This window comes from Anaerotignum lactatifermentans (genome assembly GCF_014982935.1).
Classification (GTDB): Bacteria; Bacillota; Clostridia; order Lachnospirales; family Anaerotignaceae; genus Anaerotignum; species Anaerotignum lactatifermentans.
Map to the genome: position 1 here is coordinate 1 of NZ_JADCKK010000015.1, position 57,671 is coordinate 57,671.

The window sequence follows — 57,671 nt, forward strand, 5'->3', positions numbered from 1 at the left end:
TAAAAACCTCCTATGCTTTCTTGTGTCTTGGCGGACTCAAGATAATTATAGCATAGGAGGTTTTTGCTTGAAGCTGAAGCTCACTGATTCCCCCGGCATAGCCGGGGGTTTTTATTGGATTCACCAATAATAAAAAACCTCCTGTATACACAGGAGGTTTTTTTGATATCTTAGTATTCTTTTTCAGTTTCGTCTTTTTCCCCTTCTTCCAGACACACATTGGGTCTGTCAGGGAAAATGATCATACCAAAGCCATTGATGCCCACCATTTTCTGGAGCAGTGCTTCGCCGCCTTCCTGCTGTTTGAAGTCGATTTCTTCCTTATACAGTGGCAGCAGCGCATACAGATTGATGAGGGTGCCATCTTTCGCATGGAACATGCTGATAGCTTCGTTCAGCGCGGAAATCATAACACCGCACAGTTTTGTACTTGCTTCGTCATAAGATACATATTTGTCAGAGTTAGGTACCGTATGTCCCCAACCCAGCCAGCTTTTGTATTCATGGGGGAATCTTGCCAGATATTGCAGCAGGTCCACAGGCCACCAGAAGGTATTGTTATATGTTTCTCCTTCCGCAGGTTCAGGCAGCTGCCATTCCGCAGGCAGCAAGGCGATGAGTTCTGCCCTCTCCAGCATCTGATAATCGGGATAAAATTCATCAGGCAGCTGCATAGGCAATGCACTCATACCAACAGTATAAAGCACATGGAAGTCCTGTTTAGTAGGCGCTTCCAGAATATGAATATCTACCTGCAAATAATCATTCAGTTTATCAAAGAAAACCCGTTCTGTACGTCCGGGGAAGCATTTGTTCATATGCTTCTGGATTTCCTGACTATAAGGTGTGGTATGGACAGGACGCTGTTTTTCATTCTTTTTGGGTTCCTGATGGCGTACCACCGTTGTTTCTTCATTCTGTAATTTCTTTTCTTCCATTTTTCTGTCCTCTCTTATGCTTCTTCACCAAACAAAGCTTTGGCAAAATCTTCTGCGTGGAATTTCTGCAAATCTTCGATGCCTTCCCCAACGCCGATATAGCGTACAGGAATTTTCAGTTCACTCTTAATGGCAACAACAATACCACCCTTTGCGGTACCATCCAGTTTTGTCAGAATGATGCCTGTGATGTCTGCCACTTCCATAAATACTTTTGCCTGCTGCAAAGCATTCTGTCCGGTAGTAGCGTCCAGCACCAGATAAGTTTCTTTATGTGCCGCAGGATATTCCCGTTCAATGACACGGGAGATTTTCCGCAGTTCTTCCATGAGGTTCTTTTTGTTATGGAGACGTCCTGCTGTATCGCAGATGAGCAGGTCTGTCTTACGGTTTCTTGCCGCATGAACTGCATCAAACACAACAGCCGCAGGGTCTGCGTTTTCTTCGTGTTTGATGACTTCAATACCGGCACGCTGTCCCCAAACTTCCAGCTGGTCAATAGCTGCCGCACGGAATGTATCTGCTGCCGCCAGCAATACAGACTTACCTTCGTTTTTGAAGTTATGGGAAAGTTTACCGATGGTTGTGGTCTTACCAACACCATTGACACCGATGACCAGCATTACAGTAGGAGAAGGCAGATTTTCTTCTTCCTCTACCCCATCCTGCAAAATGGCAGTGATTTCATCAATGAGCATATCTTTGATGACCGCAGGGTCTGTAGCACGTTCTTTTTTCACGCGCTGACGCAGATTTTCTACGATATCCATAGTAGTCTGTACACCCATATCCGCCATAATGAGAGCTTCTTCCAGTTCTTCAAACAAATCCTCATCAATCTTTGTAAAGCTGCCCAAAACCGTATCTACGCCGCCCAGAATGTTCTTTCTGGTTTTATCCAGACCTTCTTTCAGACGGGCAAAAAAGCCTTTTTTCTCTTTCACGGGTTCCTGCGCAGGAATTTCTTCGGAAACAGGTTCTGTTTCCGCTTCTTCCGCTGTTTCTTCCTCAGCTTCTTCCGCTTCCTGCTCCGCTTCCAATTCTTCTGCCACAAAATCAGCCAGTTCTTCCACAAACTGCTGTCCTTCCGCGTCCGTTTCTTCCACGAATTTTTCTTCAGCAGTTTCCACCTGTAATTCTCTTTCGCTTTCCGCTGCCGCTTCCAGACCTTCTTCCACCAGCTCTGTCAGTTCTTCTGTAAAGGCTTCCGCATCTTCCGGCACAACGGTTTCTTCTGTAGTCAGTTCGATTTCCACTTCGGGTTCTTCTTCCGCTGCGGCAATATCATCATTTTCCTGATATAGTGTGCCGCCGGCTTTTTCGTGGAACTCAATTTCTTCCTCGTCCATGACTTCATGGACTGCCTGATTGATGGCGGTTGTAGTTCCCAGATTTTCATTGACATTCAGCACAATGTCTTCTTCTTTTTCCGGAGTGGTGTTCACCTCAATACCAGCAATCTCCACAACGTCTTTTTCTTCTGTCTGCTCCACCACAGGCTGTTCCTGCGGTTTCTTCTTCAAAAAATCAAAAAATCCCATATTTTCACCTCAAATTAAACTACATCTTCCTGTGCCTTAGAAAAGTCCACAGAAATCAATTTCGAAACACCTTTTTCCTGCATGGTGACACCGTACATGACATCGGCATATTCCATGGTACCCTTACGATGGGTAATGACAATGAACTGGGTTTCCTTGGAAAACCGTGTCAAATACTGGGCATAGCGTCTGACATTGGCATCATCCAGCGCCGCCTCGATTTCGTCCAGAATACAGAATGGTGACGGCTTCATTTTCAAAATGGAAAACAAAATGGCGATGGCTGTCAGCGCACGTTCCCCACCGGAAAGGAGCTGCATATTCTGCAAGCTTTTGCCGGGCGGCTGTGCCACAATATCAATGGATGATTCCAATGCGTTGGCATCATCCGAAAGTTTCAAATAGGCTTTCCCGCCGCCGAACATTTCCTGAAATACTTCGCTGAAATTCTTGGAAATCACGGCAAACTGTTCCCGGAACTGTTTTTCCATGAGCTCTGTCAGCTCGGCGATAATCTGACGCAGTTTTTCTTCCGCTTCCAGAATATCCGCTCTTTGATTTGTCAAAAAGTCAAAGCGCTCTTTCACTTCCCGATACTGGTCGATGGCGCCTACATTGACATTGCCAAGGGCACGCATATCATTTTTCCATTCTTTGGAAAGGCGTTTTAATTCCCCATAAGGGCGTTTTTCTTCTTTCGACGCTTCTTTTGCCGCACCAATGGTGATTTCATATTCTTCCCACATGCGGTCAAAGATACGCTGTTTTTCTTCATTAATCTTTTCCTGTTTCGTTTCGATACGGAACAGTTCGTTTTCCAACTTGGCGGCTGTATCAGCTGCTGTCTGCACAGCTTCTTCCAGTTCTGCCGTATCTGCTGTCAGGGAAGCAATGAGAGCATTGGTTTCCTCCAACTGCTGACGCAAGGTTTCTTCCTGCTGCTCCAGTTTTTCTCGTTCCGCGTGAAGGGCTTCCTGGGTTTCTCCCCGTTTGTCGCCACTTTCTCTCAAAAGCTCCATTTGCTGATGCAGCTGACGGGTTTCTTTTTGCAGTGTTTCCGCTTCCTGCTGCAAACGTAATACCGTTTCTTCTGCGGCATAAATCTGCTGTCCGCTATTGGAAATACGAATTTTCACCTGGGTGATTTCTTCCATCAGGTGATCTCGCTGTTCTTTTTCTTCTGCCAGATTTTCCTGGAAAGCGGACAAGGATTCATTTGCTTCTGCCATAGCTGCTTCGCTTTGCGCAAGGGTTTCTTTGCTCTTTGCGATATCCCCTTCTGCCCGTGACAATTGGTCTGCCAGCTGTTTTTCTTCCAGTTCCAGCAACTTCAAACGGGAATTGGTTTCGGCGATTTCGCTTTCCATTTTCGCCATTTCGCCCTTGCCTGTCTGGATGGTCACGGTCAATTTTTGCAGTTCCAATTTCTTTTCCATAATCTGCTCCGCGATTTCCTGCAAGTCTTCTTCCGCAAGCTGCAAAGCTTCTTCCAGAGATGCTGTCTGTTTTCCTGCATCTTCCAGCTCTTTCTGTAAGGTATGGATTTCTCTGGTTCTGCCAAAGATATTGGTTGTTTTCTTTGCCTGAGAACCACCAGTCATGGCACCGCCGGGATTCATAATATCCCCTTCCAGCGTTACCATCTTATACTGATGGCGATATTTCTTTGCCAGTCTGACTGCCTCATCCAGATTTTCCACAATGAGGATTCTTCCCAGCAGATACGTCATGATCCCACAGTATTCTTCCGCAAAGGTCACCAGCGTATCTGCTGTGCCAATGACGCCCCGTTCTTCCAAAATGGCAGGACGTCCTTCCAGTCCTCTGCCTTTCACCGCTGTGATAGGCAAGAAGGTAGCACGCCCCAAGCGCCGCTGTTTCAGATACTGGATAGCATTTTTCGCATCTTCTTCCGTTTTGGTGACAACATTCTGCATGGCACCGCCCAATGCCGCTTCAATGGCAGTTTCATAGGCTTCTTCCACCTGCAAAAGCTGCCCCACAGCACCGCAGATACCTCGCTCTTTCTGGTCAGGCAGATTCAAGAGGCTTTTGACGCTGTTGTAAAAGCCTTCATGCTCTCGCTCCAATTCAGACAGCAGTCGCAAACGGGATTTTTTCTCAGAAACCACTCTTTCCTGCTGCGCCAGCGCACGTTCTGCCTTGGCTTTGGTTTCTGACGCATGGCGGCTGTCCTGTTCCAGTGCATCCAGTTCCTGTTCCAGAAAATCTGCTGTTTCCTGCTGTTCCTGCGCTTTTTTCTCCAACACTTTCTGATGGACTTCCTGATGCTCCAAACGGCTCTGGGTATGGGCAATTTCTGTTTCCAGCTGTTCTTTTCTGCTGGAGAACTGCTCCATCATGGCTTCTCGCTTGGCAATTTCCCCTTTGGCTTCTGTCCCAATACGAATCTGCTCAAAGATTTCGTCCTTGAAGCTTTCCGCGCGGCTTTCATGCTGCTGCAAAGTGCTGCTCAAGCTTTCATAAGATGCTTCCAGGGTATCCAGCTGTTCCTGTTCCCGATCCATGGTCATTTTCAGGGCTATAATACGGCTGCGGCAAACTTCTGTTTCCTGCTGTTTTTCCGCCTGCTGTTTCTCTTTGGCAGCGACTTCTTTTTCCATACGGGTCAGGTTTGCCGCATCGTTCTGGCTCTGTTCTTCCGCCAGACGGATACGACCTTCTGTTTTTTCAATATCTGCCTTTACCTGAGCAATGGTATCGTTCAATGTCTGTAAAGCAGCATTTTTTTCTTCATTCTGTTGTTTCTTTTCGGCAATCTGCGCTTTCGCAGCATTGCCTTCTTCCTGTGCTGCTGCCTGCTGTTCCGCAGCCAACGCCATCTGTTCTGTCAGGCGGTCAAACTCCTGCTCCATCTGTTCCGCTTCTGTGCAGAACATGGCAATTTCCGCCTGTTTTAGCTGTTCTCGCAGAGAAAGGAACTGTCTTGCCGTTTCGCTCTGTTCTTCCAAAGGCGCAAGCTGTCCCTCCAGCTCCGAAATGATATCTTCCACACGGAGCAGGTTCTGCTGTTCTTTTTCCAGTTTATTTGTTGCTTCTATTTTACGGGTCTTATACTTGACAATCCCTGTGGCTTCCTCGAAAATCCGTCGGCGTTCTTCCCCTTTGGCATTAAGAATCTCATCAATTCTGCCCTGCCCAACGATGGAATAGCCTTCTCTGCCGACACCTGTATCCATAAACAATTCCTGAATGTCTTTCAGGCGGCAGGCAGCGCCGTTGATGCGGTATTCACTTTCACCAGAACGAAACACCCGACGAGTTACCTGCACTTCTGTAAACTCCACAGGCATACGCCCATCCTGATTGTCAATGACAATGGTCACTTCCGCAAACCCTTGGGGTTTTCGGCTTTCGGTACCGGCAAAAATAACATCCTCCATTTTATCCCCACGGAGGCTTTTTGCACGCTGTTCCCCAAGCACCCAACGAACAGCGTCAGAAACATTGCTCTTGCCGCTGCCGTTAGGGCCTACCACTGCCGTAATGCCCGGATTAAATTCCAGTTTGACTTTTTCAGGGAAAGATTTAAAACCCTGTAAATCCAATCTTTTTAAATACATGTTACACCTCGTTTTTGGCTTTCTTTCACAAAAGCCTTACGATACAATTTTTCCGCCAACGATGGTATAAATCACTTTACCTTTGACTTCCTGTCCGGCAAAAGGCGAAAATTTTGCTTTTGACGCAAAAAGTTCCGGCTCAATGATCTGGGTACCTTTTGTTTCAATAACAATCAAATCGGCATCTTTGCCAACGGCAATCTCGCCTTTCTGTTCCAGTTTCAAAATTTCTGCCGGTTTTTTGGACATCAATTCCACCAGACGTACCAGAGAAATGATGCCTGTTTCCACCAGTTTTGTAAAACTGATGGGAAAAGCTGTTTCCAGCGCAGAAATGCCGTATGCCGCATTGCCGAATTCTTTGTCTTTGTCTGTACGGCTTGTGGGACTGTGTCCAGAAGCAATGGCATCAATGGTGCCGTCAGCAATGCCTTCCAGAATAGCTTCCACATCCTCTTGTGTTCTCAAAGGCGGATTGACTTTCGCGAAAGTATTGTAATCTTCCACTGCCTCTTCTGTCAGCGCAAAATAATGAGGGCATGTTTCACAAGTCACCTGCAAGCCACGTTTTTTCGCGTCCCTAACCATGCGCACAGAACCGCCTGTGCTCACATGGGCAATATGCAATCTGGCACCAGTAATCTCTGCCAGTAAAATATTTCTTGCTACCTGAAGTTCTTCTGCTTCTCTTGGCATACCTGATAATCCCAGACAACTTGCTGTATAGCCTTCATTCATGACACCTTTGCCAGAAAGGCTCCGGTCTTCGCAATGGGTCATAATGGGCAGGTCAAACATGCGGCTGTAACGCATAACATTCCGCATCAGTGCCGCGCTGTCAATGAACTCGTCGCCATCAGAAATGGCAACCACACCAGCTTCGTACATTTCACCGATTTCCGCAATGGCTGTTCCTTCGCATCCCATGGACATACTGCCATAAGGATAAATATTCACAGATGCCTGTGCTTTGGATTTGGAAATGATATATTCCACAACGGTTTTATTATCAATCACTGGCTTTGTATTGGGTTCACAGGTGATGGATGTAAAGCCGCCTCTTGCCGCACTGCGGGAAACGGTGGAAATATCTTCGATATTTTCAAACCCGGGCTCACAGATATTACAATGCATATCAATAAAACCGGGCAATACCACATGACCGTCCAAATCCAATTCTCTTGCATCTTCTACATGAAGATTCTCGCCAATATCCGCAATGAGTCCGCCTTCGATGAAAATATCATACAGTTTTTCTTCGGAATAAGGCGGTGTAATGAGTTTACAGTTTTTCAGAATGGTTTTCATGCCAGAGCGCCTCCCATCTGTGACAGAATATAGAACATTGCCATACGCACCGCTACGCTGTTGGCAATCTGGTCATTGATGATGCACTGAGGGCTGTCGATGACACCGTCAGAAATCTCAATGCCACGCTGAATGGGACCGGGATGCATGACAATGGCATCTTCTTTGGCATAACGCAGCAAATTATGGTCAATACGGAAAAACCGCTTATATTCATCCAGAGAAGGCAGGAATGTTTTGTCCTGGGCTTCCATACGCATACGGGTTGTCAGGATAACATCTGCTTGGTTCACAGCTTCCCGCACATCATAATGCACCTGCACACCGAATTTTTCGATACCAGGCAAAAGAAGCGTCGGTGGACCGGATACACAGACTTCCGCACCAAGTTTCGTCAAACCCCAGATATTGCTTTTTGCCACACGACTATGGAGCAAATCCCCAATGATAGCAACTTTCAGACCTTCAAAACTGCCTTTGCGTTCTTTGATGGTCAGTAAATCCAGTAAAGACTGTCCGGGATTTTCGTTGTAACCATCCCCGGCATTGATAACAGATGCCTCAACGCACTCTGCCAGCAAGCGGGCTGCCCCTGCCATGGGATGACGCAGAATGATAAAGTCTGCACCCATCTGGTCTACCAGCTGACCCATATCCTGCAAACTTTCCCGTTCCATGGAATGGGCGGAATTGGTCATATCTACCACATTGGCGCTCAAATGCTGTGCTGCCAGTTCATAGGACAGCTTCGCACGGGCACTCTGTTCATAGAACAAAATGATGACAGACTTTCCCTGCAAATGGGGTACCTTCTTATTCTTCTGGTTCAAAATATATTTCATGGTTTCTGCTGTACTGAGGATATACCGGATATCATCTGCCGTTAAATCCCGCAGTCCGAAAAAGTCTTTCCGATGTAATGCCATTTGTTTCGCCTCCTGTCAGCCCTCCAAACGTTCCATCAATTTCTGAAAATATTCTGGAAGGGGCGCCTCAAATTCCATGTACTCTCCTGTTGTAGGATGCACAAATCCCAGCACCCTTGCATGCAGCACCTGTCCCTGCAAAGCAAAGGGCTGTTTCTTAGGTCCATAGACCAGATCCCCCAGCAAGGGATGTCCGATATATGTCATATGTACACGAATCTGATGGGTTCTGCCTGTTTCCAGCTGTGCTTCGATGAGGGTGAAATTTCCCATCCGCTGCAATACCCGATAATGGGTCACTGCATGGCGGCTATGTTTCTGAGTTACCGCCATCTTTTTGCGGTCCAAAGGATTTCTGCCAATGGGCTGGTCAACGGTGCCCTCATCTTCTTTAAAACCATTGAATACAATGGCGTTATATTTTCTTGTGATGCTGTGCTCTGCCAACTGTGCCGCCAAAGCCTGATGAGCAGCGTTGTTTTTTGCTACCATCAATACCCCGGAAGTATCTCTGTCGATGCGGTGCACAATGCCGGGGCGTTTTTCCCCATTAATGCCGGAAAGTTCGCTGCCGCAGTGATACATCAAAGCATTGACCAATGTGCCTGTATAATGCCCCGGTGCAGGATGAACAACCATCCCCTGAGGTTTATTGACCACAATCACGTCAGCATCTTCATAAAGAATATCCAGGGGAATATCCTCCGGCAATATTTCAATTTCCTTTGCTTCCGGCACTTCCACATCAATAACGTCTTTTTCACGCAATTTATAATTGGATTTCACGCTGCCGCCATTGAGCTGGATGTGTCCCCCTTCCACCAGTTTCTGTACAGCACTGCGGGAAAGGTCTTCCATATTTTCCGCCAAAAACACATCCAATCTGGTGCCAACGTCTTCTTTTTCTGCCGCAAATGTAAAATATTCCATCATTTCTCGTCCTTTTTCTTTTCTAACTTGGGTTCTTCTTTGATGACAAACAAAATGAGTGCTGCCAAAACAATGACACCCACCACAACATAAATATCAGCTACGTTAAATACGGGCCAGCTGAAGAATGTAAATTCAAAAAAGTCAACCACATATCCACGGAATACACGGTCAATCATATTGCCTACGGCACCAGCCAAAACCAGTACCATAGCACAGCGTACCCACTGATATTCTTTGGTACGGGGCATTTTCACAAAATAATAAACCAGAAAAGCCACAATACAAAGTGTCAGCAGCAGAATAAACCATTTCTTACCGGAAAACATACCAAAGGCTACCCCTCGGTTTTCCACAAAGGTCAGATCCAGAAATCCATCCACCACAGTGGTAGAGCCGATGGGCTTCAGGTTCACCAAAGCCAGATATTTCGTCAGCTGGTCGATCCCCACCAATACCGCCGCTGCAATGATAGCTATGATCCACATTTCAAATCTTCCTGCCTTTCCGGGAAAAATGTTCCCGTTTTTTTCATTTCTACATAACAAAAGCAGCCGCAGCAAGGCACCCGCATTGCAGGCACCTCGTTACAGCCGTTTTCATTCCATACTTATTTATGAGTTGCTTCTTTGTGTGCAGCTTCTTTATCAGCTGCTTTGGCAGCATCTTTTTCTGCCAGGATTTCGTTTTTGTCCAACAGTTCGATTTCTGCATACAGCAGCAGTTTCACGCGGGCACGCATGAGTTCATAACGATTCTGCAGAGCAGCAATCTCCTGTTCCAGTTCGTACACCTTTGTTCTTGCAGCAGAGAGGATTTCGTCACGTTCCAGCTTTGCTTTATCAATGATCTGTTCCGCTTCCGCCTTAGCAGCTTCTTTGGTTTCTTCCGCAGCAGCTTCTGCCAGGCTCAGTGTGCGTTCCAGTGTTTTTTCCAGATTGCGCAGGCGGTCTGTGTCTTCCTGAACCACTTCTGTTTTTGTTTTGGACTGCATGCTTTCGTTATACAGTTTTTCGTAATCTTCGTAAATATCGTCCAAAAAGGTATCTACTTCTTCGGGAGAATAGCCAACAGCTACTTTTTTGAAATCCTTTGTTGCAATATCGTTGGGTGTAACCACAAAAAAACCTCCTTAAATATATACGCCTACCTCTATGCCGGTTCTGTCCTTTTTGTTTTTTCCGCCGATGGAAAGCAGGCGGAACCGCCCAAATCCCCGAACAGAAACCATATCCCCTTCCTTTAACAAAAGAGAAGGATTTGTTGTCACATTCCAGTTCACATTGGCTTTTTCCCCAGCGATGAGTGCCTGCACCTTCCCCCTAGAAAGATGGAGCACACCTCCTGCCACGGCATCCAGCCGCACAGAAGCCACTGTCAGCCTGCGAACTTCAATTTCTTTTTTTGCCTCAATTTCCGACAAATCTGTTTTTTCCACCTGCACTGGGGTGCGGGATACCTTTTCCAGATTCACCAGAATATAATCGGCGATTTCCTCTGATACAAAGCAAAGGGTCTGTTCTTCGGACACAAGAATGTCCCCGACCTTTCCCCGGTCGATGCCAAGACCTAAAATAGAGCCCAGATAATCCCGATGGCTCAGGTCTGTCTGACCGAATTTTTTATGCTTTGTGATACGCAGGGCACAAATGGGAAAATCTTTTCCTTCCAACTCCATATAATCCGGTGCAAAACCCAGCATACGCCGCTCACAGTCTTCTGTGCCGCCAAAGGCAACCACATTCAAGTCTGAAAGAGAGCGGAGTTTTTCCAGAAACTTTCCACTTTTTGCCATATCCAGGAAATCCGTAAACGCCGGTGTATGGCGCTTATAACTGAAAGCAGCCTGATCCAGCACTTTCGCAAACAAAAGTCTTTCCTCAGGCTGTGTCATTCCTTGTAATAATGCTTGTTTATTCACATCCGTCACCTCGTCCCATCAGAACAGAAGCACCAGACCCATCAACAACTGTTTTACCAGCACCATCAGAATCAGTGCAATGATAGGAGAAAAGTCCAGCATCATGCCGCCGCCCAATGGAGATTTTTCCAACATACTGCGACAAGGTCCCAAAATGGGTTCTGTCAGATTGTAAATGAGGCGTCCCAAGGGATTGTTATATCCAAACATGGGAATCCAGGATAATAAAATCCGAATAAAAATCAGCCATTCAATGACATTGAAAAAAACATCAATGGCTTGTATAAACAATACTTGTAAACTCGTCAAATGATTCTTCCTTCCTTATCTGCCATTGCTCATCCAGGGAAGAATGACACCTTTTGTTTTCAGTTCTTCCTTGAAATCGCCGCTGATATCTACATTTTCAGGAGCAATGACAAAAATATTATTTGCTACACGCTGAATAGAACCTTCCAGAGAATAGCAGGTACCGCTCAAGAAGTCCATGATTCTTTGTGCAACAGGGTATTCTACTTTTTCCAGATTTACCACAACAGGTTTTTTGGTCTTAATCTGATCACAAATTTCCTGTGCATCCTCATAACATTCCGGTTTGATAATCACTACCTGCATCTGAACGTTTGTGTTGATGCTATAAACCTGCGGATTGTTTCTTGTTGTTTTGCGAGGCGCAGATGTGGTGCTGTAATCGGATTCGCGGCTGACGTCACGAAGACCATAGCTGCTGCTTACAGGAGCTGCCTCTCTGGCAGGAGCTTCATATTCATAATCATCTTCATAGTAATCTTCATCGTCTTCGTATTCACCAAACATCAAATCTTTCATTTTATTAATAAACTTTGCCACTTTCTTATCCTCCTAGATTTCTTTTCTTGCTTAAGCCTTATTGGGGTAGAATCTTTCGCCAAAAATACCGGTACCCACTCTGACAATGGTTGCGCCCTCTTCAATGGCTACTTCATAGTCACCTGTCATCCCCATGGAAAGCGTATCCATGTTTATATTATCAATTTTTTTGCCGTTCATGTCAACCAGTAATTCTCGCATTTTACGGAAATATACCCTATTTTCTTCAGGATTTTCTACAAAAGGCGCTACCGTCATTAACCCTCTGACACGAATGTTGGGAAGCTGTGACAGATCGTGCAAAAACGCCTCTACTTCTTCCGGTTTTACGCCAAATTTGCTTTCTTCATCAGCCATATTGACTTCCACCAGAACATCCATCACAAGATCTTTGGCTGCTGCACGCTTATTGATTTCTTCTGCCAGACGCAGACTTTCTACAGAATGAATCATGTCTACCTTGTCAATGATATATTTTACCTTATTTGTCTGCAAATGTCCAATTAAATGCCAATGAACATCTGGACCCATAGGTTCATATTTCTCCATGATCTCCTGTACTTTATTTTCGCCAAGAGAAGTCAATCCGCAGGCAACAGCTTCTTTGATAACTTCCACCGGCTTTGTCTTGCTGACAGCCAGCAGAAGAACATCTTCTGGTTTTCTGCCTGCACGGGCAGCAGCATCAGCCACCCGTTTTTCAACTTCTGCAATGTTTTGCTGTATGGTTCCCATTTTGTGCATCTCCTTTTTATCAATAAATGGATTGTCCTTCTGTAATATTTTTCGCATCAGATACGATGGTATCATATACTTGAAGACCATAACTGCTGTTGGATTTTACGATAGCATATTCCTGATTCTGTTCCAGAATGGTGATGGGCACAAATTTTGCCATGGAGCTGTTTGCCACATATACACCCGGCATGGTTTCCACCTCTGCCACAGTATATTGTCCAGCATTTTCTCCAGTTCCCTGCAAAATCACATCTCCCAGCTTCAGCGTCTGGTCAGACTGCGCCAGATATGCATAAGAATCATCACTGCTGATGATGGTCGTTGCAATAAACTTGGAATTATCTCCATTGACCAACAATACGCCCTGATTGCCTCCGCTTTCTGTCAGGCAATCCAACGGAATTTTCAGCAGAGATTTTTCAACGATAGCGTTATTGGGAATTTTCAGCCCTTCCACTGTTTCACTTTCCAAACTGAAAGAAATGGTACGGCTGTCCATAAATTCATCCATATATGTAAAGCAAGAGAATACAACCTTCGTTTCCGTTTCACCCGGTGTAATGGAACGAATGGTTGCAGATACTGCCGTTGTTGTATCCTCACCAATCAGATTCAGCTTTTTGGTACTGCCAACTTCCCAATCCAGCACTTCGTTAGCCGGGAAATTGGATACGATATACCACTGATTGCTTCTGACAATACGGAACAGCGGATCTCCCTCTTCTACGTTATTGACTTTGGAAATATAAGTCATTTTTTCACTGCCGCTGAGCTGACCAACGGTAATTTCATCCAAAGCATCCGGTGTCAGTGTTTCTTCCAGACCGTCATAGCTGAACGCCACAACGCCGCTTTCCGGTGCCGTTACAGAACTCATACTCTGAGAAAGCTGCTGTTCATAAGAACTGCGTTCTTCGCTGAGCTGAGAAAGACTTTCCACATCTTCTGACAGCCAGATTTCATTTCGCTGGAGCATATAGCTGTCAAGCTGTGTCCGCATAGAATATAAATAGGAAGCATCTGTTTTCATGGATCTGCTGCCAAACATTTCCACTGTATTTGCCATATTATTTTCTATGCGCGTAATATCCTCAGAAAAAGCTGACAAATCACTGCGGCTTTTCTGTGTTTCCAGAATATCTTTATCAATGGATTGGAGTTTTTCTTCCAGCACATCTGTAGACGCAGTGTCTTTTACCTGACATACCACAGCGGATTTGGAAACATAATCTCCTTCCGAATATTCATAAAATGGCGTTCCTGCACGGTCACTCTTGACCACGTATTCATCCCGCACAATGATGCCCTGTCTGCTCACCGGTGTGTCAATGGTGCCGTAAGTCACTGTTTCCACATTGGTTTCCGGCTTTTTGACTGCCATCATCATCAGCTGTGCCACTAAGTACAAAGAAATCACACCAAAGACAAACAGTGGCAAAATACGTCCCGCATAATTTCTGCGGCGCTTCACTGTTGCTTTAGATGGTTTTTTCGGCTGTGCGGTTCTATGCTGTGCCTTTTTGGGCTGCACAGGTCTTTGATGCACCCGCGGTACCGGCTGGGGCTGTGTTCGTCCATAATAACGATTTTCATTTTCCCGCTTTTGCCGGATGCGGTTTAACTCATATACATTATCCCTTTGGCTTCGTCCTTGCGGTGGTCCATTGGGACGCTTTTTCTTTTTTCTGGTTTTATTTCCCGAGGAGCCTTTTTGCATTGGTATCCTCCTTTTTTTGTTTTTTACTCTACTGCATCGTTTTATTATAATACATTTTGTCTCTCGGGTAAAGGGCAGTACCCATTTTCTGTCTTTTATTTTTATAAAAATTCCGCCGTTTTTCATAAAACCACAAAGGGCAGATGTTTTCTGCATCTGCCCTTTTATCTATATAAAAAGCTCCTGATAGCTTTATGCGTTTTTGTCTTGGATGGTCAGCTGTAAATCCATACCTTTTTCTCCGTTACGAATGATGTGAACGGAAACGGTCTGACCAATCTCTGTTTCTTTCACCAGTTCGGATAAAGAATCCATATCCATGACAGTTTTTCCGTTAAATTCTGTAATGATATCCCCTGCCTGGATACCAGCCTGTGCCGCAGGACCACCTTCTGTTACTTCTACAATCAGCGCACCTACAGGCAGTTTATACAAAGAAGCATTTTCAGAGGTAATGCTTGTGCCCATGATACCAATATAAGGTGTTGTTACGGTACCATCTTCCAGCAGATCCTGTGCGACAGAGATAACTTCATTGCTTGGAATTGCGTAGCCCATACCTTCTGCCATAGAGGAGTTGTATTTTGCTGTATTGATGCCGACTACTTCACCACGGCTGTTTACCAGAGCACCGCCACTGTTACCACTGTTGATAGCTGCACTTGTCTGAATTACATTCAATGTGTTGTTATCCACACTGATGGTCTGATTTTTCACACTGACAATACCATCTGTTGCAGAAAGTCCCAGACCCATTGCATTCCCAATGGCAATAACGCTTTCACCGACTTCCAATTTATCAGAATCGCCGAATGTTGCAACAGTTACTTCATCAATGCCAGCTGCTCTCAGATCATCCCAAGAGATCGTCAGTACAGCCAGGTCGGAATCGCTCTTTGTACCAACGACTTTTGCCTGTACACTAGTTGTGTCATTGATGGTAGCATATACTTCTGTAGCATCTTCAATAACGTGGTTATTTGTTACGATGGCAATTTTATCATCATCGGAATAGAAGATAACACCACTGCCGGCGCCTTCGCCTTCATAAGGCACACTGAAAGCACCATAATAAGACGTTACGCCTTCAATTTTTGTGGTGATACTTACAACGGAGGGTTTTACCGCACGTACCACATCAATGGTGGACATCCCTGTTCCTGTTGCTGTCTTTTCCACATTCATGGTGCCAGATGATGTTACTGTACTGCCGCCTGCATTTTGATAATGCTGTTCAACTACGCCATAACCTGCGCCAATACCGGTACCGCCTGCCAAACCAATAATCAGACAGCCCGCAATGAGTTTTGCCCAGCCGCTGTTTCTTTTCTTGCTATGTTTTTTCACATGTTCCGCATAGCAATTTTTATTTTTTTCCTGTTTTCTGCGTTCTTCTCTGGGACCAGCCGCATGTTCAGAATGTTCCGCTGTGTCTTCTTCTGTAAATTCCTGATGAACATGTTCTGTGTTTTCTGCTTTCTCTGCTTTTTCTGTTGTTTCAGATTCGAAACACATGGGCTGTGCATCCTCCGGTGTGTAGTCCCGCAATGTTTCACTGTGATATGTCTGCTGGGACTGTTCACTTTTTACTTCTTCTGCTTTTGCATCTTCTGCTGCATTCTGTTCCACATCTTTGGATTCATATGCATTGGATGTATTTTCGCTGTATTCATTTTCGTTGAGCACTATTTCTTCGTGTTCATTTTCTACGTGTCCATGGATTGGCTCCATGTTGTTTTCGTTTTCCCTTTTATCTTCATTTGGATTATACATATCTCATTCCTCCTGTTATATCTGAATTGCTTTTTGCTTTCTTTATTTTCTTTGTTGTAATTAGTATATTCTACTATTTTGAACAAAATATGAACATGACATAAACAAAGCTTAAACATTTTATGTTCTTTTTTAGCCGAAAAATTCCAAATACTTTCCTTTATAAAATAAGGTACCATAACAAACAATATAGAAAGAGGTGATATAAAATGACTAAAAAGAAATATCAACAACACAAAAAAACACCTAAAGACACCGTTTCCGGCAATGACTTATATCAAATCCGCCAAAATGCCCATTACAGCGACAGCGGCAAAGCAGAACCGGACAACAACATCTTTTGGGAAGAACGCAGCAATCCTTTGAGCAGCAAAGGCAATTAAAAGGATAAAACGAAAGCAATCTTTTCAAATCCTGATAAAAAATAAGATAGCCAGAACCCTTTACTTAAGGATTCTGGCTATCTTTATTCATATAAAACAATAATATACTGCTTTTTCTATACATCTATTAAGGCTGACAATTTTCGCAGGGACGGTACCCCTGAGAAATGGCTGCATCTCGGCTGTTCAAAGACACCTTATTACTGTCTTTCATTCGAGAAACAGAAGAGCATGAAGCACGATGGAATATTTTGGAATTTTTATTCCCAACATAAGTGACTGTTGTTTCTGCCATTGGCTTTGAGGGCTGTTCCGGTTGTGTAACCGGTTTCTGCACTGGAGTTGTTCCGTTAGATTTTGCACCCACATCAGAAAGTGTCAGTTTTTCCGTTGTATCGAAAGAAATCTGCTGTCCGTCTGTAGTCATGACAATATCACCTGAACGGAATGTTCCATAAACATCTGCGCCTGTATTCAGATAAGCAGACAGCGCTTCTTTATGAGGATGACCATAGGAATTATCAAGTCCTGCGGAAATGACTACATATTCCGGTTTTGTAGTCTGAAGGAACTGACTGCTGACAGAAGTTCTGGAACCATGATGCCCTGCTTTCAGCACATCCACATCAGAAAACAGACTGCTATTGGCATCTGCCACATCTGATGACAAATCTCCTGTAAATAATACTTCCACATCGCCATAGGTAAGCATGGTTACAACGCTGTTATCATTGGCGTTATCATAAACATCTGTAATGGGCAAAAATTCCAGTGTAGCCCCGCTGGGCAGTGTGATATTCTGTGCCGCTGTATCCGCAGCATAGTCTGCGCCTTCTGCCTGTACTTTATTATGGTAGGTTTGATATGTCTTTGTGCTGCTGGTTCTGCCGTTATCCACCACTTCTTCTATGGTGTACGCATCAAACACCGCAGGCAAACCGCCAATATGGTCAGCATCTTCATGACTGGCAACAACCACATCCAGATCGCCATCTACATAGTCTGAAAGATACTGCACAACCTTTGTCCCTTCTGCAGATACCCCTGCATCAATGAGGATTTCAAACTCGCCGTCGTTGATGAGTGCTGCGTCCCCCTGACCAACATCCAGAAAATGTACTTGAATGTCCCCATTTCCTGTTGTTTGTCCACCAGAAGTCACAACAACCGTATTGGTATCCCCATTCCACTGAACTTTGGCACCAAAACTTTCCAGCACCACACGAATGGGCAGATATGTTCTGCCATCCTGTATCAATGCAGCAGTATCATTTTCCACTTTCGTCCCATTGCGATAAATATAAGGCTGTCCAATGGGTACTTCCACCGTAATACCGTCTTTTTGGGCAATTGCCATCTGTTCGGTTCCATCCCAGGAAACTGTGCAACCATACGTTTCCATAGTTTGCCTAAAAGGAACTTTTGTTCTCCCAGCATCATCGACAAAAGGCGCGCCTGCTTCTTTTGTATATGCCACTTGTTTTCCATTGATTTCAACTTTCGTGGCTCCATCCGCATTGGTACAGTTTGGCACAGAAATCAACAAAGCCGCCACTAAAAGCAGTCCAATCTTCTTTTTCATCCTATCCCCTCCTTCGGTGCTTTGTCAGATTATATCACACTTTGCAATATGCTTCAATGTACTTTCAGGATTCTTTTCTTTTTTGTGCAAGTGCATTATAAAAACATATGTTCTTTTTGTTGACTTTGCATATAAGAACATATAGTCTGTTTTTTCCTGTAAAAAAAGCTGGAAATTTTCGATTGCTCAAAAATTTCCAGCTCATGATTTTCAGAAAATTATTCCTGTACCTGTTTTGCTACCTGAATCATGATGGCGCATTCCATACGTTTACGGAACAACTGACAGCCATATTCATATACGCCTGCAATATCCCCTGTTGCATGGTAAGCATTTGCAGCACAGCCACCGGAACAGTACAGTTTTGCCCAGCAGTCTTTACAGTCGGGACGTGCATAAGCATTGCATTTACGGAATTTATCCTGCACTTCTGGATGGGTAACGCCTTTCCAGATATCTCCCAGACTATAAGCAGGGTCACCTACGAACTGATGGCAAGGGAACAGTTCTCCCCAAGGAGTAACAGCCATGTATTCTGTACCACTGCCACAGCCGGTTACACGTTTATATACACAAGGACCGCCTGTCAGGTCGATCATGTAATGATAGAAAGTGATGGGCTTACCTTCTTTTTCTCTGCGGAGCATATCTTTTGCCAGAATTTCATACTGTTCAAAAAGTACAGGCAGATCTGCTTCTGTCAGTGCGTAAGGTTCCTTGGGATCACAAACAACGGGTTCCATGGACAGTTCTGTGAAGCCTAAGTCTGCCATATGGAAAATATCCTTTGTGAAATCAATGTTGTCATGTGTGTAAGTACCACGTACATAGTAGCCAGTGTTGTTTCTGCTCTGAACAAACTTCTGGAACTTAGGCACGATTACATCATAGCTGCCGTGACCGCCAACAGTGCGGCGCAGTCTATCATGAACTTCTTTTCTGCCGTCCAGACTCAGTACCACGTTATGCATTTCTTTGTTTGCAAATTCGATGACATCATCATCAACCAGCAGACCGTTGGTAGTCAGTGTGAAACGGAAGTTTTTGTTGTGTTCTTTTTCCACACTGCGGGCATAATTTACCAGCTGTTTCACCACATCCCAGTCCATGAGGGGTTCGCCGCCGAAAAAGTCCACTTCCAGATTTCTTCTGCTGCCAGAGTTGGCAATGAGGAAATCCAGAGCCTGTTTGCCCACTTCAAAACTCATGAGAGCACGTTCCCCCTGATATTTGCCCTGACTTGCAAAACAGTAATCACATGTCAGGTTGCAGGTGTGTGCTACATGAAGGCACAGTGCTTTAATGTCGTTGTTCTTCATTTTGAAATTTGCCGCAATGTCTGCGTACAGATCTTCTGTAAAGAGTTTGCCTGTTTTCTTCAGTTCTTCTACCCCTTCCAGAATATCCGCGATTTCTTCGGCTGTTACTTCTGGATTATCTGCGTATTTTTCCAGAATCTCCTTTGTGATTTCTTCTTTTGTATGTCCTTCATACATACCGATGATGTCGTATGCCACATCATCCACAACATGCACGGAGCCGCTGTAAACGTCCAGCACAATGTTGTAACCGTTTAACTTGTACTGATGAATCATAAAAATCCTCTTTCTATTTTATATACTATTTGATCCGAAGCCATCTTCGGGATTATGCGTAAAAAGTCGCCGCCCGAAACGGGCAGCGACTTATCCTGTCGCTTCTTATTTGTTTTCGCACTGCTGGTTTGCAACACCACAAGAAGTTTTGCAAGCAGACTGACAGGATGTCTGGCATTCGCCACAGCCGCCGTGTTTAACACTTGCAGCCAGATCACGGGTATTCAATGTCTGAATGTGTTTCATGTATATCACCCCTTTGCTTTTACGGACGTCTTTTCCTTTAAGACATACCTGTTCGTATTCTATCACAAAAAATGTCGTGTTTCAAGTTTGAACCAAAAAATGTCACATCATTCCTAAAAACGCACACGAATCCATCCATCTTTTGCAAAAGCGCACTGGACATTGACGCCGTTTTTCTGCATATAAAAAGCCTGTGCCAATACTTCTTCCGAAATCCGTTCCCCTGGTGCAACAAGAGGAATTCCAGGTGGATACGCCCAAAGAAAATCTGCCGCAATTTTTCCAAGACTGTCTTGTAGCATTACCTCTGTTGTTTCTCCCTGCAAAGCCTCTTCCATACCGCATACTATCTGCGGAAGCACCATCTGCCCTTTCGCCAATGGCTGTTTTACCGGCATTACTTCTTTGTCAATTTCCAGCATGGCTTTTGCCAGCCGTTCCATTCCTTCGTCTGTATCGAAAATGCTGGTCATTGCCAATGTATGCAGAGATAAAGACATTTCCATTTCCAACTCATATCTCTCCCGCAGGATGTCAGAAAGTTCCACCCCTGACAGATTGCAGTTTCCTGTAAAAAAGAGGAGTTTTCCCCTGTCATGACCAAACACAAAAGAAGAATTTTCCGGCTGATACAGCCTGATATGTTTCAGTTTCTCCATTTTTTCATAAAAAGATGCCAATCTTTTTTCATAAGCCGCAAAAAGACTTTCTCTCTCCCGTTCCAGTAAAGAAATGCATCCATCCATTTCCGCCATGAATACATAAGAAGGGCTACTGGTCTGGAATACAGAAAGTTGTCTGCCAACTTCTGTCGCATCCACCTGTTCTGTGCAGACATGCAAAATAGCTGTCTGGGTGGGACAAGGCAATGTTTTGTGCAGACTCTGCACCACCACATCAGCCCCCAAATGGACTGCCGTATCTGGAAATCCTTCACCAAAACCCAAATGAGCGCCATGGGCTTCATCCACCAGAAGGTATGCCCCATACCGATGGGCAATTTTCGCAATTTCCGCAATATCACTGACGACACCTTCATAGGTGGGACTTGTGAGAATCACAAGCTTGCAGTCAGGATGTTCCTGCAAGTGTTTCTCTACAGTTTCTGGCTGAATACTGCCGGAAATCTGCATTTCTTCCACCCATGCCGCCTGCATATATACGGGATGCAAACCACACAATTCCACAGCATGATATACTGCCCGATGGCACCCTCTTGCCATCAAAACTTTGTCACCGCGCTTTGTCAAAGCCCGAATGCCTGCCAAAAGTCCAGCACTGCTGCCATTTACCAGAAAAAAACTTTTTCTGCTGCCCCAAAGTTTTGCTGCCCGTTCCATGGCTTCCGCCAGAATGCCTTCCGCGTGGTGAAGATTATCAAAACCATCAATTTCCGTAATATCTAAATCATAAGGAAACAGGCTGCCCGGCTGTTTCTGCCGTTTATGTCCCGGCATATGAAAAGGGTACGCATTTCCTGCTCCGTATGTTTTCAGTCGTTCTCGTAAATCCATCTTGGTTCCTCCTGTTCTTCCTCCGATTATACCGTATCCGCTACAAACTGAAAAGCAAAACAAAAAGAACCGTCCAAATTTCCATAAAAAAATCTTTCTCCAAAAATATGAAGAAAGACTTTTTTCTTTAAGAGTACATTGCTTCTTTCGCGCGAATCAAAGCATATAAAGTTTCATTGACAGGTGTCGGCACACCATATTTTTTGCCAAGTTCCACAAGTTTCCCAGAGAAGGATGCCACTTCTGTCAATCGGTGGGCTTCCACATCCTGCAGCATAGAGCATTTTCCCGCAGGACTCCATTTATGCACACTTTCCCCAGCGGCAGTTACATCTGCCGGATGAAGGTCTACACCTGCCGCTTCTGCAACAGCAACCACTTCAGACATAGCAGACAGTGCCATTTGCATAACAGGTTCTTTCTGCTGAAAATCGCCGTAAGTGGCACCCAAAACAGCAGAAACCTGATTGGTACCCACATTGATCATCCATTTCCGCCACTGACGTCTGGTAATATCTGCACAAATCTGGCAGGAAATTCCCCAGGAAAGCAGGGCTTCTTTTATGGCTTCCAATACCGCTTCTTCTGCATCACCAATCTGAATAAGGAATGTTTCTCCGCAGAACAGTTCATTGCCAATTTTTCTGGCATCTACATAAACCACCGCAGTCAAAACTGTATTTTCCGGAAAAGCTTCCTGCAGTTCTTCTGAAGCAGAAATACCGTTCATCAAAGGCATCAGGATGGTATTGGGGCCAACATAATCCCTCAGTTCTGCAATGGCTGCTTTCAGCTGCGTATTTTTCAATCCTACCATGAGCAGATCAGGATAAGAACCTTTTTCCCAGATCTTCGGGAAGAATGTTTCCCCACGGGTAAGCAGTCCTTCTTTTTCCATACGTTCCCGTCTTGCACCATGGACAATGACTTTAATCTTATCCAGATTTTCTCTCTGTCTGCACAGCAGGCTGCCCCCAACGGAGCCTGCGCCAAATAAAGCAGCCTGTTCTATCTTCATGCATTTTCCTCCTCATTCACCGGAAATGTACTTACATTGACTTTTGTAAAATCGTCTGTCACTTTATCTGCCAGAGAAAGATCCTGTTTCCCACTGGTAGGGTTTTTATATGCCAGTACCCACATACCTGCGGCTTTTGCGGCACGGATACCATTGGTGGAATCTTCAATGACAAAGCAGTTTTCCGGTGCTGCCCCCAACTGTCTTGCAGCTTCCAGAAAAACATCCGGTTCCGGTTTGCTCTTAGGCACCTCTTCTCCGCTGACGATTTTGTCGAAATATGGCAGCAGCCCAATGGTTTCCAGTATCCAGCGAATTAGCCCCGGATCTGTGGAAGATGCCAGCGCAACAGGATAGCCTGCCGCGTGAATGTTTTCCAGCAGTTCTTTGGTGCCTTTAATGGCATGGGCATTGCTTTCCACAAACATCCTGCGCACAACACCTTCCCGGTATGCCATCATTTCTTCCGGTGTTGCCTGCACATGAAAAGCTTCCTGATACATAGGAAAACGCACAGGGTTTGTGGTTCCTGCAAAAGGTTCCACATCCGCTCTGGTCAGCTGCACACCAAAATGCGCCAGTGTTTCCAGATCAGCGTCATAATGGACAGGCTGGCTATCAATGAGCACACCGTCCATATCAAAAATAAAAGCATGTTTTTTCAAATGAAATCCCCCTCTCTTTGCAGTTCGATTATAACGAAAAAAATGGATTCTGAAAAGAATTTTTTTTGCAGAAAAAAACAGGGATGGATTTTTCCTGCAAAATCCTCCCTGTCTGTAAGTAAAATCAAATCTATGCTTCCGTTTCTTCCTCATCGCCCCGATAATAGGCTGCCGCGTCTTCCGGACGAACGGTATTGATAAAGCAATCTGTGGCGTTTTCAAATCCAGCAAATCCGCCAATACGAGGCAAAATCTGCAAATGCCAATGGAAATCTCCAAATTTCGGGCTATCCATCAAGCAGAGGTTATACCCCACATCCTGCCGCAGCTTCGCAACCTTCGGCAACAGAACATACAGCATTTCTGCCAGATCTGACATTTCTTCCGCTGTCAATTCTCCAAAAGCTTTGCGGTGCGCTTTGGGCATTACCCAAACTTCATAAGGATAACGGGATGCATAAGGCGTAATGGCAAGAAATGTTTTATTTTCATAAGCAATCCGTTTTTTCTGTTCCTGTTCATGAAGCAGCATTTCGCAGAAACGGCAGCTTTTTCCCATACCTAAATCCATCATTTTACGGATACGTTCCGGCACAATGGGAACCCCCACCAATTGCCAATGAGAATGCTGGATGCTCATACCGGCTTCCGCACCGCAGTTTTTGAATATCTGGACATACTCCGTATTTTCTTCTGCCCGAATGCTCACATAGCGCATGCGCAGAGCCATCAACACTTCCTGCATATGGTTGAGCGAAAATTCGTCGATGGTTTCTCCATGGGTTGGCGTATCTACCAACACTTCATGACGTCCTGTACCAACGGTCTGCTCATAAAATGATTCTCTTTCACTATAAAATCCACTGGCACTGACTGCCGGATACATATTGGGAAACACACGGATGCTCCAGACACCATCAGCACCATCCTGATAAACAGCAGGTGTTGTCCAGCTTTCATGTCCTCTGCAAAAAGGACATTTTTCCCCGGTTTTCCGCTCCGGCTTTGACCAAGTAAATTCATAAGGTCTGTTTTTTCTGTTTTCTGCGTATAGGGTCCATTCTCCCGTAAAAGGATTTCTTCGGAATTCTGACATATTCTCACACCCCTGTTATCATCCTTTTTGCTGTAATGTCCAATATTCGATACCATCAAACACGTTGATTCGTGTGGGATGGATTTCACCGCCTACATAAGAAGAAGTCAGCAAAACATCCTGTCTGTAAGCAATACTCACATAAGGCAGTTCTTCCGCCAGTTTCTTTTGCAGGTTACTGTATGCCAGCAGTGTCTGCCCTTCCCCGATGGCACTATTTGCTGTCTGCAGCAGCTGATCCACTTCTTCGTTAGAATAGCCGATATAGTTATAATCGCCATCAGTCACAAAGAATGGTGCCAGATTCAATACTTCTGACATTTTCCAGCCGCCTACCACCAGATCAAAGTCTCCTGATGCAAATTTTTCACTGTAAACATCATAGGGCTGGGCGTCAATGGTCACTTCAAACCCAATGGCTTCCAGTTCTTCTTCCATACGGCTTGCAATCTGATTGCGTGCTGTATTTTCTTTATTTACCAGCATGGTGATGCGCAATTCCTCTTTTGTGCCGTTTTCCTTTTCTTTCTCCAGCACACCATCATTGTTTGAGTCTGCCCAGCCTGCGTTTTTCAAAAGCGTAGACGCCATAGACGCATCGTAATTATAAGGCGCCACATTTTCCTCATACAACCAAGATGCCGGACTGACGGGTGTATTGCTCATTTCCGCATATTTCAGATACACGCTTTCATAGATATAATCCTTTGGCACCACATAGGCCACTGCCTGCCGCAGGTTTTTATCCTGAAACAGATCTCTGCCAAAATTGAAACCGATAAAGTCATAAACACCAGCATCAAAGGCAGTTCCTTTCATTTTATCATCGGCAGCCAGATATCTGCCGGCTGATGTAGAGTCTGTCACCATGGTATCCAAAATACCCTGACTAAAGGAATAATCATCTGTATCGGCACTGCCTGTGATTTTTACCGTAATTGTGGAAATATTCGGCACGGTACCGCTGTAGCTTTCATTGGGCACCAGAACCATGGAGGAAGCCATGGTATAGCTTTCCATGCGATAAGGACCATTCCCTACCGGATTCATATTGGCAGCGCTATCCATTTCTGTCTGCCCCTGATAATGGGCAGCTGGAATAATAGGGAAATACAATGCTGAAATGTTATTGCTGAATGCTTCCCTAAAGTTGACAGTTACACTGTAGGTACCTGTCTTGGTGCAGGAAGCTACATAATTGGTCACATTTTTATATACGGCATCCTCCTCTGACCCTACAATGGTATCATAAGAAAATACCACATCATCGGCAGTCAGGCTGGTACCGTCTGTCCATTTGATGTTTTGCTTCAGGTTTACTGCCAAGCTCATACCATCTGCGGAAAGCGTCCAGTTTTCTGCAACGCCGCCTTCCGGTTTTCCGTTTTCCCCCTGTCCAATAAAGGGCAGAAACATCAGTTTCAAAATACGGTCAACGGATTCATCCCGATTCCGCAGAGGATTCAATGTTTCCGGCACACGCATGGAAAGGGTCAGACCGCTCGCTGCCGCTGTCTGGGCATCTTCCCCGGCAGTGACTGAAAAATCTCCTGTTGTACTTTCACCGCCGCTGCAGGCTGTCAAAAGGAAAACAGCCGTCAATGCCAAAGCCCATATTCTCTTTTTCATGCCATTTTCCTCCTTACACACCATAACGCCACTGGTACACCTGCTGCATCAGGGTCACTTTCTTCACATACTGATCTGTTTCCGCATAGGGGATTTCCTCCAGCGTCAGACCATCTGCACTTTTTTCCTCATCTGCCAGCCACTGGGCAACTTTATTGTGTCCCGCATTATATGCCGCCAGACAAGTAGGGGTATTTCCATTGAATTTCTCATGGAGCCAATGCAGATACCAACAACCAATCTGGATATTTTCGTCCGGGTCCATCACATTCAGATTTTCCGCATCCATACCGTCAATCTGCTGGGCTGCCCATACCGCCGTATCATCGCTGATCTGCATAAGACCTTTACTGCCTGCGTGAGATACTGCCTGCGGGTCATATCCACTTTCACAGAAGATCACAGCATACACCAAAGAAGGCTCTACCTGATACTGTGATGCGTATTTGTCCACATATTCCTCGTATTCCAACGGCACGAACCGCGGAACCACCACAAAATATCCGATTGCTGCCACAACACAGAGAAAAAACACCAGTGACAGCAATTTTTTCAAAAATCGAATCATGTTTTCTTCACCTGTTTATTCTTGTAATGTTTTCCATGCCAGAGCAAGCTGCTCCTGCAAATGGGCAAGGTCGCCGCTGTTGTCCAAAACAACGTCGGACAATGCTTTATATTCTTCCCAAGATTTCTGGTTGGCAATGCGCGCCATAGCAAGTTCATGGCTGACACCATCTCGTTCCATAACTCTCTGGGCACGGACTTCCGCATCGGCGTAAACCACCCAAACGGCATCGCAGAATTTTTCCAGACCTACTTCAAAGAGCAGCGGTGCATCCAATACAATGCAGGAAGCAGTTCCTTCTGCCTTTGCCTGTTCAATCTGCGCTTTCATTTCTGCCACAATATATGTATGGGTGCAGCGGTTAAGAAACGCCAGTTTTTCTTCATCGTGAAAAACAATTTCTCCCAGCTTCTTGCGGAAAATGGTTCCATCTTCCTGCAAAATATCTTTGCCGAAATATGCCACAATTTCCTCATAGGCAGGTTTGCCTACCTCAACAATCTGGCGGCTCACTAAATCCGCGTCTACAATCACAGCACCCATTTCTTTCAAAAAGCGGCTGACAACGCTTTTGCCGCTGCCAGTACCGCCAGTCAATCCAATGACTTTCATGTTCTATCCCTCTTTTTTATTTGGCATCCAACCAGTTCTGTCCCTCATGGACATCCACGTCCAAAGGCACAGACAAAGCCACTGCCTGTTCCATATTTTCTTTCAGAATTTTTGCTACAGCTTCTTTTTCTTCCAAAGCTGTTTCGATGAGCAGTTCGTCGTGTACCTGCAAAATCAGGCGGGAACGGAATCCCCCTTCTTTCAGGGCACGATGGACTTTCACCATGGCAATTTTGATAATATCAGCGGCACTGCCCTGAATAGGCATATTCATTGCCACTCTTTCCCCAAAGGAACGCTGTACAAAATTGCCGCTCTGCAGTTCCGGCATGGCACGTCTGCGATGGAAAATAGTAGAAACATATCCCTGTTCTGTGGCTTCTTTGATCATCCGTTCCTGATATTCCTTGATTTTCGGATACTTGGTAAAGTATGCGGCAATATACTGTTCCGCTTCTTTTCTGGTGATACCCAGATCCTGACTCAGGCTGAAAGAGCCGATACCGTAAACAATACCGAAGTTTACTGCCTTTGCATTGCTTCTCTGGAGAGGTGTCACTTCGTCAAAAGGCACATGGAACACCTGAGAAGCTGTCAGGCGATGGATATCCTGCTGATGGCGGAAAGCATCAATGAGGGTTTCATCCCCTGCAATGTGCGCCAATACACGCAGTTCAATCTGAGAGTAGTCTGCATCCAGGAAGCAGAATTCATCAGAAGTGGGCACAAATACCCGACGCAGTTCCCGTCCCAATTCCAGACGCACAGGGATATTCTGCAGATTGGGTTCTGTGGAACTGATACGTCCTGTGGCTGTAATGGTCTGGTTAAAAGTAGAGTAAATCTTATCTGTCTTTTCATCCATCACTGCCAACAAGCCGTCAGCATAAGTGCTTTTCAGTTTTGCCAGCTGTCTGTAATAGAGAATTTTTTCTACGATAGGCGCATCATTTTTCAGTTTTTCCAGTACGTCGGCGGCGGTGGAATAACCGGTTTTGGTCTTTTTGCCGCCTTTCAGACCCATTTTTTCAAAAAGAATCACACCCAGCTGTTTGGGAGAATTCAAATTAAATTCTTCTCCGGAAAGTTCATAGATTTCCTTTGTGATGGTTTCAATGCTTTCGCCCAGCTGTTTCTGGTACGCCAAAAGTGCCTGTCGGTCTACCTTCATGCCCCAGCGTTCCATATCCGCCAATACATACAACAAGGGCATTTCTACTTCGTAAAACAGTTCTTCCTGTTCATTTTCCTTGATTTTTTCCGCCATGATCTGTTTGCTGCGGAAAGCAACTTCTGCCTGTCTAGCAGCAAAAGCAACACGTTCCCCTTCCGGCAGGCTTTCCAAAGGCTGTTTGCTTCTGCCTTTACCCAGCACTTCCTCCGCGGAAGGATAGACTTCCTCCAGAAAATCCCTTGCCAGATCGTCATATTCATAAGAATTGCCTGTAGGGTTCAGCAGATAAGCCGCCAAGGCTGTATCGAAAGAGGCATGGATTTCTTCCACACCAAAAGGAGCCACCGTATGGATATCCCGTTTTACGTCGTGACCGATTTTCACCATATCCTTTGTGGTAAAGAAATCTTTGGCGCAGTCTGCCAAAGTCTGGGGAGGCAATTCTTCTGTGATTTCCAGAAAAACACCTTCTCCTGCATTCTGGCAAACAGACATGCCTTTCCATGCACCATCGTCTACCAGCAGGATATAAGCTGTTTCTTTTTGTTCCAGATTATCAAAGAAGTTTTTCGCTTCCTCCGCTGTTGTGATGTGAGTGAAAGCTGTTTCCACTGTTTCTGTCTGGGTTGTTTTCTGTTCAAAACGGGAAAACATGCTTTTAAATTCCAGACGTTTAATCAGTTCATAAGCTTCCGGTGTGAAAATATCAGCTGTTGTCATTTTGGAAAGATCCAGTTCCAAAGGCATATCCCGAATGATAGTAGCCAAGTATTTGCTCAGTCTTGCCTGTTCCTGAAACTCTGTCAGATTTTCTGAAGCCTTTTTGGGCTTGATTTCTGCCGCGTGAGCAATGGCATTTTCGATGTCATGGTACTGCTGGATAATCTTCACAGCGGTTTTTTCACCAATGCTGGGCACACCGGGAATATTATCGGAAGCATCCCCCATAAGGGCTTTTACGTCGATAAATTCCAAAGGTGTCACGCCATATTTTTCCATAACGTCTTTTGCGTAGTAATCTTCAGTTTCTGTGCGTCCGCCTTTTGTTTTGGGAATCCGCACTTTCAGGGTTTCTCCGGCAATCTGCAACAAGTCCCTGTCACCGGAAACCACAACAGGAATCAGCCCTGCATCCTCTGCCTTTTTGGAAAGACTGCCCAGAATGTCATCGGCTTCATAGCCTTCCTGTTCGTAGATGGGAATATGCATAGCAGTAAGGACTTCCTTCAGCAAAGGCATCTGCTCCCGCAGTTCCTCGGGCATCCCCTTTCGGGTACCCTTATATCCATCAAAAGTCTTATGCCGGAATGTGGGCGCATGCATATCAAATGCCACTGCCAGATAATCCGGCTGGTCTTCATCTAACAATTTGAATAAAATATTGAAAAAACCATAGACCGCATTGGTGTAGCGTCCTTCTGCGTTTGTCAGCAGAGGAACCCCATAAAATGCACGGTTTATGATACTGTTGCCGTCAATGAGCATGATTTTTTCAGCCATATTGACCTCCTTATTTCTTCGGATTTCCGGAAAATGCCCAGAAACCTCCATAGTAAACTTTATTATACACCAAAAAGGAAAGAAAAGTATGACAAACTCCGAAAAAAATTTTTACAAAAAAAGAACGAAAGACAACTTACATTTTTCTCTCCATGGCATAAGCTATAAAAACAGAATGATTCAGGGGGAAAAACATGAAAAAACAAATGGCAATCCTAACAGCGGCTGTACTGACCATTGGCTGTGCCGCCGGATGCAGCCAGCAGGAAGCATCCGCAGACTTAACACCTGTTCGGCTCAATGAGGTGGTACATTCCGTATTTTACGCACCGCAATATGTGGCGCAGGAGCTTGGCTTTTTTGAAGAAGAAGGGCTGGATGTAACCGTTTCTGTTGGCAATGGCGCAGACAAATCCATGACTGCCCTCCTCTCCGATTCGGCAGACATTGCCCTTTTGGGTACGGAAGCTGGGCTGTATGTCTGCAACGAAGGCAAGGAAGCCTATCCCAAAGCCTTTGCACAGCTGACACAAAAAGCAGGGAATTTCCTGGTATCCCGAACACCTTCTCCTGACTTCCAGTGGACTGATCTGGAAGGAAGCGATGTCATCGGCGGCAGATTAGGCGGCATGCCGGAGTTGGTACTGGAATATGTACTGCGTCAGAACGACATGGAACCTTTCACCGATGTGGAAATTGTCAATAATATTGACTTCACTTCCACAGCCGGGGCATTTACCGGCGGTATTGGTGACTATACTGTAGAATTTGAACCTACTGCAACAGCCCTGCAAAACAGCGGCGCTGGGTATATCGTTGCTTCTCTTGGAGCTGCCTGCGGTGAAATCCCTTACACGGTTTACATGGCAAATGATGCCTATATGCAGGAAAATCCAGAAGTCATAGAAGCTTTCACCCGTGCCATCTACCGTGGACAGCAATGGGTAGATACCCACACAGCGGCAGAAATTGCGGAAGTCATCCTGCCTCAGTTCCCTGATTCTGATTTGGAAACACTCACATCCATTCTGGAACGGTATCAGGCACAGGATACATGGAAAACAGACCCCACTTTCTCCCAGGAAAGCTATGAACGCCTGCAAGATATCATGGAGCAGGGCGGCGAACTGGAAAGCAGAGTGCCTTTTGAAGATTTCGTAGACAATTCTTTTGTGGAAAAAGTCACAGCAGCTGATCTTTCCTAAGCAAGAATCCTTTATATGAAAAACAAAAAGCTGGAATCCTTACATTAGAAAAGATTCCAGCTTTCTTATGTTTCCATGATTTTACAGTTCCGGCACAAGCAAAACAATGTTTTCTAAATAAAAACCTGCTTTTAAATTAAATGCCGTTTTTATAAACTAAAGCCTTTCACCTGGGGGTTTTTCGATAACATTTCTGCCAGTTCTGCGCAATTCGCATCATTATCCCTGCTGACCTGAAGGGTTACCGTAACCGTTTGGTCTTCATGCTTCTCCATGCGGATATTATGAATCATGATTTTCCGAATGGCAAGTTCCCGTTTGACCAAATCCAAACCATCTGCCAGTTCCGCATGGAATGTCACAGAAATGGTTTCATAAACGGGACCATCCCACTTTTTCAGCACATTATGCATGATGACCTGAATAGCAAGAACCAGAATGGTTGTAGAAATCCCCACAACATACAGCCCACCGCCAATGGCAAGCCCTGCGCCGGCTGTGGTCCAGATGCCCGCGGCTGTGGTCAATCCGCGGATAGATACGCCACGCACAAAAATGACACCTGCGCCCAGGAACGAAATCCCCGTAATAACATTGGCAGCAATTCTGGATGCGTCTACAGTAATATCCCGATAAGCCAATACGTCAAAAAAGGCATATTTCGATACAATCATCATCATAGAAGCCCCTAAAGCCACCAGAATATGCGTCCGAATACCAGCTTCCTTTCTTCTTCGGCTGCGCTCAAAACCGATCACACCGCCACAGATACAGGAGATCACAAGCCGCAATACAAATTCCATTTCCCTTCCAATAGCAAAAGAAATATATTCCCAGAGCATATTCTCACCCCGTTTCAAAAGTCCTGCACTTTATTGTATTGATTATATCAGTTTTTCATGATAAAATCAAATTATATTCTTTTGTGATTATATAAAATTTTGTAATATTTTTTTTGAAGGCAGGTGAAATTTATGATCGACGCAAAATTAACCACATTACTGACACTCATCGAAGCCCAGAGCTATACAAAAGCAGCCCAGATGCTTTCTTTGACACAGCCGGCAGTAAGCCAGCATATTCGCGGATTGGAGCAGGAATACGGCATCAAAATCTTTTTGAAAGGCACCAAAGGAATGGTACTGACACCAGAGGGTAAGATTCTGGAAAAATATGCCCGTCGAGAAAAAGCCCTTTACTCCAATCTGCTCAATGATTTTGAAGCATACCGCAACGGTGTCAACCGTTTTGTCATTGGCATTACTCCTTCTGCGGAAGAAAATATCGTACCTCGTGTCATTGCCACATACTGCAACCAATATCCCGATACCAAAATCACCATACTGACAGATACCATTCGAAACATCACCAACAAATTAAAGGCTTATGAAGTAGATATTGCCATTGTAGAAGGTCATATTCCGGACAAAGGACTGACTTCTATATTATTGGATACCGATTATCTCTGTCTGATTGTATCGCCGGATCATCCCTTTGCAGACCGGAAAGATGTTTCTCTGGAAGAAGTCAAAAAAGAACGTCTTATTGTCCGCCCCAGAGGTGCCGGCACCCGTCATATGTTCGAAACCTATCTGGAAGGCTGTGGGGAAAGCCTGCAAAACTTCCATGTTATTTTGGAAATCGACAGCGTTTCTACTATTAAAGATTTGGTACAATCCAATCTGGGTGTATCTGTTATTGCCCACTCCACCTGTATTTCCGAAGAACGCAGCGGACGTCTGAAAGTCATTCCCATCGTCAATTTCCAGACATTCCGTGAAATCAATCTGGTATGCCGAGAGGATTTCAGCCAAAAACAGCTGTTGGATGAGCTTTGTAATATCTATCGTACCTGTATGTAAAAAACAAGTAAAATTACCGCCAAAAAAGACATTTTTTCAAATGTCTTTTTTGTTTTATTAATAATTTAATATTATTGTTAAATAATTATTAATAATTTTTCATTATTGTTATTTTATGTTATACTAAACACAACAAAAAGATTGGTTGAATTTTCCAGAATAAAAAGGAGTTGCGATTATGTTACAAGTAAAAGAAAAAATTCCCGGCGTACTGTTATGTTTTTTGCTTGCACTGCCATGCTGGTGGCTAGGGCATAAGCTTCCTGTGATTGGTGCTCCCGTTTTTGCCATCGTTCTTGGGATGATCCTCACACAGATTTTCCGTCAAAAAGGAATGTTCCAGAAAGGCATTCAATACACATCCAAAAAGATTCTGCAGTATGCAGTTATTCTGCTTGGTTTCGGGCTGAACCTGTCTGAGATTGCAATGGTTGGCGCAACTTCTTTGCCCATCATCGTTTCCACCATTGCTACATCCCTGATCGTATCTTATGTCCTGCATCGCTTGATGCATATGGATGAAAACAGCTCCATCCTCATCGGCGTTGGTTCCTCCATCTGCGGCGGTTCTGCCATTGCGGCAACAGCCCCTGTTATTGACGCCAACGACGAAGAAATCGCACAGGCAATTTCCGTTATCTTCCTGTTCAACGTACTGGCTGCCCTGATCTTCCCCTCTCTGGGCGGTGCACTGGGTCTGACAAACGAAGGCTTCGGTCTTTTCGCAGGGACTGCTGTCAACGATACCTCTTCCGTAACTGCAGCTGCTGCTGCATGGGATGGCATGCACCCCGGCGCAAACACATTGGAAATTGCAACCATTGTAAAACTGACTCGTACACTGGCAATCATTCCGATCACACTGTTCTTGGCATTTTACAAAGCAAGAAGCAAAAAAACAGAGGCTTATGGCGGTTCTTATGAATTGAAAAAGATCTTCCCCTTCTTCATTCTCTTCTTCGTCCTTGCCTCCATCATCACTACTCTGTGCACCATGGGCGGTGTAGACAGCAGCGTTTTCAATCCTTTGAAAACATTATCCAAATTCTTTATCGTCATGGCAATGATGGCTATCGGTTTCAACACCGATATCGTAAAGCTTGTAAAATCCGGCGGAAAACCTATCTTCATGGGTCTGTGCTGCTGGATCTGCATCTCCTTGGTAAGCTTGGGAATGCAGGTAGCTTTGGGCTTACACTAATCCCTCTTATTCTCCTATTAAAAAAAGAAAGATTCCGGCAAATTGTCGGAATCTTTCTTTTTTTATAAAATAATGCAGATCAGTCCGCCACTGCCTTCATTGACGATTTTTTGCAGGGTTTCCTGTAATTTCATCTGGGCATCTTCTGGCATACGATAGATTTTATTCTGCATGCCGTCGTTGACCATGGCACTTAACGTTCGTCCAAAGATATTCAAATCCCAGATTTTTTCCGGTTCTGATTCATAATCCGCAATGAGTTTATCAATAAATTCATGGGATTGTTCTTCATTGCCAATGATAGGAGAAACTTCTGTTTCCACATCGGCTTTAATCATATGGATAGATTCTCCTTTGGCACGAAGTTTGATGCCATAACGATTGCCCTGTTTGAATACTTCTGGTTTTTCCAGTGTGATTTCCTCAAATGCCGGTGTCACCACACCATAGCCTTTCCGCCGTACATCTCCCAATGCGCCGGAAATCTTATCATATTCTTTTTTCACCTGAGAAAGAAGTTTGATGGTTTCCACCAGTGAATAATCGTTTTCAATGGGCAAATCCACTGTTTCGCTAAGGATTTCATAAAACAATCCATCGCAGAAATTCAGCCCAATATCTGCCGCCCCTTCTCCCGGCAACATATGTTCCGTGTGGGCATTTTTCAAATGTTCCGCTTCAGACAGTCCTGATAATGCCGACTCCACATCCTCCAGCCGATCTGTCTGCGACATGAGTTTTTTCAGTGCTTCTATCATTTCCTGTTTCAGCCAATGGTCATCTTCCAGTGTTTCCACCCATCCGGGGCAATAAAAACGCAGTTCTTTCAAAGGGAAACGGTAGAGGATTTTTTCCAGAATATTGCGAATATCCTCCGCTTTCAGTTGGGCAACATTCACTGCTAATACTGGTACACCATACTGTTCTTCCATTTCTTCTCGCAGGCTGCGTGCCTCTTCCCCATAAGGCATGGCAGTATTCAGCAATACCACAAAGGGTTTCCCCATTGCCTGTAATTCTTTGATGACACGGGCTTCTGCTTCCAGATAATTTTCCCGATCCAATTCTGTCACACTGCCGTCTGTGGTCACCACTATGCCTACGGTAGAATGGTCCGTAATAACTTTTTTCGTTCCCGCTTCTGCCGCTTCCACAAAAGGCATAGGTTCTTCAGACCATGGGGTATGTACCATACGCGGCATTTCCCCATCCATATGCCCTTCCACTTCTGGCACCAGATAGCCAACACAGTCAATCATTCGCACCCGAAAATCTGTATTTTCTCCCAGAGAAATTTCCACAGCTTCATTGGGCACAAATTTGGGCTCTGTGGTCATAATGGTTCTGCCGGATGCAGACTGGGGCAATTCATCTTTTGCCCGTTCCCGAATATAATTGTTTTCAATATTCGGCAGCACCAGCAAATCCATAAACCGTTTGATGAATGTGGATTTCCCTGTCCGCACAGGTCCAACCACACCAATATAAATGTCACCATTTGTCCTTTCCGCAATGTCGCGGTAAATATCATAAGCTCCCATTGTCTTCCCTCCTGTAAAATCGTATCCATACAATACAATTTATGGAATGGAAATGGGGAATAGAACCAAAGGATTTATTTTTCTTTCGCTTTTTCCAGAACCATCGCCTTTGCAAACAGTTCCCCGGAAAACAGATTGCTCACCATTTTCACCATAGGCGTAGGGTCTTTTTCCATATCGCTCTTTGCCCAGTCCAAAACCCCGCCTGTCAGTCCATAGGCATAAAACCTTGAAATCCATTTTAATTCCTGTTGAGAAAATTTTCTGGATGGATTGGATTCCACAAGCATTTTCTTTGCTAGATTTTCGTAAAACTCCATCAAGCATTCTATGAAACTGTTCTGTCCATGGAAGCGCAGGATATTTACATAGAATTTTCGGTTCTCCTGCATATAATGACACAACGCCAGCAAACCTTCTTCCCAATGGTTTATAGAAAAAGATTCTTCTAAAATAGGTGTGATTTCCGTATAAAAAATCCAATGGATCACATCAAATTTATCTTTGAAATGATAATAAAAGGTATTTCTGCTGATTTGACACTGTTTACAGATTTTCCCCACAGATATCTCTCCAAAAGAAACGGTTTCCAGCAATTTCTTAACACCTTTTGCAATCATGCACTTTGTTCTTGTTGACTTTGGCATAGAACTCCCCCTTTCTTTTTTGATATTATTTTATCATTCTTATGTCCACTAATCAATGTAAAATGACCACATAACTTTATCTCTTTCACTTATCCTCTTTTTGAAAAAACACATAGAAACATGATGTACACAAAGACAACAAAACATTGTTTTTGTATAATTTTAGGACAAAAACCCAAAAGTGTCCAATGAAAATAAATTCCTATTTGATATACTGGTAAAAAAGATAGATAGAAAAATAACAAATGCAACCGCAAAAGAAAAGAGGTTATCCGTTATGCGTATTACAGAAAAAGCAAAAAATGCCGCTTTACAGGCTGCCATTGGACAGGGGCTGCATTATCTGGAAAAAGACCCTGAAACAAACATCCCTAAATTGATGCATTTGATTGATAAATTGACACCAGACGACTGGTACCGTGCACAGAGAAATGCTTTCCGCAATGTCATCGAATCCAAAAACCATTGGTATGACCTGATTTTGAAAGTATATGATCTGGATGCCGGCGTACGTCAGACATTTTTCCAGAACTTTATTATGAATGCCGCTCTGTTGGGCAGTGCAACACAGGAAGAAGTTTCCGAACGGGAAGACTGCAATGTGCCTTGGGCAATCCTGTTAGACCCTACATCTGCCTGCAACATGCACTGTATCGGATGCTGGGCTGCGGAATACGGCAACCGTCTGAATCTGACTTTTGACGAATTGGACAGCATTGTTACCCAGGGGAAAGCATTAGGTACCCATATGTACATCTTCACTGGCGGCGAACCTTTGGTACGTAAAAAAGACGTCATTGCCCTTTGTGAAAAACATTCCGACTGCGAATTCCTTTCTTTCACAAACGGCACCCTTATTGACGAAGCATTCTGTCAGGATATGCTGCGTGTGAAAAACTTTGTACCTGCCATCAGTCTGGAAGGCTTTGCCGAAGCCAACGACAGCCGCAGAGGCGAAGGTACTTTTGAGAAAGTCAAAGCTGCTATGGCTTTGCTGAAATCTCACAAACTGCCTTTTGGCATTTCCACTTGCTACACCAGCAAGAACTACAACGATATTTGCAGTGAAGAATTTTATGATATGATCATCGAAGCAGGTGCCCTTTTTGTATGGTTCTTCCATTACATGCCTGTAGGCAGCGGCGCTGTGCCTGAACTTCTGCCTACACCGGAACAGCGTGCAGAAGTTTACCATCGTATTCGGAATTTCCGTCAGAGCAAACCCATTTTTGCCATGGATTTCCAGAACGACGGTCAGTATGTAGGCGGCTGTATCGCCGGCGGACGTCGTTATATGCACATCAACGCCAGAGGCGATGTGGAACCTTGTGTATTCATTCACTATTCCAACTGCAACATCCGCAACTGCACATTGCTGGAAGCTCTGAAATCCCCTATTTTCATGGCTTACCACAGACAGCAGCCTTTCAATGAAAATATGCTTCAACCTTGTCCTATGCTGGAAAATCCTGAAAAACTCCGTGCCATTGTCAAAGAAACCGGCGCTGTATCCACTGACTATGAATCCCCCGAAGATGTGGATACTCTGTGTGACCGCACAACGCCTTACGCAAAGAACTGGCAGCCCACTGCCGATGCTTTGTGGAAAGCACAGTGTGAAACATGTGCCCATCACAATGATTGTCAATAACCCCTACTGGCTCTATTTTTGGTGCCATTTTACAAACAGCGAAGAATCAGCCATGATTTTTCGCTGTTTTCTTATATTTTAAAGGAAATGCAGACTTGTACTCTTTTTGACTTTCCTTTATAATGTAATGCGATATGAAAAGAAAGGAGTCCTGCCCTTTGCAGACAACAGCTTTGGAAGAAAAAATCAAACAACTTTCCGCAGATTATATTTATGAACAGGCAGTCGGCAGCCTGCTGCTGATGCTCATGAGCGCCATGGAAGATGTGGAAAAAGGCGATGCGCCTTTGCCTTACACCATACATGAAGATTTGCTGGCTATCAAAAAAGACATCCGTTCCTACCTCCTGTCTCTGGAAGACATTCTGGAAGGCGAACAGGAAGACCGTGCAGCTGCTCTGGAAGCCTGCATGGCAAAAAAAGAAGAACTGTTATCCATCTATGAAACCGTTTACAGCTACTTCTCCCAGTGGAATCTCTACTCCACATTGGTCAGCGATCAGGTTGCCCTGCGCAAATACAAAGAAGAAGGCATCGAAGTAGAAAAAATCGACTGGTCTTTGTTCTTTGCGGACTGCCACGCTTTCATGGAAAGCGGCAACAACCTGCTGGAACAGAAAAACTACATGGGTCAGATATTGAAATGCCTGCCTTTGCATATGGCGCGTGATAAATATTACGACACCATCACCCAGAGTCTGGAAGCAGCCTTTGCAGGTGAAAGCAAAGAATTTATTGAAAAATCCCTGCGTGCTTTTGAAGGCTTCTGCTGCCCCGAAACCAATCCCCTCTATGGCAAATACTTTGGTGAAGTTGCCACATGGCTTGGCGAAAAACGGATGCTCATGCCTCACAAAATGGAAGATGAAGAACTGAGCAATCTTTACGAAGATTTGAAAGTGGTTCTGGAAAGCCTGCAGGATGTGGAAGAATATTTCTCCTGTATCCTTCATGACTTGAACTCTCTGATTCTGCTGTTCTACCTGACATACAGCTTTACAGACCTGACAGAAAGCAATGCGACATACAGCGACCTGTATCATACCGTCTGCGAATTTTTGACAGGCGAACTGGACGAAACCGAACGGGAAGCTTATCTGGATACACTGAACGAACAGTTGGAACAGGCTGTAGAACCTGTTATCGACAAAGCAAACGCCATCGGCAAAGAAGAATATGAACTGCTGCAGAAGGTGAATACATTTGCCGACTTCGCAGAAGACACCCAGAAAGTCCTCATGACAGAAGATTTCATTCGGGAATGCTTCTTCGGCGATCTCAATGACGAATTGTTCCAGTTCCATCTGCCGGAAGATCTGCCTGTGGCTACAGAAGAAGAAAAGAAAGCACTCTTTGCTGATTTTATCCAGAAAACACGCAGCTCTCTGGAAACACTGCCTGTACAGACAAGAAAAATTGCAATGCAGACTTTGATGGGCGCACTGCCCCCTATTTACAGTGTATCTGAAGTCATGGAAATGGTTACAAACGCCATCGACTCCGCTTCTTCTCTGGAACAGAAAGCACTGATCGTAGACAAAGTGGGCATGGTATTCCAGGATAACCACTATCAGTCTCTGACAGAACATGCTCATGAACATCATCACGATGACGACTGCGGATGCGGACATGACCACCACGAACATCATCATCACGATCATGACTGTGGGTGCGGGCATGATCACCACGAACACCATCACCACGATCATGACTGTGGATGCGGACATGACCACCATCATGACCACCACTGATACAAAGGAGGAAAAACATGAAATTTGTATTCAATCACTATAATTACAACGTTCTGGATTTGGAAAAAAGCATGGCTTTCTACGAAGCCGCTCTGGGTCTGAAAGAAGTACGCCGGAAAGAAGCGCCGGACGGCAGCTGGAAACTGGTTTATCTGGGCGATGGCGTGACAGATTTTCAGCTGGAACTGACATGGCTTCGTGACAGAAAAGAACCTTATAACCTGGGCGAAAACGAATTCCATCTGGCTTTTACCGTTGCAGATTACGACGCTGCTCATGGAAAACACAAAGAAATGGGCTGCATCTGTTTTGAAAATCCAGAAATGGGTATTTATTTCATCAATGACCCCGATAACTACTGGCTGGAAATCGTACCAGAAAAGAAATAATATCAATTTGAAACAGCAAAAAGGCAGTCCATTAGGGGCATCTTTATAAGAAAACAAAGAAAACCGAAATCCTTATCATGACAAAGGGTTCCGGCTTTCTTATAATATTAAGATTTTATTTGATTTGTTTTCTTATGAAGACAGCCATCGCAATTCCCCTTAAGAAATCAAGAAAGCGAAACTCAATGTTTTCTTAAGGGGAAGTTGCTTTTCAGACCACCTTTTTTGTTTGAAAAGAAATACAAAATTTTTCATTGACAAAGCCTTTCCTTTTGTGTATACTTATCTTCGTTGGTGCGGGTCACTAGCTCAGTTGGTAGAGCACTGGACTTTTAATCCAGGTGTCTCGGGTTCGAGTCCCGAGTGACTCATTGAAAAAAGCCTTTGTCTTTTGACAAAGGCTTTTGTTTTTTCTGTCAGACAAAATGTGGTTCTTCTATTGAAATAGCCTCCAAAACCAAGTATACTGAAAACAGTACAAATGGAGGGAATCATCACATGGAGCACTATAATATTACACTCACAACAGAAGACCGTCGCATTCTCAACTCTTACTGCACTGTTGCAACCGGTATGGCTGAATTTTGGGGCGAAAACTGCGAGATCATTATCCATAATCTGGAACGACTGGATGCATCAGTTATGATGATCGTTAACGGATATCATTCTGGACGTCAGGCAGGCGCACCTATTTCAGAGCTGACCCTCTCCTTTTTGAATCAGATGTTGGCAGATCCTACTTTACGCCACATCAATTATTTTGCCAAAAACAAACGGGGAGAAACATTCAAAGCGTTCACTTCTGCCATTCTGGGGGAAAACAATCGCATCATCGGTCTGTTCTGCATTAATTTTTATTTGAATATTTCTCTGCTATCCTTTATGCAGTCATTTTTTCCGCAGTCTCACTCAGATCACGAAAACATATCCGAAACTTTTGTGGAAAATACGGAAGAACTGATGTTAGATGCGTTGGAAAACGCAAAGAAAACCGTTTATGCAAACCCTACCATCACCTCTTCTAATAAAAATAAAGAAATCATTTATTTATTAGCGCAAAAAGGTATTTTTAACTTGAAAGATTCCGTTGTCACCATTGCAAATCATTTGGGAATCTCCAAAAATACCGTTTACATGCATCTGCGCAACCAAAACAAATCTTAATCAAAACCACTAGTTAACTAGTGGTTTGAACAACCCCTAGAAGGGGTATTACGTGCTGATTCCCTAAAAGGGAATATTGAAGATTTGGCATCGCATTACAATTACAGGCAGCCACTAAAAGTGGCTGTCTTTTTTTGCCTTATTCTCCTCTATTACCCGTAAACGGGTCTGTATACTCTTTTAATGAAATCTGATCTGCCATATAATCTTCTTCCAGCTGATTTTTTATGTACTCTTTTATCACCTTTTCATTTCTCCCTACTGTGTCAACAAAATATCCTCTCGCCCAGAAATTTCTTCTCCCATATCTATATTTTAGATTTGCATGTCGATCAAATATCATCAGGGCACTCTTGCTCTTGAGAAACCCTATAAACTGTGCTACACTCAAATATGGTGGTATACTTACTAACATATGGATATGGTCTGGGCAGGCTTGTGCTTCAAGAATCTCAACTTTCTTTTCTTCGCACAATTTTCTGATGATTTGTCCTATATCTGCTCTTAATTCTTTGTATATCACTTTTCTTCTATATTTCGGTGCAAATACGATATGATATTGGCATCTGTATTTAGAATGTGCTGTGTTTTTTATTTCATTTTTCATGTCAAAAACCTCCTGATTTGTTTTAGTAATGCGGTCGCCAAACCTTCATTCTAAAATTATAATCAGGAGGTTTTATATACTAAAGTATTCTATTTACCCCTAGTAGAACTAGGGGTTTTGTTAAGCTAAAGCACCCAATAAAAAAAGCCCTTATGGTCATAACCATAAGGGCTTTCTGATTTTAATCTTCGTGGTTGAAACGTTCCATATTGATATTATCAATAGGGAATTTTTCCAAAATATCCAATGGATTATCTGTCTTGGATTCTTTGCCATAGCGATTGATCATTTCGATACCTTTTGCATCATGGAGCAAAGAAGCTGCCCCACCAGTACAGCCATGTTTACATGCCATACCTTCGATGAAGTTTGCATCCAGCTTGCCGAAAGATGCCATCTTCATAGCCTTGATGCATTCATCAATACCATTGCAGCGTACGGCTTTCACATCCAGATCCAGACCGCTCAGTTCCAGTGTATGGGCAACACTTTCTGTTACGCCGCCTGTTCTTGCGAAGTTACGGCCAAAGGAAGAAGCTTCCCCAGCCATTCTGGGTTCCAGACTAACCAGATCAATTTCTCTGGCATCAAAAATCGCCTGTAATTCTTCAAATGTGATAACAATATCCACTGCATCCTTCAGTGCTTCCCGCTTCATTTCTACCTTTTTCGCTGTGCAGGGACCTACAAATACCACACGCGCTTTCTTATCTTTCGCCTTAATGGCACGGGCTATAGCAATCATCGGAGAAACAGCTGTAGAAATATGGTCTACAAACTGAGGATAGTTCTTTTCTACATAATCTACAAAGGCAGGGCAGCAGGAAGAAGTTTTCCAACCTTTTTCTTCCACAGTTTCTGCCAGTTCTTTTGCCTCAAAAGCAGATACCATATCAGCACCGATGGCAGCTTCTACCACATCATAGAAACCAAGTTCCTTGATACCTGCGTAAACCTGTTCTGTCTTTACGCCTTGGAACTGACTGGAAACAGCCGGCGCAACAACAGCGTAAACATGATAGCTGGTGTTATTCCAGGAGTTTTTCAGCAGATTCAGCACATCCACAACAAAAGATTTATCTACAATGGCGCCAAAAGGACACTGATAAATACATGCGCCGCAGGAAATACATTTTTCATGGTCAATGACCGCTTTTCTATTTTCATCCATTTTCACTGCACCTACGGAGCAGGAACGAATGCAAGGGCGTTTTACTTCACTGATGGCGTTGAAAGGGCAAACCTGTTTACAACGACCACATTCGATACAAAGTTCCTGATTGATGTATGAACGGTGATTTACGATGGTGATTGCGCCTCTGGGACATACTTCCTGACATTTGTGCCCCAGACAACCACGGCAGGCTTCTGTTACAACAAAACGGTCAATGGGACATTCATCACATGCAGAATCCAACACATTGATGACACGGTTATCTTTTGTGGATTCCATAACCAGACGCACACGGTCTTCAATGATGTGACGTTCTTTATAAATACAGCAGCGGAACAGCGCCTTAGGACCAGGAATGATCTCCTCTGCGATTTCTCTAACAGAATCAATGGAATTGTCCAGATTTCCTATGAAAAATCGTTTTGCCACTTCCTTGTTTACCAAGTACTTGATGTATTGCACGTTGCTTTCAAAATTGTTAATCATACTGCGTTACCTCTTTTCCAAATTTCTTTCCAATCTCAGTGGAGCAAATTCGATATAGCACACTGTATACATTTGTATTCGTCATAAAAGTAACATTTTTATACACACATTCCATTTTTTCTCTCTACATCACCCATTTTAACATAAAATTTGTTCGCATGCAAGCAATTTCCCGGGAGATTAAAGGTAAAATCTTCCAAATTTTTATGTCAAATATGCATCTAAATTCAGTATTTTTCCACCCATCAATTTCCCTTCTTCGGCATCATGCGTAGACAATAAAATCGTACGTCCCTTTGCCTCTTCCAATACCAATTTTATGGCAATTTCTCTTGTTTTATCATCCAATCCGCGAAAAGGCTCATCCAGTATGAGAAAATCATAGGATACCAACAGTGCCCTGCATATAGCCACCCGTCGCTGCATACCACCGCTGAGCACAGCAACCTCCCGGTCAATCCATTCTTCCAATCCAAGACCAGTCAATATCCGCATCATGTGTTCCTGCTGCAACGCGCTTTCACAGACACTGTATAAATTCTGGCGCACGGTAAAGCCCGGCAGCAATCTATCCTCCTGAAAAACAACACTGATCTTTTTTCCTTCCAGACCAGTGATGCAGCCTGCATCCGGCTGTTCCAGTCCCATAAGCATCCGCAGCAGAGTGGTCTTGCCTCTGCCGGATTTTCCCATGAGACAAAGAACCTCACCTTCTGGAATTTCCATAGAGAAATCAGAAAAAACTGTAAGATCACCATATGTTTTTGTAATATGTTTCATTTCGATCATGCTTTTCCGATCCCCCTATTCCTGCGATCAATAACATCCAAAATCCACAATATAAGTTTCTCGATGAGCAAACTTACCACAATAATAGTCACTGTCCATGCAAACAAGTCCGGCATCTGCAAGTAGATTTTCGCTTCCTGCAGCCGTTCCCCAATGGAACCGTCTGGAATGCCAATAACTTCTGCCGCCGTACCAGCCTTCCAACAAAGCCCAAGCCCTACTGCAAAAGCAGAACGAAGGTAAGGAAATACCTGCGGGAAATAAATATACCGTATCTTCTTTTTCATAGACAATCCAAAGACCTGCCCCATTTCCAAAAGCTGGCGGTCTGTTTGCGATATTCCCTGCAAGATATTGGTATACACAATAGGAAATACCATCAGGAAAGAAATAAATATCGACAGGCTGCGAGAAGAAAACCAAAACAATGCTAATATGACGAAAGATGCCACAGGTGTTGTTTTGATGACCGATACCAAGGGCGCCATCAATTCACGAAATCTGGTATACCTTGCCGCTCCCACTGCTGTCAATATTCCCAGTAGAGCCGCCAACGCAAACCCGCCTAAAATTCTGCATGCCGAAAAAGCGATGCTCCCCCAGAAGGATGGATCTGGCAAAAGGGTCAAAAGACGCATACCTACAGCAACAGGAGATACCAAAAGTATCTCCTGTCCCAGACACATGCTCCCTATTTGCCAGATTACCAACCAAAAGAGAATCGCCCATATTTTCATAGAACCCTTACGCACCATGATAGTAGAAACCATCTTCCGGCAGTGCGCCGCCTACTGCTTTGGGATTCTGTGCATAAAGTTCTTCCAGATATCCGCCCAGCTTATCCTGCATTTCATCGCCTGTGATGCAGACGATATTGCAGTAAGGCAATGCTTTTTCTGCAACTGCTGCTTTCAGAATATCGTATTTTTCAATGAGTGCATCCGCTTCTGCTGTATTGGCGTTCACATAGTCCACAGAAGAAGCATACTGTTCCATGAACAGTTCCACTGCTTCTGGATTTTCTTCCAGGAAATCATTCCGTACTACCACAACACCTGTGATCATGCCACTGGGATTTTCTTTGCCTTCCTGCAGTGCATCCCATTCCGCACTCAAATCCAATGCGATCCGCAGGTTTTCATTCTGCATCTGTGCTGTTGTTACAAAAGGCTGAGGCAGCATAGCGATAGCAGAAGGATTTGCAGCCAGTGCTGCCACGCATTCTGCATGTTCTGTTTTCCATTCAATATTCACATCTGTTTCTGGATTCAGTCCATTTTCTTCCAGAATATAATTCAAACCGTATTCCGGTGTAGAACCCTTCCCGGAGGCATAGATGGTTTTTCCTTTCAAATCAGCCACAGACTGCACGGTGTCCCCATCTTCCACAATATAAATGACACCCAGTGTATTGATTGCTAATACGCTCAAATTCTGTTCCATATTCTGGTAAAGAACTGCTGCCAGGTTTGCAGGCAATGCGGCAATATCCAGTTCCCCTTTCACCAGCATTGGTGTCACTTCATCTGGAGATGCCAGTAATGAAAAATTGTAATCATTGGGGGCTGTGGCACCACTCTCATCATCTTCCATCATTTTTACCATGCCCATGGCTGTAGGTCCTTTCATGGCGCCTACATTTACCGCAACGGGGTCTGCTTCCTTAGCACCGCAGCCAGCCAGCATAGAAATACCCAGAACTGCAGCAAGAAAGAAAGAAATTGCTTTTTTCATATGATATCCCTTCCTTTTCATTCAAAATTTTAATGATTTTGTCCTTATTTTACTCTCATTTTCACAGTTTCTCAAGTTGCTTTTGCAACATTATTCAGAAAATCTCATAAAGACCAAACTGCTTCCACATACGATTTTTCGCACTTTTTTTGTTTACAATCCCATACAAAACATGCTATACTAAGCCCATTACAAATTGTACTTATTTTCATACAAAGGAAGTGCGTTATGGAACAACATACAAAAGAACTTTATGAGAGATTACAAACACTGACCATCCTGCGACCTTTGCTGCAGGAACCTTTGCTCCAGTCATTTTCTACAATGATGGAATCCATGCTTTCTCTGGCAGAGGGAAACAAAACTGCTCTGTCTGCTGCCGTTTCAGCATATTGTGACTTTACATCTGAAATCTATCGTTGTTATGCTGAAAATGAAAGAGAAATTTCTGGCAATTTTTCCTGCGGACTGTATGAACTACTTTTCCACACAGAAACCGATTATCTGAAAGCCAAAGCCAGAAAAAAAGAATTTTCCCCTTTCCTAGAACAACAGCTGGATAAAGAACTGGAAATCATACAAAATTTGTCCCTTCTGACGGCAGAAGAAGTACAAAAATCTTTGCAGGATGCGGGATTCACACACCTTCTGCCCCGCTGGGAAACATCCGTCCTGGATTTCCACGCAGATTACCGTAAGCATTTGGATGCCCTGCCCTATACAGGCTACGGCATGTACGCCCAATACCATACGTTCTTGTTCCGTCACGGTGCAATTTATCCTGTGAAGCATCCTGACATGCAGACACTGGAAGACCTGACTGGCTACGAACGGGAAAGAAATCAGGTACTCCGCAATACACAGGTCTTTCTGGAAGGCGGAACCGCTTCTAATGTGCTGCTTTACGGTGACGCAGGTACAGGCAAAAGCACCACAGTAAAAGCCATTGCCACTTCCCTTCAAAAACAGGGCTTACGGCTTCTGGAAGTGAAGAAAAATGAGCTTTACGAACTTCCTGACATCTTGGATGAACTTTCCGGCAATCCCCTGAAATTCATTATTTTCATTGACGACCTGAGTTTTTCCAGCAATGATGATGACTTTGCGGCACTGAAAGCCATACTGGAAGGCGGCGTTGCTTCCTGCGGCAAAAATGTACTCATTTACGCCACCAGCAATCGTCGGCATCTGGTGAAAGAAACCATGACAGAACGTCAGGGCGATGAACTTTATCTGAACGATACCCTTCAGGAAACCATGAGTCTGGCTGCCCGTTTCGGTCTGACCATTACATTCCAAAAACCAGGAAAAGACGACTATCTGTCCATTGTAAAACATCTGGCAAAACAATATGGTGTTTCCATGGACGCAGAAGAACTCTGCATCAAAGCAGAAGCCTTTGCCATCCGCTGTAATGGCAGAAGTCCTCGCACAGCGAAACACTTTATTGAACTGCAAAAAGCTGGAATTTAATCCGAAAAAAAGAAACATGCAAAGCAACTTCCCCTTAAGAAAACATTGTTTTTTCGTTTCCTTGATTTCTTAAGGGGAATTGCGACAGCTGTCTTCATAAGAAAACATAACAAAAAATCTTAATTAAAAATAAGAAAGCTAAAATCCTTTGTTATGATAAGGATTTTAGCTTTCTTTGTTTTCTTATGAAGATGCCCCTAAAACAGACTCCTGTTTGCATCTGGTTTCTTTAATAGGGACTGCAAATTCAAATAAATTCTTTGTAAAATAAAAGAGCTGAAATTCTTTGTAATGAAAGGATTTCAGCTCTCTTTGTTTTCTTATGAAACAGTCCTAAAACATGTTTTCTTTTTCGCTTCTATTATTTCATAACAGCGCCTTTGCTTGCCGCAGAAACGATTCTGCCGTATCTTGCCAGCCATCCACTGGTTACTTTCGGCGCAGGTGCTACATAAGCTTTTCTTCTTTCTTCCAGTTCTTCATCTGTCAGTTTGACATTGATGGATGCATTGGGGATGTCGATTTCGATGAGATCACCATCTTTCAGCAGACCAATTTCGCCGCCTGCTGCCGCTTCAGGGCAAACATGACCGATGGAAGCGCCACGGCTTGCACCGGAGAATCTTCCGTCTGTGATGAGCGCTACAGACTTATCCAGCTTCATACCTGCCAATGCACTGGTAGGATTCAGCATTTCACGCATACCGGGACCACCTTTCGGTCCTTCATAGCGGATTACAACCACATCTCCAGGTTTGATTTCGCCATTATAAATAGCTTCGATGGCAAAACTTTCATCATCGAATACTCTTGCGGGACCTGTATGACACAGCATTTCTTCCGCCACAGCACTGCGTTTGACAACACAGCCTTCTTTCGCAATATTGCCCCACAAAATTGCAATACCGCCTGTTTCGCTGTAAGGGGTTTCCACAGGACGGATAATTTCAGGATTGCGGTTATATGCGCCTGCGATATTATCACCCAATGTATGACCGGTTACTGTCATGCAATTCAGATCCAGCAGTCCTTTTTTAGACAATTCTGCCTGTACCGCAGGGATACCGCCTGCCTGCTGCAAGTCTACGATATAAGTATCGCCAGCCGGTGCCAGATGGCACAGATTCGGAACTTTTGCGGAAATTTCATTGAATACGTTCAAATCCAAATCTACGCCTGCTTCGTTTGCAATGGCAAGCAGGTGCAGTACGCTGTTGGAAGAACAACCCAGTGCCATATCACAGGCAACGGCATTACGGATAGATGCTTCTGTAATGATATCTCTTGCTTTGATGTCTTTTTCCACCAGTTCCATAATTTTCATGCCAGCGTGTTTTGCCAGCTGCAATCTGCCGCTATGCACCGCAGGAATGGTACCATTGCCGGGCAGCGCCATACCAATGGCTTCACACAGACAGTTCATACTGTTTGCAGTGAACATACCAGCACAGGAACCACAGCCTGGACATGCATTATTTTCAAATTCATACAGTTTGTTATCATCAATGAGCCCTGCTTTTCTAGCGCCAACGGCTTCGAACATTTCAGACAGGCTCTTATGGGTATCATCTACAATACCGGGCATCATAGGACCACCAGAGCAAACAATGGCAGGCAGATTGATTCTTGCTGCTGCCATAACCATACCGGGAACAATCTTATCGCAGTTGGGTACCAGTACCAGACCATCAAAGCAATGTGCCATTGCCATGGTTTCCACACTGTCCGCAATGAGTTCACGGCTGGCAAGGCTATATTTCATGCCAATATGCCCCATGGCGATGCCGTCACAAACGCCAATGGCAGGCACTTCGATGGGGGTACCGCCAGCCATACGGATACCGGCTTTTACGGCTTCTGCTACTTTATCCAGATGAAAATGTCCGGGAACAATTTCACTATGAGCAGAAACTACGCCAATCAACGGACGATCCAGTTCTTCTTTTGTATACCCCATGGCATAAAACAGGCTGCGCATAGGGGCTTTTTCAACACCTTGTGTTACACTTGCACTTCTCAGATTCTTCATATATGTATGAGGGCACGTTCCATATACAGGAAAAGCACCCTTTCGGGTGCTTTTCCACGAGGAATTCCCCTTCCTCCTTCTTCTTTACTTTGCTGAACTTTTCTATTCTATTCTTATTTCTTCAGCCAGCTCATCATCTGACGCAGTTCTGCGCCTACGTGACACAGCTGGTGATCTGCCTGTACTCTTCTGGATGCCAAGAATTTCGCTTTGCCGCCTGCGTTCATTTCCTGAACGAATGTGCTTGCGAAAGTACCATCCTGAATGTCTGCCAGCAGGCTCTTCATGCCGGCTCTTGCTTCTTCTGTGATAACGCGTTTGCCTGCGATGTAATCGCCGTATTCCGCTGTGTTGGAGATGGAATAACGCATTTTATCAAAGCCGCCTTCATAGATCAGGTCAACGATCAGTTTCATTTCATGGATACATTCAAAGTAAGCCATTTCAGGTTCATAACCAGCTTCTACCAGTGTTTCGAAACCAGCTTTCATCAGTTCTGTTACGCCGCCGCACAGTACTGCCTGTTCACCAAACAGGTCTGTTTCTGTTTCTTCTTTGAATGTTGTTTCCAGGATACCTGCACGACCTGCGCCGATACCGGAAGCATAAGCCAGTGCGTAGTCTTTTGCTTTGCCGGAAGCATCCTGATAAACAGCGATCAGGCTGGGTACGCCTGCGCCTTCTGTATACAGTTTACGTACGATATGACCAGGACCTTTGGGCGCGATCATGATAACGTCCAAACCTTTTGCAGGCTGAATCTGGTTGTAATGAATGTTAAAACCATGGGCAAATGCCAGAATATCGCCATCTTTCATATGTTTTGCTACCTGGTTTTTGTAGATTTCAGGTGCCAGTTCGTCGGGTACCAGCATCATTACTACATCGCCTGCTTCTGCAGCTTCTTCAATTTCCATAACTTTCAGACCAGCTGCTTCTGCTTTTGCTGTATGTGCGGAGCCTTTTCTCAGACCAACCACAACGTTCATACCGCTTTCTTTCAGGTTCTGTGCATGGGCATGACCCTGGCTGCCAAAACCGATGACAGCAATTGTTTTGCCGTCCAACATTGCCAAATTACAATCCTGATCATAATACTTTTTAATCATTCGTATCGTCTCCTTTTCTTCCGGGTTTTTCCCGTTTCTTCTTTTGTAACTTTTTCATTCTGCAAGACCCCGTTCAATGCCTGTGATGCCTGTACGGCATACTTCGATGATATCATAGCAGGATACCATGTTCATAAAGCCGTCCAGCTTCTCAGGAGAGCCTGTCAGTTCAACAATCATACTGTTTTTGGAAAGGTCGATGATCTTCCCTCTATAAATATCCACGATTTCGTGTAATGCGCTTCTTTCATTTTTGTCTGTGCGGATTTTCACCAGCAGCAATTCGCGATATACGCTGTTTTTCATATCCAGCAGATAGATTTCCCGCACTACTTCCAGTTTTTCTGTCTGGGCAATGATCTGATGCAGTACATTTTCATCATTTTCCCCAGTAACGACTGTAATTCTGGTAAGCCCCGGAATGTGGGTTTCTGATGCGGTAATGGTGCTGATGTTAAAATTTCTTCTGCCAAACAGGCTGGAAATCCGAGCCAGTACATTGGGCTGGTTATCTACCAGCATACGCACCACCTGACGGGGGGCGTCTTTGTTGACTTTGATCTCTGTCATGCCTATCGCCTCCTCTTTAGTTCAAGATGATGTCTTCTACAGTACCGCCGTTAGGAATCATAGGCAGTACCTTTTCTTCCTGATCGATGATACATTCAATCCATACAGGACCTTTTTCCTGCAATGCTGCTGCAAAAGCTTCTTTGAATTCTTCCGGTGTTTCTGCACGGAAGCTCTTTGCGCCGAAGCCTTCTGCCAGTTTTACGAAATCCGTTTTCCGGTTAGGTACTGTAGCAGAATATCGCCTGTCATAGAAAGAACTCTGCCACTGATAAACCATACCCAGTACATGATTGTTCATGATGACTGTGATGATAGGCAGTTCTTCGCTGACTGCAGTACATGCTTCATTCAGATTCATATGGAAGGAAGCATCACCTGTGAAATGGATTACCCGTTTATCGGGGCATCCAACCTGTGCACCGATGGCTGCGCCATAGCCAAAGCCCATGGTACCCAGACCACCGCTGGTCAAAAATACTTTTGTGTTGCGGTGTTTGATGAACTGTGCCGCCCACATCTGATGCTGACCAACATCGGTGACATAAATGGTTTCTTTATCTGTCATATCACAAACGGCACCAATGATATCACGGGGATGCATTTTCGCCGCAGGGCACTGTGCCGCAATGGAAGCATTTCTCCATTCTGCTACTTGTTCCAGCCAAGCTGTACGTTTTTTCTCCTCAACGAGAGGCAGCAGTTTTTCCAGAAAATATTTTACGTCGGAAAGGACGCTCATATCTACGATAACGTTCTTGTTGATTTCGCTCTCATCGATATCAACCTGAACTTTTGTGGCTCTCTGAGCAAATTTTTCCGTATTCAGTGCTACACGGTCGGAAAAACGTGTGCCCAATGCCAATACCAAGTCTGCCTGATCCACAGCTTTATTGGCAGCGACACTGCCATGCATACCGATCATGCCCAAAGAATGGGTATCGTTATAACCGACAATCCCAACAGCCATCATGGTATAGGCGATGGGGATATCTGCCTTATGGATCAGTTCTTGTAATTCATGCCCAGCGTCTGAAGCAGGAACACCGCCGCCGCAGTAGATTGCAGGTCGTTCTGCCTGATTGATCATATCTGCGATTTTCTGGATTTCCTCATCAGAAGCTGTGGGCATTTTTACTTGGTGTTCTGCTTCTTTTGGTTCAAACTCGCAAAGAGCAGCAGAAACATCTTTTGTTACATCCACCAGCACAGGACCTTTTCTGCCTGTGGCTGCAATGCGGAATGCCTCTCTGACAGCGTGTGCCAGATCTTCTACTTTATTAACGAAGAAATTATGTTTTGTAATGGGCATTGTAATGCCGGTAATATATACTTCCTGAAAAGCATCTCTGCCAATCAGGCTGTTTGCTACATTTGATGTAATGGCTACCATAGGAATACTATCCATAAAAGCTGTTGCAATTCCTGTTACCAGATTGGTAGCCCCAGGACCGCTTGTGGCAAAAACAACGCCGGTCTTCCCTGTTGCTCTGGCATAGCCATCTGCCGCATGTGCTGCTCCCTGTTCATGGGCTGTCAGCACGTGGCGAATTCGATCACTGTATTGATATAATGTGTCATAGATATTCAATGCAGCGCCGCCGGGATACCCAAAAACTGTATCCACACCTTGTTCCAGCAGAATCTCCATAATGATCTGCGAACCTGTCATTTTCATGTGGCAGTCCCTCTCTTTCTTTCATCTTTTGTTGTTTCATCGTCATTTTTCTTTTGTATTTTTTTTGATACACACAATTATATTACACTTTTTACAATTGTCAATAACTTTTTTTAGCGTAAGTGCATAATAAAAATTTTACACTGTATTCGCAAAAATACACTTGACAAATTGTTTTTATTTTAGTACAATGCATATCATTCAAAAGCAATTCGCTTGCGAAACATTTTTGTTTGCCAATCTGCAGCCGACAGGCTACCTCCATCAGATTGGCAAACAAAAACGGACACGGGAACGTCCGTAAATTACAAAAGACTCCAAATTCATGGAAGAAAGAAGGTTTGATTATTATGATGATGAAGAATTGCGAAAAGTACGAGGTCGGTTACTTTATGCCGCCTGAACCCTCAATGGAATGGATCAACAAAGATCATTTGGAAAAAGCACCCGCTTGGTGCAGCGTAGATTTAAGAGATGGTAATCAAGCCCTAATCGTTCCCATGAGTCTAAATGAAAAAGTAGAGTTCTTTCGTTTCCTGGTTTCCCTTGGCTTCAAGGAAATCGAGGTTGGCTTTCCCGCCGCATCTGAAACAGAGTATGAGTTTTTGCGTACACTGATTGAAAAGGATATGATTCCTGACGATGTCACCGTACAGGTACTGACACAGTCCAGAGAACATATCATCGCAAAAACATTTGAATCTCTGAAAGGTGCCAAAAAAGCCATTGTACATCTGTACAATTCCACTTCTCTGGCACAGCGGGAACAGGTCTTCAAAAAAGACCGCCAGGAAATCATTGATATTGCTGTCAGCGGTGCAAAACTGATGAACGAATACGCAAAGAAAATGCCGGAAACTGAATTTCAGTTTGAATATTCTCCAGAAAGCTTCACCGGCACAGAAATCGACTTTGCAGAAGCCATCTGCAACGCTGTCATCGACATCTGGGAACCCACTCCTGAGAAAAAAGTGATTATCAATCTGCCTGCAACCGTATCCATGTCTATGCCACATGTTTACGCAGCACAGATCTCTTATATGTCTCATCACCTGCACAACAGAGAAAACGTCATCCTTTCTCTGCACCCCCACAACGACCGCGGCACAGCCGTAGCCGATGCGGAACTGGGTCTGCTGGCAGGCGGCAACAGAATCGAAGGTACCCTGTTCGGCAACGGTGAAAGAACTGGTAACGTTGACATTGTCACACTGGCTATGAACCTGTTCTCTCATGGCGTTGACCCCGAACTGGACTTTAGCAACATGCCGAAAGTCGTAGAAGCTTACGAAAAATATACAGATATGAAAGTGCATCCTCGTCAGCCCTATGGCGGTCAGCTGGTATTTGCCGCATTCTCTGGTTCTCACCAGGATGCTATCGCAAAAGGCATGAAATACCGCGAAGACAAGCATATGCATCGCTGGATGGTGCCCTATCTGCCCATCGACCCTCATGATGTGGGCAGAGAATATGATGCAGACGTTATCCGCATCAACAGCCAGTCCGGCAAAGGCGGTATCGCTTATATTCTGGAACAGAATTACGGCTTCCACATTCCTGTAAAAATGCGGGAAGAAATTGGCTATATGATCAAAGGTGTTTCCGATCACAGTCATAAGGAACTGACACCTGCGGAAGTATATGAAACATTCAAAAACGAATATATCAACAAATTCAACCCCATCGATATTACCGATGCAACCTTCCGCAAAAATTCTACCTATAAAGGTGACGATGGATATACTGTTGACATTCATGTAAACATCGCTGGTACAGAATATTTCTTTACAGCAAGCGGTAACGGTCGTCTGGACGCTGTCAGCAATGCCCTGCGCCAGTCCAAGCTTTACAGCTTCGACTATACCTTCGTAACTTATGCAGAACATGCGCTGGAAGCAGAATCCAACTCCCGTGCAGCTGCTTATGTTGCCATTGCTGATGCCAACGGCAAAGTTTACTGGGGCGTAGGTATGCATGAAGACATCATTCTGGCTTCCATCAACGCTTTGGTCAGCGCTATCAACCGTCTGAATCAGGTAAGCCATTTCATCACAAAATAAATAATAATTGAAACAGCAGGGACAGGTGCCGCATGACAGTTTGTCACACCTGTCCCTTTTTGTACACAAAAGGAGCGATTTTTTATGGGAATGACAATGACACAGAAAATATTGGCTGCCCACGCGGGTCTGGATTCCGTTGTTGCGGGACAGCTCATCCGTGCCAATCTGGACATGGTACTGGGGAATGACATCACCTCCCCTGTTGCCATCAATGAATTTGAAAAAGCCGGTTTCTCCGGTGTTTTTGATAAAAGCAAAGTTTCCATGGTTATGGATCACTTTACACCCAATAAAGACATCAAAGCGGCGGAACAGTGCAAACAGTGCCGCACATTTGCCAGAAAATTTGATCTGGACAACTTCTATGATGTAGGCAATATGGGTATCGAACATGCCCTCCTGCCGGAAAAAGGTCTGGTAGCCGCTGGGGAATGTATCATCGGCGCAGACTCCCACACCTGCACTTATGGTGCACTGGGTGCTTTCTCTACTGGCGTTGGCTCCACTGATATGGCTGCCGGCATGGCAACAGGTCAGGCATGGTTCAAAGTCCCTGAATCCATCAAATTTAATCTGACAGGCGCATTACAGAAAAATGTCAGCGGCAAAGACGTCATCCTGCACATCATTGGTATGATTGGCGTTGACGGTGCCCTGTACCGTTCCATGGAATTCATGGGCGAAGGTCTGAAAAGCCTGTCCATGGATGACCGTCTGTGTATTGCCAACATGGCAATTGAAGCCGGCGGCAAAAACGGCATCTTTATGGTAGATGAGATTACAAAAGAATATATGAAGGACAAAGTAAATCGTCCTTACACTGTATATGAACCCGATGCAGACGCAGAATATGTGCAGACTTATGACATTGACCTGTCTGCCATCAAACCCACCGTTGCTTTCCCTCACCTGCCGGAAAACACCAAAACCATTGACGAAGTGGGCGACGTTCCTATCCAGCAGGTTGTCATCGGTTCCTGCACAAACGGCAGACTGTCCGATATGAAAACAGCGGCAGAAATTCTGAAGGGACACAAGGTTCATAAAGATGTAAGAGCCATCATCATTCCTGCTACCCAGAAAATTTACCGGGAATGCATCAAAGAAGGCTATCTGGACATTTTCGTAGAAGCCGGCTGCGTTGTTTCCACCCCTACCTGCGGTCCTTGTCTGGGCGGTCATATGGGTATTCTGGCAGAAGGCGAACGCTGTGTAGCAACCACAAACAGAAACTTCGTTGGACGCATGGGGCATGTAAAATCCGAAGTATATCTGGCAAGCCCTGCCGTTGCAGCAGCATCTGCCATCACAGGCAAAATCAGCAGTCCCGATGAAGTGTAAGGAGGTTTTGAACAATGAAAGCAAATGGACGCGTACACAAGTACGGCGATAATATTGATACAGACGTTATCATTCCTGCAAGACATTTGAACACTGCCAATCACAAAGAACTGGCAAGTCATTGTATGGAAGATATTGATACAGAATTTGTCCACAAAGTAAAAGACGGCGACATCATGGTTGGCGGCTGGAACTTCGGCTGTGGCTCTTCCAGAGAACATGCCCCCATTGCCATCAAAGAATCCGGTATTTCCTGCGTCATTGCTAAAACATTTGCCCGGATTTTCTACCGCAATGCCATCAATATTGGTTTGGCAATTCTGGAATGTGAAGAAGCCAGCGACAAGATTCAGGACGGCGACGAAGTTGCCATCGACTTTGATACTGGCATCATCACAAACATAACCAGAAACGAAACTTATCAAGCACTGCCCTTCCCTGATTTCATCAAAGAAATCATTGCCAAAGGCGGTCTGCTCAATTCCATCCGTTAAATACAAAAGAGAAAGGGAAATGTCCTATGAAATACAACATTGCTGTCATTCACGGCGACGGTATCGGTCCCGAAGTAGTAGGAGAAGCATTAAAGGTACTGGATACCATCGCCGAGAAATATCATCACGAATTTGTTTACACTCCCGTTTTGGCAGGCGGCTGCGCCATTGACGCCGTAGGAGAATGTTTGCCTCAGGCAACCATTGACACCTGCAAAGCAGCTGATGCTGTACTGCTGGGCGCTGTTGGCGGCTGGAAATGGGATACATTACCTGGTGACAAACGTCCAGAACGGGCTTTGCTTGGACTTCGTAAGGAATTGGAACTCTTTGCCAATATTCGTCCTGCAATGCTCTTTGACGCCTTGGCAGACGCTTGTCCCCTGAAACCGGAAATCGTGGAAGGCGGACTGGACATCGTCGTGGTACGTGAATTAACAGGCGGTATCTATTTTGGCGAAAGAGGCACAAAAGATACAGAACTTGGTCTTGCCGCTTACGATGTAGAACAGTATGCAGAAGAAGAAGTCAAACGAATCGCCGTCACAGCCTTTGATATGGCGATGAAACGAAACAAAAAAGTCACCAGTGTGGATAAAGCCAATGTACTGGAAAGCTCTCGTCTGTGGCGGAGAGTGGTAACAGAAGTGGCAAAGGATTATCCAGAAGTCACACTGGAACATCTTTATATCGACAATGCAGCGATGCAGCTGGTACGCAATCCAAAACAGTTTGATGTCATTGTCACAGGCAATATCTTCGGGGATATCCTCTCTGATGAAGCCAGCATGATCACCGGTTCCATCGGTATGCTGCCTTCCGCCAGCCTGGCAAAAGGCAATTTCGGCATGTATGAACCGGTTCATGGTTCTGCGCCTGATATTGCTGGTCAGGACAAAGCAA

The 57,671-nt window shown here is 44.5% G+C and carries 50 protein-coding genes and 1 tRNA gene (1 of these 51 running past the window's edge); 14 read left to right on the top strand and 37 right to left on the bottom strand.

Going from position 1 to position 57,671, the window contains the following annotated elements; all coding sequences use genetic code 11:
- Positions 1-170 precede the first annotated feature (170 nt).
- From INF29_RS05570 to INF29_RS05635, 14 genes are all read right to left on the bottom strand, one after another.
- On the bottom strand, positions 171-938 hold the full coding sequence (locus tag INF29_RS05570; RefSeq protein WP_193485161.1) for a suppressor of fused domain protein: 768 nt from the start codon (positions 936-938) through the stop codon (positions 171-173).
- Positions 939-952: 14 nt separating this feature from the next.
- On the bottom strand, positions 953-1,882 hold the full coding sequence (gene ftsY / locus INF29_RS15215; RefSeq protein ID WP_334292969.1) for a signal recognition particle-docking protein FtsY: 930 nt from the start codon (positions 1,880-1,882) through the stop codon (positions 953-955).
- A 611-nt stretch (positions 1,883-2,493) separates the two neighbouring features.
- Positions 2,494-6,063 carry a chromosome segregation protein SMC gene (gene smc / locus INF29_RS05580; protein ID WP_193485166.1) on the bottom strand — a complete coding sequence of 1,190 codons (3,570 nt, stop codon included), beginning with the start codon at positions 6,061-6,063 and terminating at the stop codon, positions 2,494-2,496.
- Positions 6,064-6,099: 36 nt separating this feature from the next.
- Positions 6,100-7,371 carry a dihydroorotase gene (locus INF29_RS05585; RefSeq protein ID WP_193485168.1) on the bottom strand — a complete coding sequence of 424 codons (1,272 nt, stop codon included), beginning with the start codon at positions 7,369-7,371 and terminating at the stop codon, positions 6,100-6,102.
- Positions 7,368-8,297 carry an aspartate carbamoyltransferase catalytic subunit gene (locus INF29_RS05590; RefSeq protein WP_087989460.1) on the bottom strand — a complete coding sequence of 310 codons (930 nt, stop codon included), beginning with the start codon at positions 8,295-8,297 and terminating at the stop codon, positions 7,368-7,370. The genes INF29_RS05585 and INF29_RS05590 overlap by 4 nt, the downstream gene beginning before the upstream one ends.
- Before the next feature lie 15 nt (positions 8,298-8,312).
- Positions 8,313-9,227 carry an RluA family pseudouridine synthase gene (locus tag INF29_RS05595; protein WP_054329738.1) on the bottom strand — a complete coding sequence of 305 codons (915 nt, stop codon included), beginning with the start codon at positions 9,225-9,227 and terminating at the stop codon, positions 8,313-8,315.
- A complete protein-coding gene (gene lspA / locus INF29_RS05600) occupies positions 9,227-9,715 on the bottom strand; it encodes a signal peptidase II (RefSeq protein WP_193485171.1) in 489 nt (162 codons plus the stop codon). The genes INF29_RS05595 and lspA overlap by 1 nt, the downstream gene beginning before the upstream one ends.
- A gap of 122 nt (positions 9,716-9,837) precedes the next feature.
- Positions 9,838-10,347 (bottom strand): DivIVA domain-containing protein, encoded by a 510-nt coding sequence (locus INF29_RS05605; protein WP_087989461.1) that lies wholly within the window; start codon positions 10,345-10,347, stop codon positions 9,838-9,840.
- 12 nt (positions 10,348-10,359) lie between these two features.
- Positions 10,360-11,148, bottom strand: coding sequence for a YlmH family RNA-binding protein (locus INF29_RS05610; RefSeq protein ID WP_191344073.1), 789 nt, complete (start codon positions 11,146-11,148; stop codon positions 10,360-10,362).
- A gap of 18 nt (positions 11,149-11,166) precedes the next feature.
- A complete protein-coding gene (locus INF29_RS05615) occupies positions 11,167-11,457 on the bottom strand; it encodes a YggT family protein (RefSeq protein ID WP_072852805.1) in 291 nt (96 codons plus the stop codon).
- A gap of 15 nt (positions 11,458-11,472) precedes the next feature.
- Complete coding sequence (locus tag INF29_RS15030; RefSeq protein ID WP_072852806.1) at positions 11,473-11,997, bottom strand: cell division protein SepF; 525 nt, start codon at positions 11,995-11,997, stop codon at positions 11,473-11,475.
- A gap of 30 nt (positions 11,998-12,027) precedes the next feature.
- Positions 12,028-12,732, bottom strand: coding sequence for a YggS family pyridoxal phosphate-dependent enzyme (locus INF29_RS05625; protein WP_072852808.1), 705 nt, complete (start codon positions 12,730-12,732; stop codon positions 12,028-12,030).
- A gap of 19 nt (positions 12,733-12,751) precedes the next feature.
- Positions 12,752-14,452 carry an HlyD family efflux transporter periplasmic adaptor subunit gene (locus INF29_RS05630; protein WP_072852810.1) on the bottom strand — a complete coding sequence of 567 codons (1,701 nt, stop codon included), beginning with the start codon at positions 14,450-14,452 and terminating at the stop codon, positions 12,752-12,754.
- 192 nt (positions 14,453-14,644) lie between these two features.
- Complete coding sequence (locus tag INF29_RS05635) at positions 14,645-16,225, bottom strand: S1C family serine protease (RefSeq protein WP_193485173.1); 1,581 nt, start codon at positions 16,223-16,225, stop codon at positions 14,645-14,647.
- A gap of 209 nt (positions 16,226-16,434) precedes the next feature.
- Between INF29_RS05635 and INF29_RS05640 the strand changes: the two genes are divergently transcribed.
- On the top strand, positions 16,435-16,608 hold the full coding sequence (locus INF29_RS05640) for a hypothetical protein (RefSeq protein WP_159432899.1): 174 nt from the start codon (positions 16,435-16,437) through the stop codon (positions 16,606-16,608).
- Positions 16,609-16,735: 127 nt separating this feature from the next.
- Here the strand turns inward: INF29_RS05640 and INF29_RS05645 are convergent, their stop codons facing one another.
- From INF29_RS05645 to polA, 11 genes are all read right to left on the bottom strand, one after another.
- Entirely contained in the window at positions 16,736-18,190 is a 1,455-nt protein-coding gene (locus INF29_RS05645) for a stalk domain-containing protein (protein WP_193485175.1), read from the bottom strand.
- Between the two features lie 218 nt (positions 18,191-18,408).
- Positions 18,409-19,785, bottom strand: a complete 1,377-nt coding sequence (scfB, locus tag INF29_RS05650) for a thioether cross-link-forming SCIFF peptide maturase (protein ID WP_072852819.1) — start codon at positions 19,783-19,785, stop codon at positions 18,409-18,411.
- A gap of 105 nt (positions 19,786-19,890) precedes the next feature.
- On the bottom strand, positions 19,891-20,031 hold the full coding sequence (scfA, locus tag INF29_RS05655; RefSeq protein WP_072852821.1) for a six-cysteine ranthipeptide SCIFF: 141 nt from the start codon (positions 20,029-20,031) through the stop codon (positions 19,891-19,893).
- Positions 20,032-20,144: 113 nt separating this feature from the next.
- Positions 20,145-21,545, bottom strand: coding sequence for an aminotransferase class I/II-fold pyridoxal phosphate-dependent enzyme (locus INF29_RS05660; RefSeq protein ID WP_193485177.1), 1,401 nt, complete (start codon positions 21,543-21,545; stop codon positions 20,145-20,147).
- A gap of 127 nt (positions 21,546-21,672) precedes the next feature.
- Positions 21,673-22,563, bottom strand: a complete 891-nt coding sequence (locus INF29_RS05665; RefSeq protein ID WP_193485179.1) for a ketopantoate reductase family protein — start codon at positions 22,561-22,563, stop codon at positions 21,673-21,675.
- Positions 22,560-23,228, bottom strand: a complete 669-nt coding sequence (locus tag INF29_RS05670; protein WP_193485181.1) for an HAD family hydrolase — start codon at positions 23,226-23,228, stop codon at positions 22,560-22,562. The genes INF29_RS05665 and INF29_RS05670 overlap by 4 nt, the downstream gene beginning before the upstream one ends.
- A 130-nt stretch (positions 23,229-23,358) precedes the next feature.
- Positions 23,359-24,324 (bottom strand): galactose-1-phosphate uridylyltransferase, encoded by a 966-nt coding sequence (locus INF29_RS05675; protein WP_072852315.1) that lies wholly within the window; start codon positions 24,322-24,324, stop codon positions 23,359-23,361.
- Between the two features lie 18 nt (positions 24,325-24,342).
- On the bottom strand, positions 24,343-25,953 hold the full coding sequence (locus tag INF29_RS05680) for an ABC transporter substrate-binding protein (protein WP_193485182.1): 1,611 nt from the start codon (positions 25,951-25,953) through the stop codon (positions 24,343-24,345).
- 13 nt (positions 25,954-25,966) lie between these two features.
- Positions 25,967-26,521, bottom strand: coding sequence for a lytic transglycosylase domain-containing protein (locus INF29_RS05685; RefSeq protein ID WP_087989472.1), 555 nt, complete (start codon positions 26,519-26,521; stop codon positions 25,967-25,969).
- Between the two features lie 15 nt (positions 26,522-26,536).
- Positions 26,537-27,133 (bottom strand): dephospho-CoA kinase, encoded by a 597-nt coding sequence (gene coaE / locus INF29_RS05690; protein ID WP_193485184.1) that lies wholly within the window; start codon positions 27,131-27,133, stop codon positions 26,537-26,539.
- Positions 27,134-27,149: 16 nt separating this feature from the next.
- Positions 27,150-29,807 carry a DNA polymerase I gene (gene polA, locus INF29_RS05695; protein WP_193485186.1) on the bottom strand — a complete coding sequence of 886 codons (2,658 nt, stop codon included), beginning with the start codon at positions 29,805-29,807 and terminating at the stop codon, positions 27,150-27,152.
- Between the two features lie 194 nt (positions 29,808-30,001).
- Between polA and INF29_RS05700 the strand changes: the two genes are divergently transcribed.
- Positions 30,002-31,012, top strand: coding sequence for an ABC transporter substrate-binding protein (locus INF29_RS05700; protein ID WP_193485188.1), 1,011 nt, complete (start codon positions 30,002-30,004; stop codon positions 31,010-31,012).
- 149 nt (positions 31,013-31,161) lie between these two features.
- Here INF29_RS05700 and INF29_RS05705 read toward each other — a convergent pair whose 3' ends face one another.
- On the bottom strand, positions 31,162-31,815 hold the full coding sequence (locus tag INF29_RS05705) for an MgtC/SapB family protein (protein ID WP_193485191.1): 654 nt from the start codon (positions 31,813-31,815) through the stop codon (positions 31,162-31,164).
- Between the two features lie 171 nt (positions 31,816-31,986).
- On the opposite strand from INF29_RS05705, the gene INF29_RS05710 reads away from it, so the two are divergent.
- Both INF29_RS05710 and INF29_RS05715 read left to right on the top strand, forming a co-directional pair.
- A complete protein-coding gene (locus tag INF29_RS05710; protein ID WP_022255142.1) occupies positions 31,987-32,874 on the top strand; it encodes a LysR family transcriptional regulator in 888 nt (295 codons plus the stop codon).
- A 178-nt stretch (positions 32,875-33,052) separates the two neighbouring features.
- Positions 33,053-34,075: a YeiH family protein gene (locus INF29_RS05715; protein ID WP_193485193.1), complete on the top strand. Its 1,023-nt coding sequence runs from the start codon at positions 33,053-33,055 to the stop codon at positions 34,073-34,075.
- Between the two features lie 62 nt (positions 34,076-34,137).
- Here INF29_RS05715 and spoIVA read toward each other — a convergent pair whose 3' ends face one another.
- Positions 34,138-35,616 (bottom strand): stage IV sporulation protein A, encoded by a 1,479-nt coding sequence (gene spoIVA, locus INF29_RS05720; RefSeq protein ID WP_193485196.1) that lies wholly within the window; start codon positions 35,614-35,616, stop codon positions 34,138-34,140.
- Between the two features lie 74 nt (positions 35,617-35,690).
- Positions 35,691-36,263 carry a dihydroxyacetone kinase transcriptional activator DhaS gene (gene dhaS / locus INF29_RS05725; RefSeq protein WP_193485198.1) on the bottom strand — a complete coding sequence of 191 codons (573 nt, stop codon included), beginning with the start codon at positions 36,261-36,263 and terminating at the stop codon, positions 35,691-35,693.
- A 277-nt stretch (positions 36,264-36,540) separates the two neighbouring features.
- Here dhaS and INF29_RS05730 point away from each other — a divergent pair, with 277 nt between their 5' ends.
- From INF29_RS05730 to INF29_RS05750, 5 genes are all read left to right on the top strand, one after another.
- Entirely contained in the window at positions 36,541-37,914 is a 1,374-nt protein-coding gene (locus INF29_RS05730; protein WP_072852296.1) for a radical SAM protein, read from the top strand.
- 158 nt (positions 37,915-38,072) lie between these two features.
- Entirely contained in the window at positions 38,073-39,665 is a 1,593-nt protein-coding gene (locus INF29_RS05735; RefSeq protein WP_072852294.1) for a hypothetical protein, read from the top strand.
- A 17-nt stretch (positions 39,666-39,682) separates the two neighbouring features.
- Entirely contained in the window at positions 39,683-40,054 is a 372-nt protein-coding gene (locus tag INF29_RS05740) for a VOC family protein (RefSeq protein ID WP_193485201.1), read from the top strand.
- A gap of 298 nt (positions 40,055-40,352) precedes the next feature.
- Positions 40,353-40,425: transfer RNA gene (locus INF29_RS05745), tRNA-Lys, on the top strand.
- 127 nt (positions 40,426-40,552) lie between these two features.
- A complete protein-coding gene (locus tag INF29_RS05750; protein WP_072852320.1) occupies positions 40,553-41,218 on the top strand; it encodes a helix-turn-helix transcriptional regulator in 666 nt (221 codons plus the stop codon).
- A 139-nt stretch (positions 41,219-41,357) separates the two neighbouring features.
- Here the strand turns inward: INF29_RS05750 and tnpA are convergent, their stop codons facing one another.
- From tnpA to INF29_RS05775, 5 genes are all read right to left on the bottom strand, one after another.
- Positions 41,358-41,825: an IS200/IS605 family transposase gene (gene tnpA, locus INF29_RS05755; RefSeq protein WP_193485203.1), complete on the bottom strand. Its 468-nt coding sequence runs from the start codon at positions 41,823-41,825 to the stop codon at positions 41,358-41,360.
- 181 nt (positions 41,826-42,006) lie between these two features.
- Positions 42,007-43,485 carry a 4Fe-4S dicluster domain-containing protein gene (locus INF29_RS05760; RefSeq protein WP_207728129.1) on the bottom strand — a complete coding sequence of 493 codons (1,479 nt, stop codon included), beginning with the start codon at positions 43,483-43,485 and terminating at the stop codon, positions 42,007-42,009.
- A gap of 204 nt (positions 43,486-43,689) precedes the next feature.
- The gene (locus tag INF29_RS05765; RefSeq protein ID WP_193485205.1) at positions 43,690-44,274 is read right to left on the bottom strand and encodes an ATP-binding cassette domain-containing protein; all 585 of its coding nucleotides are present in this window, start codon (positions 44,272-44,274) and stop codon (positions 43,690-43,692) included.
- A complete protein-coding gene (locus tag INF29_RS05770) occupies positions 44,271-45,044 on the bottom strand; it encodes an ABC transporter permease (RefSeq protein WP_072852288.1) in 774 nt (257 codons plus the stop codon). The genes INF29_RS05765 and INF29_RS05770 overlap by 4 nt, the downstream gene beginning before the upstream one ends.
- Positions 45,019-46,008: an ABC transporter substrate-binding protein gene (locus tag INF29_RS05775; RefSeq protein ID WP_193485207.1), complete on the bottom strand. Its 990-nt coding sequence runs from the start codon at positions 46,006-46,008 to the stop codon at positions 45,019-45,021. Before INF29_RS05775 ends, INF29_RS05770 begins: the two co-directional genes overlap by 26 nt.
- Before the next feature lie 228 nt (positions 46,009-46,236).
- On the opposite strand from INF29_RS05775, the gene INF29_RS05780 reads away from it, so the two are divergent.
- A complete protein-coding gene (locus INF29_RS05780; RefSeq protein WP_193485209.1) occupies positions 46,237-47,481 on the top strand; it encodes an ATP-binding protein in 1,245 nt (414 codons plus the stop codon).
- Between the two features lie 361 nt (positions 47,482-47,842).
- Here INF29_RS05780 and ilvD read toward each other — a convergent pair whose 3' ends face one another.
- The 4 genes from ilvD to ilvB all read right to left on the bottom strand — a co-directional run bounded on the left by ilvD (position 47,843) and on the right by ilvB (position 52,867).
- Complete coding sequence (gene ilvD / locus INF29_RS05785; RefSeq protein ID WP_243184106.1) at positions 47,843-49,501, bottom strand: dihydroxy-acid dehydratase; 1,659 nt, start codon at positions 49,499-49,501, stop codon at positions 47,843-47,845.
- A 122-nt stretch (positions 49,502-49,623) separates the two neighbouring features.
- Positions 49,624-50,619 (bottom strand): ketol-acid reductoisomerase, encoded by a 996-nt coding sequence (gene ilvC / locus INF29_RS05790; RefSeq protein ID WP_072853520.1) that lies wholly within the window; start codon positions 50,617-50,619, stop codon positions 49,624-49,626.
- Between the two features lie 54 nt (positions 50,620-50,673).
- Positions 50,674-51,189 (bottom strand): acetolactate synthase small subunit, encoded by a 516-nt coding sequence (gene ilvN, locus INF29_RS05795; RefSeq protein WP_087989485.1) that lies wholly within the window; start codon positions 51,187-51,189, stop codon positions 50,674-50,676.
- Between the two features lie 16 nt (positions 51,190-51,205).
- Entirely contained in the window at positions 51,206-52,867 is a 1,662-nt protein-coding gene (gene ilvB, locus INF29_RS05800; protein WP_072853516.1) for a biosynthetic-type acetolactate synthase large subunit, read from the bottom strand.
- A gap of 356 nt (positions 52,868-53,223) precedes the next feature.
- Here ilvB and INF29_RS05805 point away from each other — a divergent pair, with 356 nt between their 5' ends.
- The 4 genes from INF29_RS05805 to leuB all read left to right on the top strand — a co-directional run.
- Positions 53,224-54,930 (top strand): 2-isopropylmalate synthase, encoded by a 1,707-nt coding sequence (locus tag INF29_RS05805; protein WP_193485219.1) that lies wholly within the window; start codon positions 53,224-53,226, stop codon positions 54,928-54,930.
- 84 nt (positions 54,931-55,014) lie between these two features.
- Positions 55,015-56,274, top strand: coding sequence for a 3-isopropylmalate dehydratase large subunit (gene leuC, locus INF29_RS05810; RefSeq protein WP_193485213.1), 1,260 nt, complete (start codon positions 55,015-55,017; stop codon positions 56,272-56,274).
- Positions 56,275-56,288: 14 nt separating this feature from the next.
- Positions 56,289-56,768 (top strand): 3-isopropylmalate dehydratase small subunit, encoded by a 480-nt coding sequence (gene leuD, locus INF29_RS05815; RefSeq protein WP_193485215.1) that lies wholly within the window; start codon positions 56,289-56,291, stop codon positions 56,766-56,768.
- A 26-nt stretch (positions 56,769-56,794) separates the two neighbouring features.
- Positions 56,795-57,671, top strand: partial view of a 3-isopropylmalate dehydrogenase gene (gene leuB, locus INF29_RS05820; RefSeq protein WP_193485217.1) — the 5' portion only. It continues 194 nt past the right edge of the window; 877 of the gene's 1,071 nt are visible here — the first part of the coding sequence; it begins with the start codon at positions 56,795-56,797; the stop codon falls past the right edge of the window.

Bases quoted from the DNA above. Each gene is read 5' to 3' on its own strand.
- INF29_RS05635 (WP_193485173.1), bottom strand. From the start codon at position 16,225: ATGTATAATCCAAATGAAGATAAAAGGGAAAACGAAAACAACATGGAG.
- INF29_RS05710 (WP_022255142.1), top strand. From the start codon at position 31,987: ATGATCGACGCAAAATTAACCACATTACTGACACTCATCGAAGCCCAG.
- INF29_RS05660 (WP_193485177.1), bottom strand. From the start codon at position 21,545: ATGGATTTACGAGAACGACTGAAAACATACGGAGCAGGAAATGCGTAC.
- ilvN (WP_087989485.1), bottom strand. From the start codon at position 51,189: ATGACAGAGATCAAAGTCAACAAAGACGCCCCCCGTCAGGTGGTGCGT.
- INF29_RS05675 (WP_072852315.1), bottom strand. From the start codon at position 24,324: ATGTCAGAATTCCGAAGAAATCCTTTTACGGGAGAATGGACCCTATAC.
- INF29_RS05645 (WP_193485175.1), bottom strand. From the start codon at position 18,190: ATGAAAAAGAAGATTGGACTGCTTTTAGTGGCGGCTTTGTTGATTTCT.
- INF29_RS05765 (WP_193485205.1), bottom strand. From the start codon at position 44,274: ATGATCGAAATGAAACATATTACAAAAACATATGGTGATCTTACAGTT.
- lspA (WP_193485171.1), bottom strand. From the start codon at position 9,715: ATGTGGATCATAGCTATCATTGCAGCGGCGGTATTGGTGGGGATCGAC.
- INF29_RS05595 (WP_054329738.1), bottom strand. From the start codon at position 9,227: ATGGAATATTTTACATTTGCGGCAGAAAAAGAAGACGTTGGCACCAGA.
- INF29_RS05585 (WP_193485168.1), bottom strand. From the start codon at position 7,371: ATGAAAACCATTCTGAAAAACTGTAAACTCATTACACCGCCTTATTCC.
- INF29_RS05685 (WP_087989472.1), bottom strand. From the start codon at position 26,521: ATGATTCGATTTTTGAAAAAATTGCTGTCACTGGTGTTTTTTCTCTGT.
- INF29_RS05625 (WP_072852808.1), bottom strand. From the start codon at position 12,732: ATGGGAACCATACAGCAAAACATTGCAGAAGTTGAAAAACGGGTGGCT.
- INF29_RS05705 (WP_193485191.1), bottom strand. From the start codon at position 31,815: ATGGAATTTGTATTGCGGCTTGTGATCTCCTGTATCTGTGGCGGTGTG.
- coaE (WP_193485184.1), bottom strand. From the start codon at position 27,133: ATGAAAGTCATTGGATTGACTGGCGGTACTGGCAGCGGCAAAAGCGTT.
- INF29_RS05770 (WP_072852288.1), bottom strand. From the start codon at position 45,044: ATGGTTTCTACTATCATGGTGCGTAAGGGTTCTATGAAAATATGGGCG.
- tnpA (WP_193485203.1), bottom strand. From the start codon at position 41,825: ATGAAAAATGAAATAAAAAACACAGCACATTCTAAATACAGATGCCAA.
- INF29_RS05570 (WP_193485161.1), bottom strand. From the start codon at position 938: ATGGAAGAAAAGAAATTACAGAATGAAGAAACAACGGTGGTACGCCAT.
- INF29_RS05680 (WP_193485182.1), bottom strand. From the start codon at position 25,953: ATGAAAAAGAGAATATGGGCTTTGGCATTGACGGCTGTTTTCCTTTTG.
- leuD (WP_193485215.1), top strand. From the start codon at position 56,289: ATGAAAGCAAATGGACGCGTACACAAGTACGGCGATAATATTGATACA.
- smc (WP_193485166.1), bottom strand. From the start codon at position 6,063: ATGTATTTAAAAAGATTGGATTTACAGGGTTTTAAATCTTTCCCTGAA.
- spoIVA (WP_193485196.1), bottom strand. From the start codon at position 35,616: ATGGGAGCTTATGATATTTACCGCGACATTGCGGAAAGGACAAATGGT.
- leuC (WP_193485213.1), top strand. From the start codon at position 55,015: ATGGGAATGACAATGACACAGAAAATATTGGCTGCCCACGCGGGTCTG.
- INF29_RS05700 (WP_193485188.1), top strand. From the start codon at position 30,002: ATGAAAAAACAAATGGCAATCCTAACAGCGGCTGTACTGACCATTGGC.
- INF29_RS05780 (WP_193485209.1), top strand. From the start codon at position 46,237: ATGGAACAACATACAAAAGAACTTTATGAGAGATTACAAACACTGACC.
- INF29_RS05715 (WP_193485193.1), top strand. From the start codon at position 33,053: ATGTTACAAGTAAAAGAAAAAATTCCCGGCGTACTGTTATGTTTTTTG.
- INF29_RS05590 (WP_087989460.1), bottom strand. From the start codon at position 8,297: ATGGCATTACATCGGAAAGACTTTTTCGGACTGCGGGATTTAACGGCA.
- INF29_RS05760 (WP_207728129.1), bottom strand. From the start codon at position 43,485: ATGATTAACAATTTTGAAAGCAACGTGCAATACATCAAGTACTTGGTA.
- INF29_RS05665 (WP_193485179.1), bottom strand. From the start codon at position 22,563: ATGAAGATAGAACAGGCTGCTTTATTTGGCGCAGGCTCCGTTGGGGGC.
- INF29_RS05750 (WP_072852320.1), top strand. From the start codon at position 40,553: ATGGAGCACTATAATATTACACTCACAACAGAAGACCGTCGCATTCTC.
- scfA (WP_072852821.1), bottom strand. From the start codon at position 20,031: ATGAAACACATTCAGACATTGAATACCCGTGATCTGGCTGCAAGTGTT.
- INF29_RS05630 (WP_072852810.1), bottom strand. From the start codon at position 14,452: ATGCAAAAAGGCTCCTCGGGAAATAAAACCAGAAAAAAGAAAAAGCGT.
- scfB (WP_072852819.1), bottom strand. From the start codon at position 19,785: ATGATTCATCAGTACAAGTTAAACGGTTACAACATTGTGCTGGACGTT.
- polA (WP_193485186.1), bottom strand. From the start codon at position 29,807: ATGGCTGAAAAAATCATGCTCATTGACGGCAACAGTATCATAAACCGT.
- INF29_RS05730 (WP_072852296.1), top strand. From the start codon at position 36,541: ATGCGTATTACAGAAAAAGCAAAAAATGCCGCTTTACAGGCTGCCATT.
- ilvB (WP_072853516.1), bottom strand. From the start codon at position 52,867: ATGAAAATGACAGGTTCGCAGATCATTATGGAGATTCTGCTGGAACAA.
- INF29_RS05740 (WP_193485201.1), top strand. From the start codon at position 39,683: ATGAAATTTGTATTCAATCACTATAATTACAACGTTCTGGATTTGGAA.
- INF29_RS05640 (WP_159432899.1), top strand. From the start codon at position 16,435: ATGACTAAAAAGAAATATCAACAACACAAAAAAACACCTAAAGACACC.
- dhaS (WP_193485198.1), bottom strand. From the start codon at position 36,263: ATGCCAAAGTCAACAAGAACAAAGTGCATGATTGCAAAAGGTGTTAAG.
- ilvC (WP_072853520.1), bottom strand. From the start codon at position 50,619: ATGATTAAAAAGTATTATGATCAGGATTGTAATTTGGCAATGTTGGAC.
- INF29_RS05775 (WP_193485207.1), bottom strand. From the start codon at position 46,008: ATGAAAAAAGCAATTTCTTTCTTTCTTGCTGCAGTTCTGGGTATTTCT.
- INF29_RS05805 (WP_193485219.1), top strand. From the start codon at position 53,224: ATGAAGAATTGCGAAAAGTACGAGGTCGGTTACTTTATGCCGCCTGAA.